Source organism: Streptomyces maremycinicus (assembly GCF_001184025.1).
In the GTDB taxonomy this organism is placed as follows: Bacteria; Actinomycetota; Actinomycetes; order Streptomycetales; family Streptomycetaceae; genus Streptomyces; species Streptomyces maremycinicus.
Genome location: NZ_BBYG01000014.1, coordinates 1 through 55,717 on the forward strand (window position 1 = coordinate 1; position 55,717 = coordinate 55,717).

Consider the following 55,717-nt stretch of genomic DNA (forward strand, 5'->3'; position numbering starts at 1 on the left):
AAGTACCGTTGGGGGGCGCTCGTCTCGGCGTGCTCGCGCGATAATGCTCTGCGCTTCAGCGCCGTACACGGCCGACTTCCGCAGAACATGCCAGACCTTCATGTACGTGGCGATGGACGCGGGGTCGTCGAGCCATGTTTCAGCGTGCCAGTCTTCGGTGATCACGTACCGGTCGTCCAGAACCCAAAATCCGTTGGCTGTCGGGATTTTAAGCGGTGCGCTGAGTGGGATGATCCCCAGTTTTACCGTGTCCAGGCCGACCGCTCCCATGAGTCGGTCGAGCTGGCTCGCGAGGATGGACGGCGGGCAGATCAGGGCGTGGAGTGCGGCCTCCCAGATGAGGGCATGGAGCGTGTGATCACCTTCGTACAGCCATGCCTGGCGCTTCATTCGGACGCGTACGGCGTCGTCGGTGTCGCGCGCCGTGTCGTGAAGGTTGGCGTACTGGAGGAACAGGTGGCGGGCGTAGTCGGCGGTTTGGAGCATGCCGGGAACGACCGCTTCCTCCCAGACGTAGATGATCTGGGACCGGCCGACTCGAGGTTCCAGCTGTCTTGCACAGGCCGGTGTCCGGCCGCGAGCTGGCGTCGCCAGGAGCGGATGCGGGACTCGAACCCCTTGAGGCGGGCGTGGAATTCCTCGAAGGCCGCGGGCTGGCCTACGCCGTCGGCCCACGCTCGCAGGTCCTGGGCCGTTGCCGTTTGCTGTCCGTTCTCGAGCTTGTAGATCTTGGAGTGTGACCAGCCGAGGCGTAGGGCGAGCTGGGTGCCGGTGAGTCGGCCTCCCGGGGCCGAGAGTCGCAGTTCGCGGAGCCGGAGCCCGAGAGTCTTCCGGGCCTGTTGGAAGTCAGTACTCACCGGCTCCTGCTACCCCTTGGCGCGCAGCTGCGCGGCGAACTGATCGTAGGGTGTGGCCTGGTGGATTGCAGCGTCCCGGATCTGGCAGTAGCGCAGTACTTCGGTGGGCTTGGTGATGATCTCCACGTCATGGAAGGCGTCAGGCGTGTTGGCCTGCGGTTTGCTGGCCTCTTCAGTCTCCGTTGCGGTTCCTTCGCCAGCGTGCGGATTCAAGTTCTCTTTGCAGTTTGCTCAGCAGAGTCGGGTCCAGGTCGAAGTCATAGGACTCGAGCCCGAGCACATCAAGATCGCGGCGGAGGAAGGTGCCCAGGAGGTTGCGCCAGGCATAGAGGTCCTCGGGCTCAGGTCCCCCTGTAGCCGCCCAATTGCGACAGCATTCACGAAGGCCGAGCAGAGCACCTCTTGTGGTGGCGTCGGCGCATAGACCGCCGGCGGAGTAGAGCCAGTTGTTGAGCTGCTGGGCCACCTCGCCGGCGACTTGGGGGGTGACTGCGTCCGGGCTGGCGTGTGACAGCGGCGCGAGGCCTCTGTGCGCCTCGGGGTAGGTCGCCATTCGTGATTTGTGGAGTTCGAGTGACCATGCGACCTTGAGATCGGTCAGCCACCTTCGGTGCTCCCTGCGGATCTGTGTCAGGGACAGGAGGGCGCTTCCACCTCCAACGAGCAGGGCTACGAAACCTGATATCAGAGCCGTCGTGATCTGCTCCATGCGATTCACCTCGTGCGGGTTTGCGTGATGGCGCTGTCGAAGAGCGGCGTTGCCTAATCCTCGTCCAGCGTCGTTTCCAAGTCAGCAAGATCTCGCTTCTCTGTATGGAGTCAAGCCCCACGATCAAGGTGATCCGGCGGGCGGGGAGGCGGTGCGCGAGTCAGCGGCATCAGCTCGCTCGGTTCAGACGAAGGCCTTTTGTTTGGCTGGGCGGCCTGGGCACTGGGCGTGGAAGATCGCGCCGTGACCATCACCGGGCGCGCTGTAGAGGTCGAAGGAGCAGGCGCAGAGGACGAACCCGCACCGCCCGCGTTTGGAATCCGGTCAGCGTCTTAAGTTCTCTGCGCCGATTGGGCAGTTGAAGGGGTACCGGTATCTGCCTGGATCCATGGCAGGCTCACGGACGTCGAGCAAGTGGGGCGAGCAGACCGTCGCCGGGCCACAGGTCCTGGTCAGCCACGAGGCTGGCGAGGAGCGTGCCCACTTCGGCCAGCGCGGCAGCCCGTGCTTCGGGGCCGTAGTCGATGAACTCGTCAGTTGCGGCGTCGAAGGCGCGCACGTGGCCGACCGGACTCATGCAGACGAGGGCGCGCGCGATCTCGGGCAGGCCGAGACTGAGGGCGTCGCAGTCTCCGGCGTGGACGAGTGCACCAGGTCGGTGGTGACGTGCTCCCAGTCGCCGACGGCCGGCCAGTCGGCACCGCCGCCCAGTTCGTGGGTGAGGGTGGCGAGTGGGATGATCTCGTCGGCGTCGCCGTCGACGGCGGCAGCAAGATGCGGGCCACCGGGCGTCAGCTCGCGGTGACCGCACAGTTCCAGCGGTAGACCGTGCTCCGGGTCGGTCAGGGCCTGCACCAGCTAGGCGCGGCGCAGGGCTGTCTCGGAATCATGCTCGAGCTGCAGGATCCACCACTCCCCCAGCCGCGACTCGTGTCCGGTGACGACCAGGGGCACGGCGACGGTGTGGAGGAGTCCAAGGCGGCGCATCAGCCCGCTGGGGAGCCAGGCGGCGTCCCGCCAAATCTTCTCGTGGATGAGCGGCTGCCGTTCGGTGTCCCACTGCTTCTCGTAGGGAGTCCAGGTGTCGCCGGCCAGCCAGCAGGCTTCTCCACCGTTGCCCTGGATCTGCTGCGCGAGGGCTGCCTCGGCCTTCTGGAAGGCTCGTCGTGAGGGGCCGGTGAGCTGGATGCTGGTCGGTTGTCCGAGCCGGCGGAGCTCGATGCCGCGATCGGTACGTGCATGGATCCGGACACCGTTGAGTCCGTAGATCTCGTCTCGTCCTACGCGCATCGGTGCCCGGCAGGGCAAACGGCCGCCGCCACGGCTGCCACCCTCACCGGCCTGGCGGCCGTGCAGCTCATCGGTGACGGAATCACCGGCACTCCGACAGCGACGCGGTCACGTCGGCACAGGTCGAGCGGCAACTCGACGCGGCGCGCGCCTCCGCATCCCCCGGCCCCAGTCGGACTCCGAGCGCGACCGCCGTCCCCGTCGGGAAGACCCTGGTCACTCCGGGTGGCACGGCCATCGCCAGCTGCGACGGCACGACGGTACGGCTGCTGTCCTGGACCCCAGCCCAGGGATACGACGTCAAGAGCGCCGATCCGGGCCCCGACGACGAACACGCCGAAGTGAAGTTCGTGGGCCCCGCGGGCAAGGTCGAACTCCGCGCGCGCTGCGCCGACGGCACCCCCACCGGCTCCTGGAAGCAGGACAACTGAGCGGGCAGGGTCCGGCCGCGGCGACCTTCCACACGACGCCCGGACCCCGGACCGGGCCCGAGAAGCTGGTGGACTACGAGAGCTTGGGACGCTGGGCGTCGTGTGCGGAGGAGGGCGCGGGAGTGGCGCGGATCTGCCGGCTGTCGAACCTGCCTTCGGTGATGTCCCGGGCCAGCTGCGACAGTTTGAGGTTGTGCGCACGGGCGTAGGCCCGCAGGGTGCCGAAGGTCTCGTCGACGCTCAGGTGCCAGCGTTCGGCGAGGACGCCTTTCACCTGCTCGATGATGATGCGGTTGTTGAGGGCGTACTGGAGCTGGTCGCGTTCGGCTTCGGCGTGGGACAGGGTGCGTTGCTGGAGGATCGCGATCGTCGCGACGTCGGCCAACGCCTGGGCGAGAGTGAGGTCTTCGGGGCCGAGGGGACCGGGGGTGGTATGGAACAGAGCGAGGGTGCCGATCACCCGGCCGCGCAGCCGCAGCGGCAGGACGTTGGTGGCCACGAACCCCGTTCCCCGCGCACTGCTCGTGAACTGCGGCCAGTTGACGGTGACCTGCGGGTCGGTGAGGTCGATGTCGGTACGGGCCTGGCCGCTGCGGTAGCACTCGATGCAGGGCCCCTGGTCGTACTGGAGGGCGAACAGTTCCAGCAGCCGGGTGTGTTCGTCGGAGGCTGCGAGGACGTGCAGGACGTCGTCCTTGTCCGCGAGCAGGATGCCGACCGCCGCCACGTCCAGGAGCTCCACGCAGCGCACGGACAGCTTCTGCAGGAAGTCGATGACGTCGAAGTCGGCCACCAGCGAGTCGGCGACTTCGACGAAGACCTCGGTGACTTGCTGTTCACGGGTGGTCATGGAATCAGTCCTTGTCTGCGGCGGGCGGGGGTGAGTCGGTGCCGGGGGCCAGTCGAAGCCGTCTGGCCACGATGTCATGCGCGGTTTCAGTGAGGGTGCGGCCGCTGCCGTAGGCGTGGGCGCGCAGCCACAACAGGGCGTCGGCCAGGGGGACGGCGAGCTGGACGCTGGCCATTCCGGTCGCCTGGTGGACGACGGCGTTGAGCAGGGGCGGACCGTCCGACTCGCCGGAGAGCGACAGCCCGGGAGGGCCGCGGTCCATCAGGCGCCTCGTGAGGGCGAACGTCAGCGCCAGTGCGTCATCGGTCTGTCCTCGGGTCAGTTGCCCCGGCGCCCGTCGCACGAGCGTGAGGACGCCCAGGACGATCGCGCCGATCCGCAGCGGGAAGCAGAACACCGCCCGTGCCGTCTGCCCCGGCAGCTCCGCGGCCAGAGCGGGCCACCGGCCGGGGCGCACCCGTGTCAGATCCGGCACCCGCACGGCAGTGCCGACGGCCAGACAGTCGACCCCTGGGCCCTCGCCGAGGGTCGCCTGCAGATCTTCGAAGCGGCGGGAGACGCCGTCCGAGGCCCACAGGGGCTCACCGTGGGCGGACCCCGAGACGACGGCGACGGTGACGCCGTCCATGCCCAGTGCGGCGGCCATGGCCGCGGCGAGGTCGGGGCCGCCGGCGGCCGCCTCGCGATTCCGCAGCATGCTCAGGACCTCGGTCATTCGGTCACTGATCACCGGAGACCACCGGCGGCTCCGGCACGCGGGTATCGGCGCGCGCTCCCCGAGGGAGGAACCGAGGCTCCGGTCCGGACGGCGTCGAGCAGGGAGGCGGTGCCGGTGAGGTCGAACAGTCTGTGGACGGCGGGCGTCGCGTGGCGAAGCCGTATCCGTCGGCCGCCGGCAGCCGCGTCCAGGGCGGCGGCGAGGAAGACGTTCAGGCCACTGGCGTCGCAGAAGCTGACACCCGTCAGTTCGATGTCCACACCGTCTGTCACCCGGCGTAGGCAGTCCTGGACGGCGGCGCCCACCGTGGGAGCGGTGTCCGCGTCGATCTCGCCCACCAGATACACGGTCGCTCGACTCCCACTCCCGTAGAAGGTCGTCGCACGAATGCCAGTCATCCCTGCCTCGCTTCTCCAAACGGCCTGTCCGCGGCGGGCTGGTGCCTCGCGGCGTGCTCGTGCGGACAGGTGCCTCGTCGGTGATGCCGGTTCCGGACCGTGCCCGCGAGCACGCACGGGCACTAGGTGAGCGCCCGCGCCGGTTTCGGGCAACCGTGATGCCCGGCTACCGTCAGCGGCGTGCCAGTTGCCGTTCTCCGGCCGCGCCGGCCTGGTAGGCCAGCCCGTAGTGCCTGGAGATCGCTTCCTCCTGATCGGCGGGCAGCACGCCGTCCACGCCGATCGAAAGGGCCTGCTTCACCAGTGCCTTGGCGTAGCTGATCCTCAGGTAGTCCGGTCCGGTGACCGCGTCGTCGAGGGGTACGAAGACCAGACGGTGCCGGGTGGGCAGTCCGGTCCGTACCGTGGCCATGGCCGACTCGTCGGTGGTGGTGTCCACGTAGACCGCTCGAGGACACCGATCTTGTGTGACTCGGCGTCGAAGACGTCGCGTTCGCGCCATTCCCGCACGTCCGCTGCGTGCATCATGACTTCTTCCTGCCCGTCGGCCTGTCCGGCCGCCGTGTGTCGCACTGCCGGCTCTGTGCGTGAAAGGTGCGAAGCGTTCGTCGCAGCGCGCGCTGCATCCGGTCCGGGAGGGGTTCGCCCTCCCAAGCGGCGACCATGGCCGCGGCCACCACCGCGAGTTTGGTGTCGCACTGCCGTGAGACGTTCACGAGCAGACTTCTCGCCGTCCCGCGGGTGCAGGGGGTGAGGACCATGACCATGCCGCGGGCTTGGTCGATGACCGCGCGGCCGGCCAGCGCCCGCCGTAGTTGGTCGTTCTGGCTGCGCAGGGCCTCGACGTCCTCTCCCGGCGCCGGGTTTCCCCATGTGGCTTCCGCCCGCAGCTTCCACCAGTCCTCCTGGAGCATGGTCGTACGTTGCATGGCAAGCCTTTCGACGGTGGATGGGCCGGTCCGGCGGAAGCGGTCCCGCAACCCTTATGGCTGCCGGGCCACTACGGCTCACCGGCGGCGTGCGCGGTCCCTGCGGTCCTCGCGGCCCCAACGTGCCCGGTTCTGACGGCTGTAGCGGCGGTCCCAGCGTTCCTGGCGATCCCGCCGGTCCTTGTAGTCCCGGTACTCCTCCGAGCCGCTGCCACCGCCACGGTCTTGTCCATGGCGGACAGCGGCGAAGACGAGCAGGGCGGCGGCGAGCCACCAGAACGGATGGAGGAAACCGAGGCCGAACAGCGGCACGATCAGGATGACAAGCAGAACGAACACGGTGGGCCTCCCCGGGAGCTGGACTCAGCGTCGATACCGGGGGCCAGGGTTTCGTTCAACAGCCTAGTCCTGAATGAGGGTTATGGATACCGTGCGAGGTCAGCGTGCCCAGCGGGGCACGGACGGCCGATGGCGGCGCGCCGCGCGGCTGGACGTGCCGACGTACTCCAGTGCCCGGGCGGGCACTGGAGTACGTCCGCGAGGTAGGTGGTCATTCCTTTCCGGCGAGGCTCATGATGTCCCTGGTGTCCTCGATCGCGGTCTCGATCTCGAGGTCGAACGTGAGGTCCGTGAAGGCGGCCGGCCCGACGCCTGCACTGCACGCGAAGCGGTACACCCCGTCGCCGGCGTCCTGTACGACCAGGCCGGCGTTCTCGGTCCAGGCGTCCGTGGTACCGGTCCTGCCGCGCCAGCAGTTCCACACCTTCAGCGAGGCCGAGGAGTTGGGGAACCGCAGGAACCGGATGTCCACTTTGACCGGGGTCGCGTCGGTCCACATACAGGCAGTCGAGGTACGGAGGCCGTTGATCTCCAACTCCCCCTCCGACATCGCGAGGCACACTCCCTGCACCGGGCGGTCCGTGAAGGACGTGAAGGACAGGACCGCCCGCGTGGACGGCCATTCCACGGGAACGTCGTAGGCGAGATGGGCCGTTTTGGTGCCGACCTCCGTCGGCCGGCCCCTGGATTCCTCGAACGCGTTCTGTAGCGTCTTGGTACGCAGGTGTTCACGCGCCATCATCTCTGTCTCCTCGGCCTGCAGTTCGGTCATGGACCGAAGCGGCGTCTCCGGCACGGCGGCGCTGTGGCAGCGTCCACCGGGACCGCTTCAGCGATGGTTCCTGCCGGCGATTCGTCCGCCGAAGCGTCCGCGCAGCAGGAAACTGATCACCCAGGCGACCAACAGGGCCACGGCGAGGTGCCAGAGGATGTGTTGTTGGGTGAAGCCGAGCCCGAAGAGGGCCAGGGCCGGCACCAGAAGCACAGTCCACAAGAGCACGGGCAACCTCCGGTTCGCATGGGTCTCTGCGATCCGCGGGGTCTCGGCGAACTGAGAGCGGTGGGCCGGCCCGGAGACTCCGGGACCGATGCCGTACACCGTGTCCTTCAGTGAACGCCCTGGGGCCGGCCGTGTCAACGTGGCGACAGAGCAGGCTGGTTGCGCGGCGTGGCGAGGTCCGCGAGCAGGTCCCGTGCCGCGCCGTCCTCCCCCGGGCACGTGCTCGTCCCCGGCGTCCAGGACCGACTGGAAGGCGGCTGGTGGGGGGTCCGCGAGCCCGGCCTCGGCGCATGAGCGGACGGGACGCCGGGACGGCTCAGTACAGCATCCGTAGAGCGCCGGGAAGCACGCGCGCGGTGACGAAGTTCGTCCAGTCCGTTGCGTTGTCGATGCTGGTCCCGGTGAGAGCGGCAAGGATCGAGGCAGGAACATCGGCTGCCAGCGCATGGCGGGCAGAGTTACGGCCGGCAAGGCCGCCCAGCCCGAGGCGCCTGAGCTTCAGGTAGATGTACTGCGACTGGATGGGGCGGGCTGGGTTCAGCCCAGCGAACAACCACGGAATTGTGCTGGCAGCACGGTTGGATTCCCAGGCGTCCTCGGCGTGATGGAGCTGCTGCCGGACTAGGTGAGCCAGCCGTGGAGGCAGCTTCAGGAAGCCTTCATCGAGTTTCAGTTGGACAGCCGAGTCCTGAACGACGACGTCGTCGATGGTCAGTTCAAGTATGCGTGTGACCTGCAGTCCCATGAGCAGGACAAGGCTGCCGGTAACACAGACGTCGAGGGGGAGCGTGGCGTCGTTCACGCAGCGCCTGAGCTGTTCGACGCGGTCGTCGTCCTCGATGAAGGTTGCCGGGTCTTCCGGGGACCGGGTCGGCACTTCGAGGCTTGAGGTGAGACCGCGCTCGTTGGTCCAAAGGACGAAAACTCTGACGTCCCTGCGGTTCGGAGAGCCGCTGACCAGCCATTGTTCGAGGTGCGTCTGCTTGAGGTCCGGCAGCGCGATGCCTTGTTCGTCGAGCCAGGTCAGCAGCTCCAGCGCGCGTCTGATCTGCGAGCGCCGGTGACTGTCCCTGACGGCTTGGCCGGCATGTCCGCGTGCCGTTCGCCGGTGGCGGTGGATCAGGTGCCAGTGGGCGAAGGGGCTCACTATCTGGCGGTGATGAACGGGTACCTCTCGGAGAAAGGCGTCTGCCCAGCGAGGCAGGCGCTCGACCGCCTCGCTTCGTTGTGGCAGCACCCCTGCGGTCGACAGCAGGTCTCTGGCATAGGAGGTGGTGGGAGTGTCGGGCAGTTCGTCGAGGTCGTGATGCCGGAATGAGGAGACCGACGCGGTAGACCGTGGCGGTCTTCTCATAACAGGCGGCAATGCCGCGCCACTGCTTCAGCCGGTTGATGCACCGCTCGACCGTATTGCGTCGCTTGTATGCCTCATGGTCGAAGGCGGGCGGCCGACCGCCGAGGCTGCCTCGACGCAGACGGTGGCCCTGCTGGTCCGCCGGAACCGGAATCACCGCCCGGATGCCGCGCTTGCTCAAGTGGTCAGGAATGGCGCGTGAGGAGTACGCCTCATCGGCCAGGACCACTTCCGGCCTGGTGCGAGGTCGTCCGCGCCGGCGCGGGACACGCAGGCGGCCCATCACCTCTACGAAAGCGGGTGCGTCACCGGCCTGTCCGGCGGTGAGCACGAAGGCCGGCGGCCGACAGTTGCCGTCGGCGGCGAGGTGGATCTTCGTGGTCAGCCCGCCGCGGGAGCGGCCGATGGCATGGTCACCAGGCTCCCCAGCCGGGGCCCCTTTTGCGAGCCCCGGCCGCGTGCTGATGAACGCGCACGATCGTGGAGTCAACCGCGACGACCCAGTCCAGGTCGCCGTCAGCATCGGCCTGGGCGAGCAGCACGGTGAACACACGCTCCCAAGTACCATCGATGGCCCGGTTCCTCAGCCGCGTATAGACGCCCTTCCACGAGCCGTACTCGGCGGGCAGGTGCACCCACTGAGACCCGGTCCGGAACTTCCAGGCGATCGCATCGATCACCTGTCGATGATCACGCCACCGCCCGCCCCGCCTCAGTGTCCGATCAGGCAACAACGGCTCTATCCGCGCCCACTGCGCGTCAGTCAACGGCACGGACAGACCGACGATCCGATGATCGGAAAGAAACGCCCTAGACGACGCCCTGGGCCGTCATCGCCTCGGCCACCCGCAGGAAGCCCGCGATGTTGGCGCCCAGGACGTAGTCGTCGGGGGTGCCTCCGTAGGTCTCGGCGGTGGCGCGGCACTGGGCGTGGACGCCTCGCATGACAGCCGCCAGACGGGTCTCGGTCTGCTCGAAGGTCCACACGTCGCGGGAGGCGTTCTGCTGCATCTCGAGGGCGGAGGTGGCCACACCGCCCGCGTTGGCGGCCTTGCCGGGACCGAACAGGACGCCCGCCTCACGGAAGACCTCGACGGCCTCCGGGGTGCACGGCATGTTGGCGCCCTCGGCGACGGCCAGCACGCCGTTCTTCACCAGCGACCCCGCTTCCTGTCCGCCCAGTTCGTTCTGCGTGGCACACGGCAGCGCGATGTCGCAGGGCACCTCGAAGACCGAGCCGCGTTCGGAGAACCGTGCCGCGGGTTTGGCCTCCGCGTAGTCCGCCAGGCGTGCCCTGCGTACCTCCTTCACCGTCTTCAGCAGCTCCAGATCGATGCCGTCGGCGTCGACGACGTAGCCCGAGGAGTCCGAACAGGCCACCACCGACCCGCCCAGCGCGTGCACTTTCTCGATCGCGTAGAGCGCCACGTTCCCCGAGCCGGACACCACGACCTTGCGGCCGTCGAAGCCGTGTCCGCGCGTGGCCAGCATCTCCTGCGCGAAGTACACCGCCCCGTAGCCGGTGGCCTCGGTACGCGCCTGCGAGCCGCCCCAGGAAACGCCCTTTCCGGTCAGGACTCCCGCCTCGAAGCGGTTGGTGATCCGCTTGTACTGGCCGAAGAGGAAGCCGATCTCGCGTCCGCCCACCCCGATGTCACCGGCAGGGACGTCGGTGTGCTCGCCCAGGTGCCGGTACAGCTCGGTCATGAACGCCTGACAGAAGCGCATGACCTCCTGGTCGCTGCGCCCCTTGGGGTCGAAGTCCGAGCCGCCCTTGCCGCCCCCGATGGCCAGTCCGGTCAGCGCGTTCTTGAAGATCTGCTCGAAGCCCAGGAACTTCACGATGCCGAGGTTGACGCTCGGATGGAAGCGCAGCCCGCCCTTGTAGGGGCCGAGCGCGCTGCTGAACTCCACCCGGAAACCACGGTTGACCCGCACCCGCCCCGCGTCGTCCACCCACGGCACCCGGAAGATCAGCTGCCGCTCGGGCTCGCAGAGCCGCTCCGCGATGAACGACTCGGCGTACTCCGGATGCGCCCGCAAGGCCGGAGCCAGCGTGTGCAGCACCTCTCCGACCGCCTGGTGGAACTCGCTCTCACCGGCATTGCGCCGACAGACCTCTGCGTAGACGGCCTCGATGTGAGCACTGGGGTTCATGCGCGCCTGCTCTCCTGTGGTCCGCCAGGCACTCATTTCGTCCAGCATGCCCGGCCACTGTCCTGACAACGAATACGGACGGCAGGAGTCGCTGTGTCAGCCGAGCGCGTCGCGGATTTCGGGACTCGGCCCTGAGGTCACGGGCTCAGGTGCGGAAGTAGTGGCCCTTCTCCAGGTCCTCCAGCAGGCCCGGTCGCAGGGGGCGCCAGTCGAGGAGTTCGCGGGTCAGGGCGCTGGACGCGGGGAGGTCCCGGCCGATGAGACCGGCCAGCCACGTGAAGTGGGCCGGGGCGTCCTCGGGGGTGACCGAGGCGGTCGGGACATCCAGGTGACGGCCTATCACCTCCGCCACGGCGCGGATCTCGACGCCCTCGTCGGCGACGCCGTGCAGTGCGGTGCCGGCCGGTGCCCGCTCCACCGCCAGCCGGAACAGCCGGGCCGCGTCGAGGCGGTGGACGGCGGGCCAGCGGTTGGCGCCGTCACCGAGGTAACCGGAGACGCCCGTGGCGCGGGCGAGGGCGACGAGGGAGGCCATGAATCCGGCGTCCCCGTCGCCGTGACAGGTCGGCGCCAGCCGTACCACCGACGAGCGGACGCCCCGCGCGGCCGCGTCCAGCACCGCCGCGCCGGTGACGGTGCGTTCGGACATCGCCGATCCGTCGGTCGTCGGTATGTCCCGCTCGGTCGCGGTGCGCCCCGCCTCGAAGCCCATGAACCCACCGGCGACGACCAGGGGACGCCCGCTGCCCGCCAGAGCGTCGACGAGGGTGTCGACGGCCAGGCGGTCCGCCCGTGCGGCGCCCGCGAAGTCGCCGGTGAAGGCGATGTCGTGCCGGAAGGCGAGATGGACCACGCCGTCCGACGCGGCGGCGGCCGTGCCGAGGAGGTCGAGGTCGTCGATCGTGCCGCGGACCACACCGGCTCCGGCGCCGGAGATCGCGGCGGCGGAGGCGTCGGAGCGGGCGAGGCCGGTGACCTCGTGCCCCGCTTCGAGGAGATCGGGGACGAGAGCGGAACCGAGCCAGCCGGAAGCGCCGGTGACGAAGATGCGCATGGGAGTACCTCAGAACACAAGTGGGTCGATGCCGTCGCGCGGCATCGAGTGATGTCAGTGACTGTCGTCATCGACGCTAGCACTGATGTCAGTGACTGTCATCGCGTAGGATCCGGCCATGGGTAGATGGGAGCCGAACGCTCGGGAGCGCCTGGCACGGGCGGCGCTGGACCTGTTCGGCGAGCGCGGCTACGAACAGACCACGGTGGCGGAGATCGCCCGGCGGGCCGGGCTCACCGAGCGCACCTACTTCCGGCACTACGCGGACAAGCGCGAAGTGCTGTTCGGCGGCTCCACGGTGCTGCGGGAGATCTTCGCGAAGGCGGTCGCCGAGGCGCCCCCGTCCGCCGCGCCGATCGACATCGTGGCGGCGGGGCTGGAGGCGGTCGCGGCGGTGTTCCCGGAGCGCGAGACCTCCCGGCAGCGGCAGTCCGTCGTCGACTCGCACCCAGAACTCCAGGAACGCGAACTGATCAAACTCGCCGCACTCTCCGCCGCCGTGACGGACGCCCTGCGCGCCCGGGGCGTTCCTGACCCCGCCGCCGCCCTCGCCGCCGAGGCCGGCATCGCCGTCTTCAAGATCGGCTACGAACGCTGGATCGCCCCCGGCCAGCAACGGGAACTGGCCGCCCTGCTCAGCGAGTCACTGACCGAACTGAAGGCCGTGACGGCCGGGGAACCACAGGCCTAGGAGTCGCGGACGCTGAGGTAAGGGCGCCCGGGGTGGTGGCGGACGCGTCCGCCGTACGGGGCTGCGCGTTCGCGTCCAGGGTGCACGGCCCTCCGTCTGTCATGCAGCGGTGCTCTGTCACCACAGCGGCGCTGTCACCACACCGGCGCTCTGTCACGGCAGCGCCGCATGGATGCGGTCCCGGAAGGCCTACGGCCTGATGTGCCTGGGGCTCCGCGACCGGCCCGGCGGCGCACCGCCGCTCGAACCCACCGGCGAGCCGCCTCACCAACGCCCCGACGCAGTGGAGAGCGCGGTGGCCGACCTCCCCAGGCTGCTCACCGCGCTCTCCATCCAAGCCTCGGCTACCCGGAGATCTCCGTCCTACACGGACCCGTGGCGTGTCGCGTGATCAGAACAGTTTTTCCTGCGTGGGCGGCATCGCGGTCGGTCGCCGGGTCCTCGGCGCACCCGGTGCGGACGTCTCCTCGCCGAACAACGGGGGCGTCCCGTACTCGTCGGACACCGCGGGGAGCGGGGCCCGCGCGTTCGGTCGTCCGGTGGGCGGCGGGGCGTCGCGGTCGAAGTCGTCGGGGGTCATGCGCGTCCAGTCCCGCCCCTGCCGCTCGCCCACTCGCCGCTCCCCTCTCCCGCGCCGGCTGCGCCCCTCTCCCTGCCCTTCACCTTCCCCTACCCGCATACGGCGATCATGACAGCCACCTGTTCACCCACCCGCAGGAGGTTCTCGCGTGGACGCTGTCGGCACCCGGCACCCGGCGCCCCGCGCCTCGCACCCTGCGCCCTGCCACCCGGTGCCCGGTGCCCGGTGCCCGCTCAGCAATCGAACACGGACCAGCAGATGTCGTTGCGCAAGCGCTGGTCGTCGAGCACGAGCTCGCGAATCGCCTCCGGGAGCCGGTCACGCTGCCACCGGCATTCGAGTCGTCCTGCGGCATCAACCTGACCCTTCGGCGCGGCAGCACGTGCGGCCTTGATCGCATAGGCGGCCGCACCGAGTTCGTGCGCGGCGACATGGGCGACGACCGCGGCCTGCCCGGCCGCGTAGGCGGCGTGCCGTGCCGCGCCACGCAGGTCTCGGGCCGCGCCCATCGCATGGCCGCCCGCCGCGCGGGCCTGCATCATCTTGACCTCGCCTCGTGCCCAGGCACGGGCATGCTCGATCGCCCGGCGTGGCCGGGTGTCCTCGGGCCGCGCCGACTCGAAGAGGTCGAGGACGTGCTCGGCGCAGGCTGCCGCCCACAGCGCCAGGAGGTGGTGGTCCGCATCGGTGAGGGTCCCGCCGCGACGGATCGTCACGAAGCGAGGGTCCCTGACCTTCGGAAGGATCATGGTCGGGGTTCCTTCCTGCCGGCGTCCGCCCGCGCCCCAAGGCGCGCGACCTAGACCATGCACGCCCTGGAGCCATGTGGGCAAACCCTTTGGTCGATCCGCGGGTGCAGCCGCCGATGCCCGCCATGACCGTGCCGCCGTCCTCCGGATCACCACGTGCGGGTGGTGATCCGGAGGACGGCGGCTGCGGTGGGCGTACCGGTTGGGCGCGGCCCGCCGGGGGCCGTCGGACACGACAGCGGACGGCCCCCGGATCAGGAACGGGCGAACCGAAGCGGCTCCTTAGGAGGCCGGGAACTTCAACAGCTCACCGCTCGACCCCTGCGTGTTGTTGGTGACGTAGATGTCGCCCTTGGCGGTGACCGCCAGGCCGGTGGGCGTGTTGAGGCTGCCGCCGGTGTCGATCACGGTGGCGGCACCGGTCTTCTTGCCGATCCGGATCAGCGCGCCCGGCAGCAGGCCGGTCGACGTCGCACCACCGGTGTAGGACAGGGCTATGAGGTCGCCGCCGGGCGCCACCGCCAGGTCGATCAGACCCGTCAGGCCGGTGGCGAACACGGTCGGCACACTGCCGGGCACATAGCGCCAGATGCGGCTCAGGCCCGTGCGGATACCGGACATGTCGGCGATGTAGAACGCGCCGTCCCAGCCGCGCACGATGCCCGTCGGCACCGCCTCCGCCTGGCCCGCCGGAGCCAGCGCCGCGTCGCCGGACGCTGCGGCGGCCGGGATCACGTTGTTGGGGAAGGCCAGCTCCGTCGACGTGGTGCCGTCGGGGTGGATGCGGATCAGGTCGTTGGCGCCCGCGTCCGTCACCAGGAAGTCACGGCCGTCCCGGGCGAAGTTCCACGGGTTGGAGAACACCTCGTTGTTGCCCGCGGCGGAATCCGGGTCGTGCTCGGCCTCATGCACCGCCAGATCGCCCAACACCCGCCCGTGGGCGATGCTCAGGGTCCCCAGCGGCCCGCTGCCCGCACCGAGTGCCGTACGCGTCGCGGGAGTTCCGGTCACACCGCTGACCACGCGGTAGGTACCGCCCGGGGCGGCCTCCGCCTCGATCGCCCCGCTGATCACGCTGGAGCCGTCGGCTCGCACGATCTGCATCGACGGCAGACCCGTCACCACGCGCCGCTGGACGGAGCCCTTGATCTTGTAGATGGAGCCGCTGAAGCTCAGGCACTGCGACAGCGGAACCGTGCACGGCACCGCCGGGTCACTGCCCGCCTCCGTCACCAGCAGGGATCCGTCGGACTGCACACGCACCGCGCGCGGGTTGTGCAGACCGCTCGCCACCACGACCGGGGCCGAGGCCTTCGCGGCCGGCGCCACCTGCGGGGCTGCCTGACTCGGGATCACGGTCGCCGTGAGGCTTCCCACGACCGCCGCCGCCAGAAAGGCCCCCGCCCAAGACTTACCTGCTCTCGACATATCTCTCCTCAGCCAGGCACACCCCCGAAACCCGGAGGCGAATCAACCGGCGACACCATAGCTACATAAACCCGCCACCACCCTGCCTCGGAAAACAGCCACCTATTGCGAGGACCGGACCCGGCGCCGCATTCGGCAGGAGCGCATACCGAAACCAGCCACCGACCGCACAGCGCGCGAAGCACGTCCTGCCGGAACAACCGGCAGGTGGCGAACCGATACGGACCAGGGCACTCCGCTGAAAAAGTCACAAGCAAACCTTGAGCAATTCTCCAGATCGACTCCCCCGGCGCATACCGATGAATTCCGAGGGTCGCGGAATTCCGCCCACACACCAGCGGTAGTCCAGCGGCCGTGGACGGTAACTCGACCCGCCGCGTGAAAACACACAGACGTAAGACGCGGACGAAACACGGAGCGGAAGGTGCGCGAACAGGGCGCCGGTTGTCTTCAGATGACGACCGAACAGTCGGGAGTACGGACCGTTCCCCATCTGTGCGGCGGCGTCACGACGGGGTCCCATCCGTCGAGCCCGAGCCCGAGGTCGAGCCCGAGCCCGAGGTCGAGCCCGAGCCCGAGGTCGAGCCCGAGCCCGAGGTCGAGCCCGAGCCCGAGGTCGAGGCAGAAAGAGGCAGAGGGAGGGGGCGGGCGCAATCCTCTACGGGAGCGCGCCTCGCTCTATAACCTCGTACAGGAGACGTCGGATGTCGTGGATGCACACCCTTGGAGGCGATGGTGCTCGGTAGGGGCATGCGTTTGCTCACGGGCGCCTTGATCGTGGCCTGCGTGGCGCTCGTCGGCCACAACGCGTCGAGCGGTGACCCCGGCCCCTCGGCCAGGTCCCTGCCGGCCGAGGCTGTCCGGGATGTCGTACCCAACCGGGTCATGACGTGGAACATCTGCAATCCCTGCGAGGAGAGCAATGTTCACCGGGCGGCGGAGATCGCCCGGTACGCGCCCCAGGTCATCGGCCTGCAAGAGGCCTGCGTCAGCGACGTCGAGAAGATCCGGGACTATCTGGAGAGCCGGCACGGGCTGGTCTACCACGTCGAGTACGGGGCGGTGCTCAAGAATTGGGGCCGCTGCGGAGGGGTGCTCTGGAACCCGGGGGGCTACGGCCAGGCGATCCTCTCGGCGGCACCGATGACGGACGCGGTCACCGTGGAATACCCGGACGGCGGGTCCGAGGACCGTGGCTACATGGCGGTCACCACCACCGTGGGCGGCCAGCGCCTGCGGGTCTTCAACACACACCTCGCCGAACGCCGTCAGGAGACGGTCCGAGCCGGTCAGACCCGCGTACTCGCCGCAGCCGTCGCCCGGCACGGACGCGCGATCGTGCTCGGTGACTTCAACGCGGTGCCGGACGCCCCCGAACTCGGCCGGATGTGGGAGCTGACGACGGACACCGACCCTCGGTGCAGTTCCGCGCACACCGGCACCTGCGAGGCCACCACCGACTGGCAGAGCAGGTTCGACTACGTCTTCCTGCGCGGCGTCACCTCGCTCGGACAGGGTGTACATCCGAGCTCGTACTCGGACCATCACCTGCTGCACACCGATCTCAAGACACCGTGAGCCGGTGGGCCCCCGAGCCCGGGGCGGCCCGCGGCACAGCCCGCGGGACGGGCCGCGGCCGGTTCTGGATTCTGGAATACAGAAACCGGTAGCATCCCTCACATGGGTAGGCCACGATCCTTCGACGAGACCGCCGTGCTCGACGCGGCGGCGGCCGAGTTCCGGGTGCACGGCTTCGCCGAGACCTCGACCGAGCAGCTCTGCGAGGCGGCGGGGGTGCGGCGCAGCAGCCTGTACAACACCTTCGTCTCGAAGGACGAGCTGTTCGTCCGCGCCCTGGAGCGGTACGTGGCCGCCTACCGCGAGCACCGGACGCAACTGCTCACCGACTCTCGGCTCAGCGGGGCCGAGCGGCTTCGCGGCCTGATGGAGGGGGTCGTCGAGGAGGAGCGGGCGGCGCGCGAACAGGGGCACGCGGCGGGTTGCATGGTCGTGCAGAGTCTGATGACCCCGGGTCTGCGCGAGCGTGACGAGCGTGTGGCCCGCCTCCTCGACCGGGACCTGCGCGAACACCTGGGCCTCCTCGAGGAAGCGATCCGGGCAGGCCGTCTCGACGGCAGCGTTCGCGGGGAAGTCGACCCGCACGAGGGGGCCTTGCTGGTGACGGCGGTCGTCTCGGGACTGCGCGTGACCGCCCAGGCCGGGGTCGAGCCCGCCCTGCTGCGCCAGATCGCCCTCGGAGGCCTGCGCTCACTCCTGAACTGACAACGGGCACCCCGGATACCGGAGCGCCCGCTGACGTCTGCGCTTGTTTTGGATTCTGAAATACAGAAAGGCAAAACCCATGACCGTCACACTGATCACCGGAGCCAACAAGGGCATCGGTTTCGAAACGGCGAAGCAGCTCACGGAGTTGGGCCACCAGGTCTACATCGGCGCACGTGACGTCGACCGGGGGGAAAAGGCCGCCGCGGCGCTCGGCGCGCGATTCGTACAGCTCGACGTGACCGACGACGTCTCGGTGAACAGCGCGCTGGCGACGATCGGTTCGGCCGAGGGACGACTCGACGTCCTGGTGCACAACGCGGGCATCCTCGGCGCCGGAGTCGTCGACGGCCCCACCGCCCTGCGGGTGTTCGACACCAACGCGGTGGGGATCGTGCGCGTCACGGAGGCGGCGCTCCCCCTGCTGCGCAAGTCCTCGAATCCCACCGTGGTCACCGTTTCGAGCAGCGCCGGCTCGTTCTGGGCGGTGAACAACCCGGAGCGGCCCGAGTTCCACCTTCCGCTCGCGCTCTACTCCGCGTCCAAGTCGGCGGCCACGATGCTGACGATCCAGTACGCCAAGTCCGAGCCGGGCATCAAATTCAACGCGCTCGAGCCCGGCACCACCGCCACCGACATGACCGCGGCCTTCGGCGTCGGAAGGTCGCCGGAGGAAAGCGCCAGGACCGTCGTGCGTCTGGCGACTCTCGACGCGGACGGCCCGACCGGGACCTTGCAGGACGAAAGCGGGGAGCTGCGTTGGTGAGCGCACTGGACGCGGTCGAGGGGTGACACCGTCGCGTCGCCCCTCGACCATGTCCGGCGACGGGATCACGCCCGAGCAGTGACGCACCGGCGATTCACCCGCTCGATATGCACATCACAGTGGGACGACCAGGAGAACTGCGACAGGGTCAAGAGGCAGTCACCATGCTCGGAGACACCAGCGGATTCGGCAGTTGTTCGGTGGACGACATCGAACGCGCCAAGGAGTTCTGCGGCCGGACGCTCGGACTGAACATCGACATGGACGACACGAAGGGCATCGCCCGCGACGCCGCGCCCGGCACCTCCATCGCGTGGTTCAAGGACCCGGCGGGCAACATCCTGTCGGTGATCCACAACCGGAAGGCATAGCGCGACCGCTTCCCACGCGACGACAGGGTGCGATCGGGTCGGCGGACTTCGTACCCCGTCAGGAGCAGTCGTAGGTGAAGCGGGTGGTGACCGGTCGCTCGGCCGGCGAGAGAACGCGCAGTTCGGCCTCGGCCGTGCGACGGCCCTCGCCCTCGAAGGTCCACAACAGGTGGAGACGGGCGTGTCTCTGGCCCCGGACCATCTCTTCCCGCAGGACGCCCGAGGCGGTGCCGTCGCTGCGGATCCAGCGGTAGGAGACCGTGCCCGGACGTCCGTTGGTGGTGAGGAGACCGACGAGGTCGGCGGTCTCGTCGCAGCCCAGGACCGTCGGCCGGGCCGTGACCGCCACCGTGCTCACCGCGAGAGCCGGCCCCGACCGCTGCCAGACGAGGAACGCCAGGACGCAGAGCACCACCAGCACGGGCAAGGCGTGTCTGCGCGGTCGCCGACGCGCCGCCGTGCGGGGCGGCGGCAGGACGGGGAACGTCCGTTCGGTCGGATGGGTCCGGTGCGCGAGGGCGTTGGCGGTCACGCCGGGGCCGAAACGCAGCACCGTGCCTTCGACGCGATCGGGCGACGACGACCGGATCGTCGTGGAGGCGGCCTCCTCCACGAGGGTGCGGGTCTCGTCCGGTGCCGGTCGCTGGATCCAGTGGCTGGCCAGCACGGTGGCGCTGTACTCGGCCTCGGCCTCGGCCTCGGCGGAGGCGGGTGGTTCGCTCGGGCCGCCACCGGCGGCGGCCGGGCCGAGGTGGAGGGTGTCGGCACCCTCGTGGGCCGAGGAGAGCACCTGGGTGGGCTCACGGTCCTCGGCGGACGCGGGGCTGCGGTCGTGATCGGTCATCGGATGTCACACTGCCTGGTCAGAAGCTGCTGCGAGGCGCCCCCACCGGCGGCGGCCGGGCTGCTCGTCGCCCGAACCGCCCAGTAGCAGCCGGCCCCCTGGAAGGTGTGGTCGACGGTGACCGTGTACTGGGTGGCACCGCTGCGCTCGAAGGTCTGTGACGCGCCGTCCTGGGCGGTGAGCTGCCGCGGGCTGTCGCCCGTGAACCACGAGACGGTGAGCGAGACGGGCCCGGTGCCGTCCGTGGTGAGCGTGAGGGTCGCCGTGGCGGTCGTGGAACCCGTCTGACGGAAGGCCGACACCGCGACCTCCTTGACGGCGGTGGCGACGGTGGGTGTCGGTGAGGACGCGCTCGTCGGCGTCCCCGAGCCGCTCTCCCCGCCGGGCGTCGTCGTCTCGGCCGAGGGAGCGGGAGCCACGGTCGCGGATGCCGAGGGCGCGCCACTGTCGGTGGCCGCGGGGCCAGAGGAGGACGCGGGGGCTGACGCGGAGGGCGTCGGTGAAGAGGACGGCGAGCCCGAGGCGGTCGCAGCGGTGGGGGACGCGGGCCCGGCGCCGGGTTGGGCGCTGGTGGTGGCCAGCGCCTGCGCCGCCCGCTGCGAAGCGGCTCCCGGGCTGTGCTGGACTCCGTAGGTCAGGAGGACACCGAGCAGGACGGCGACGCCCGACACCAGCACCCCGAGCCGGCCCGGCAGCCACGACCGCAACCCGCCGTGGACCGGCTCCGGGCGCAGGACCGTGCGTGCGGTGTCCGTGGCCGTCCGGGGGGCACCTCGGTGCGAGGGCAGCAGCAGGGGCAGCAGGGCCACCAGCGCGGCGAGCCGGCCGCGACCGCGTTCCTCCCAGTGGGGCCCGTAGGCGGCACCGGCGGCAGCCTCCAGTTCCCCGACGAACTCCTCGGCCTGTGCGGGCCGTTCCTCCGGGTCCTTGGCCAGACCCCGGCGCACCAGCTCGCGCACGGCCTCCGGTGCCTCGTCGGCGGGGATCGGCGCGTCGACGTGCTGAAGGGCGATCTCGGCGAGGTTCGCGCCCCCGTACGGCTTGTGGCCCGTCAGGCACTCGAAGAAGGTGGCCGTGGCCGCGTACACGTCGGCGGCGGGGGACGCGGGCGCGCCGGTCCACTGTTCCGGGGCCATGTAGGACGGGGTTCCCGCCACACCGGCGGTGGTGCCCGCGTCCACCGCGATCCCGAAGTCGACGAGCTTGGACGACCCGTCGGGCACGACCAGGACGTTCTCCGGCTTGTAGTCGCGGTGGACGACGCCGATGCCGTGCGCGTCGGCCAGTCCCAGCAACGACCCCTTGAGGATGACGAGCGCGGCCTCGGGCTCCAGCGGGCCCTCACGGGTCAGCAGGGTCCGCAGCGAGACACCGTCCACCAGTTCCATCACGATGGCGGCGCCGTCCGGGCTCTCCACGTACTCGTACAGCCCGGTGACGTACGGGCTACGGAGTCCGCCGAGCAGCCGTGCCTCGGCCCGGAAGCCGTGCAGGAAGCCGGGCCTGGCGCGCAGTGACTCGCTGAGGTACTTCAGCGCGACCGGAACGCCGGTCTCCTCGTGCACGCCCAGGACGACCCGGCCGCTGGCACCCGATCCCAGCTCGCGTGACTCGGTGTATCCGGGCACTGCCCATGTGTTCATTTCCGTCCCCCAAGCCTGCCCTGCCGCCATGCCCCCGCAGCCTCACCCGGCTCCCGGACGACCGGGCCACGCGTGGAGAGACACGATTTCGGCCACCGCGGTTGCGGCCGGAGCGGGTGAGCCCGTCGGGAAGATCGGCCGACGGACGTCTCAGGCGGGCAAGTCTTCCGGCCGACCCAGGGCTGTACGGGCGTGGAGCACCGCCTCCTCGGCGGTCAGACGGGTGCCCCGTCCGAACGCGTCGGCGAACGCGGACTCGCCCAGCGCGGCGCGTGCCGCCGCCGTGACGCGCTCGACGTCGCCGCGTTCCGCCGGCGGAAGCGGAGCACCCACCCCGCGGCGCGCCGCGTCCGCCGCGCCGAGCAACAGCGCGGAGCACCCGGCGGCGCCCTCGTGGGCGCGCAAGGCCGCGACGCCCGCGAGACCCTCCAGGGACAGCGCCATGGCCCGCGGTTCGCCCAGCGACCGGGCGAAGTCCAGGCCGCGCAGATGGTGAGCCAGGGCCCGGTCCGCTTCGCCGCGCAGCTCGGCGAGGAAGCCGAGTTCGGCGCGGAGCAGATGATCGCCCGCCAGGGACGACACCTCGGCATAACCGTCGCGGATCACCAGCAGATGGGCCTCGGCGGCGTCGAGGTCGCCGGAGCGGCGGGCGCCGAGCGCGAGACCCATCTCGGCGTGGATCTCGCCGTACTTGTAGCCCTGGTCCGCAGCGCTGCGGCGGGCCCGCTCGTGCAGCTCACGGGCCCGGTCCCAGTTCCGGGCGAGCAGCGCCAGCCGCCCCAGCCCGGAGAGCCGCGCCGCGACCTCCGCCGCGAGGCCCAACTCCTCGGCCATGCGGAGCCCTTCGTGCTGGCGGCGGGCCGCTTCCGCATACTCGCCCCTGATCTCCGCGAGCGCGGCGAGCGGTGAAACCGTCTGCAACTCGCCCCACCGGTCGCCCAGTTCGTGGAAGAGCGCGGCGCTGCGCCGTCCGTCGCGGCCGAGTCCTTCGAGGTCACCCCGCACCAACGCGATCGTCGCCCGCAGGCCGAGGGAGGCCGCGGTGCCCCACTGGTCCCCCGCGGCACGAAAGAGCTCCAGGGCCTGGGTGTTCAGCTCACTTCCGTGGTCGGCGGCGCCCGCGCTGAACAACCCGTACGCGCACAGCCACAGCGCGCGGCCGCGGCGTACCGGGTCGGCGATGGCGTCGGCGGCGGCGCGGGCGTCGACGACATCGGCTGTCGCCGCGTGATCGCCGGTGAGCAGCGCGAAGGCCGGGTGCAGCAGGGCGAGTTCGGTGGTGGGGGCGCTGGAGGGGGTGCCTACCCCGTCGGCGGCACCGTCGGCTGCCGTGCCGGCGGTGGCGGTGAGGACCGCCGCGAGGTCGCGGCGGGCCTCGGCGAGCCGTCCGCGCGGAAGCCACCACCAGGACAGGGCGGTGGCGAGCCGCACGGCCTGGTCCGCCTCTCCCCCGCCGGCGCGGCGCACCGCCTCGTCGAGCGCCGCCCGCAGATTGCCGGCCTCGGCGTCCAGCCGGGCCAGCCAGGGCCGCTGTCCGGCGTCGCGCAGCCGCGGCTCGGCCTCCTCGGCGAGCGCGAGGTAGTGGCGCAGATGCCGGTCGCGTACGACGGTGACGTCCTCCCTCTCGTGCAGTCGCTCGGAGGCGTACGCGGCGACGGACTCCAGCAGCCGGTAGCGGGGCCCGTCGGGGCCGTCCAGCATGACCACCAGGGACCGGCCGACGAGCCGCGTGACGAGGTCGAGCACGTCCTCCCGGGCGACGCCGTCCCCCGCGCACACCGCCTCGGCGGCGGCGAGATCGCAGCCGTCGCTGTGCGCGGCGAGGCGGCCCAGCACGACGCGCTCCGGGGCGCTGAGCAGTTCCCAGCTCCAGTCGATCACCGCCCGCAGGGTCTGCTGGCGGGCGGGGGCGCCGCGCCGCCCGGCGGTCAGGAGCTGGAACCGGCAGCCGAGCCGGGCCGCCAACTCCCGCACGCCCAGGCCACGTACCCGGGTGGCGGCCAGTTCCAGGGCGAGCGGGATGCCATCGAGACGGCGGCAGATCTCGGCGACGGCGGCCCGGTCGGACGCGGTGGAGCGGTCCGGGTCGAGGGGGAACCCGGGCGCGGAGGCGGCGGCGCGCTGCCTGAACAGCCGTACGGCGTCGGCGATCGGGAGGGGTTCGGCCAGGAACACGGACTCGCCCGTCAGGCCGAACGGCTCCTGGCTCGTCGCCAGCACCCGCAGGCCGGGAGCCGTGCGCAGCAGCGACTCGACGAGTTCGGCGGCGGCGTCGACGACATGCTCGCAGTTGTCCAGGACGAGCAGGGTGCGGCGGTCCCGCAGGGCGGTGGCCAGACGGTGCGCGGGAGAAGGGCCGCCGGTACCGGCGCCAGGACCGGGACCGGCGGACGGGGCGTCCCGGATGCCCAGCGCGGTGCTGACCACCTGGGCGAGGTCGGCGACGGTACCGGAGCGGACCCCTGCGAACTCCAGGAGCCAGACCCCGTCACGCAGCCCGCCACCGAGTCCTTCACCCGGCTCTGTGTGCAGGCCTTCACCCCTCCCGTCACGCAGTCCTTCACGCAGGCCGTCCCCCGACCTGTCGGGCGGCCCGGCCACCACCGCGCGGGCCGCCGCCTCTTCCGCCGCCGCCAACGCCAGGCGGGTCTTACCGACGCCACCGGGACCGGTCACCGTCACCAGCCGTGCGGTCCCCAGGAGCCGGGAGAGCTCGGCGAGCGCCTGTCCGCGCCCGACGAGCGGGGTGAGCTGAACGGGCAGGTTCGAGTGGACGCCCGAGGGCGGGGGTGAGCCCGGGGGCGGGGCAGGGGTCGGCGGCGCGGTCGGCTGGTGTCGCCCCGGGCGAACGGGCTCCCGCGCGGGCGAGCGGAGAAGCGCGCCGGGGACGGAGTGCCCGTTGCCCGGGGCGCCGGGCGCCGTCCTCGCGGGGGCCAGCACCGGGTCCTGGCTGAGCACCGCCCGGTGCAGCGCGCCGAGTTCCGGGCCGGGGTCGACGCCGAGTTCCTCGGCGAGACGGGACCTCAGGTCCTCGTACGAGGCGAGGGCCTCGCTCTGCCGCCCCGCCAGGTAGAGAGCCCTCATCTGCACGCCCCGCAGCCGTTCCCTCAGCGGATGCTGCGCGACCAGGCCCGCCAGCTCTCCGGCGACAAGGGAATGGTCCCCCGCCGCCAGCCGGGCCTCCGCCCGCTCCTCCGCCGCCGCCAGCCGCTGCTCCGCCAGACGCTGTGCGGCCCCCCGCACGAACTCCTCGTCCGCGAAGTCCGCGTACGGGATACCCCGCCAGAGATCGAGGGCCTCGCTGAGCAGCGCCGCCCGCGCCCGCGGGTCCTGTAGCGGGCGTGCCTGCGCCACGAGAACGCGGAAGCGGACGGCGTCCACCTCGTCGTCGTCGAGCCGCAGCCGGTAGCCCGGGGGCTGCCGTACCAGCCGGTCCCGGCCCAGCACCCGGCGCAGCTGCGAGACCTTGGCCTGGAGGGCTCCCGCCGGTCTGCCGGGCGGCTCGTCGCCCCAGAGGTCGTGGATGAGGCGGTCCACGGAGACCGGGCCCCCCTCGTGCGCGAGCAGGTCCGCGAGCAACGCCCGGACCTTGGTCTCGGGAACCGTGATCGTCTCGCCCTCGTCGCCCCACACCACCAGTGGCCCGAGCACCCCAAACCGCATGCGATTCACCGTACAGGGCGGGGAGTTGCGTCCGGGGAACCGCTGATCGCAGCTCTTCGACGCCCTTGTCCCCCGCCGCTGTCCGACTCCGCCCGCAGCGGACCGTCAGCCGATCCGAAGGTTCCCCGAAGCGCCTCCGGCCAGAGTCGTCGACGAACGGCAGCGCACACGCGGCGCGGGGCGGCACGTGCCGCCCCGCCCATGCCCCCTGAGCCATAAACCCCGAGTCCCGAGAGGATCCCGAGCACCCACATGAGCACCGCACCCGACACAGCGGCAGCCTCGGCCGCGGCGCCGCGAGCCAGGGGTGACGGCGAGGAGCAGCGCGGGCTCCCCCTCGTCGCCCTGCTCGCTCTCGCCACCGCCGTCTTCATCACCAGCCTCACCGAGACGCTGCCCGCCGGGCTGCTCCCCGCGATGAGCGACGATCTCCGGGTGAGCGAGTCCGCGACCGGGCAGACGGTCACGATCTACGCGATCGGCACGGCCCTGACGGCGATCCCGCTGACCGCGGCGACCGCCGGATGGCCTCGCAGGCGGCTGCTGTTGTCCGCCATGGCGGGCTTCGCCCTCGCCAACACCGTCACGGCCGTGTCGTCGCTCTACGGACTGACGATGGTGGCGCGGTTCGTCGCGGGTGTGGCGGCCGGACTGGCCTGGGCGCTGCTGGCCGGGTACGCCCGGCGCCTGGCGCCCGCGCACCTCCAGGGCAGGGCCATCGCCGTCGCGATGGCGGGGATTCCCGTCGCGCTCTCGCTGGGCGTGCCCGCCGGGACCTTCCTCGGCGAGGCGCTCGGCTGGCGTGTGGCGTTCCTCGCGATGACGGCGCTCACGGTGCTGCTTCTGCTGTGGATCGTGGCCTGCGTGCCGGACCACCCCGGGCAGCGTCGCGGCGAGCGGCCGAGGATGCTGCGGACCCTGCGCGTGCCGGGCGTGATCCCGGTCCTGTTCGTCACCCTCGTCTTCGTCCTGGCCCATACCGTCCTGTACGCCTACATCGCCACGTTCCTCGACGATCTGGGCATGGGCGACGACACCGATCTGGTGCTCCTCGCCTTCGGTGCCGCGTCGCTGGCGGGCATCTGGGTCGTCGGCGCCCAGATCCACCGACGGCTGCGTGGACTCACCCTCGCCAGCACCCTGTCGGTGGCCGTGGCCGCCGCGCTGCTGGCCGTACTCGCCGACAACACCGCCCTGGTGTACTGCGCGTGCGTCCTGTGGGGTCTGGGCTGGGGCGGCGTGCCCACCCTGTTGCAGACCGCGGTCGGCGAGGCGGGCGGTGAGTCGGCGGAATCGGCCCAGGCGATGCTGGTCACGCTGTGGAACGTCGCCATGGCGGGCGGCGGTGTCGTCGGCGGCGTGCTGCTCGACGTGAGCGGCAGCGGCTCCTTCCCCTGGACCGTGCTGCTGCTCCTGCTGCCCGTGTTCGGAGTCGTCCTGTCCGCCCGCGGCCACGGCTTCCCCGCCAGGCGGCCGGCGCCGTAGGCGCGCGTCCCAACCGCCCGCGCCGACTGGGCTGTTTGCAGCAACAGAAGGGGCGTCGGCATCCGCGGACGGTGAGGCTTGATCCGCACTGCCGTCGCTCACCTTCAGGAGCCTGGATGCCTCTGCGCCCCGTACGGCCTCTTCCCGCCGTCCCGCGATCACGTCTCGGGTCCGTGTTCGTCGTCGCGGCCGCCTGTCTGGCGGTACTGGGACCGGCCACCGCAGGCACCGCCGCCGGCATCGACGGCGGGTCGGCGGAGGACCGCGCACTCCAGCGTCAGATCGACCGCTTCGTGAAGGAGCGCGGCGGTCCGCCCGGCGTCATCGCCGTGCTGCGGAACGGCCGGCAGGCCCGCGTGCTGCGGGCCGGTGTCGCCGACCTGGCGACGGGCCGCCCGCCGCAGGTGAGGGACCACATGCGGATCGCGAGCACGGCCAAGGCCTTCAGCGGAGCGGTGGCGCTCTCCCTCGTCGACCGCGGCGCCCTGGGCCTGGACGACACCCTGCGCAAACGCCTGCCGCAGCTCCCCCGCGCATGGGGCCGGGTGACGCTACGGCAGTTGCTGAACCACACCAGCGGTCTGCCGGACTACTCGCAGGACCCCGGGTTCACCGCGGTGGTCAGGGCCGACCCGCACCACCGTTTCGACCCCCGCCACCTGCTCGACTACGTGGCGGACGAGCCGCTGCGATTCCGCCCGGGCAGCCGGTACGAGTACTCCAACTCGGACAACATCGCCGTCGCCCTGATGGCGGAAGCCGTCACCGGCGCCCCGTACGAACAGCTCCTGCGCCGACTGGTCTACCGGCCCCTGGACCTGCGCGACACCAGCCTCCCGCTGGGCTACCGCATGCCCGAGCCCTACCTGCACGGGTACGACATGAGCGACCCCGCGTCCCCGCAGGACGTCAGCGAGCTCGTCAGCGCTTCCGGCGCATGGGCCTCCGGCGGCATCATCTCCACTCCGCTCGACATGACCCGCTTCATCCGTGGCTACGCCTCGGGCGCGCTCTACGGCAAGGACGTCGTGCGGGAGCAGCGCCGGTGGATCGCGGGTGCGTCCCAACCCGCGGGTCCGGGCCGCAACACGGCGGGACTGGCCATCTTCCGCTACGCGACACGGTGCGGCGTCGTGCTGGGCCACACCGGCAACTTCCCGGGCTACACGCAGCTGGTGGCCGCCACTCCCGACGGCCGGCGTTCGCTGACGTTCTCGGTAACGAGCCAGATCAACGGGGCCGGCGATCCGGCACGGCTCGAGCGGCTGCGCACCATCCAGGAGAACTTCGTCTGCGCGCTGCTGCGCACGCCCTGAAGCGGCTTCCGTCCCGTCCGACCTGCCGCTCTCGGGTGGGACGGGCCCGCGTGCCTACAGATCCCACCACCAGGCCTCCAGCTCGCCGTCGTCGGCGAACTCCACGGGGACCGCGTAGGGCGATCGCCGGGCGTGAGCCAGGGCGTCTGTGCGGCGGACGACGGCGCGGAGGTCCCGCACGGCGGGCATGTCGGTGAGTTCGTCGACGTCGAAGGGGCAGCCGGCCGGGCCGCCGAGAAGGGTGCCGCAGCCGAATCCGTACCAGATTCCGATGAGTTCGCGGTCCTGCTCCTTCTCGGCGGCGACGGCGACCTCACGGACGACGTCGATCAACCGGGCGGGGCGGGTCAAGTCGGTCTCGGAGCAGTCGATCTCGCCGGAGTCGGCCAGGCGTCTCCACAGCTCGGTGCCCGTGTCGCAGTAGAGGAACGGCGGCTCGACGTAGCCGTCCTCGCGCCACGACGCGTAGCCGTCGAAGTCGGGGGCCTCCTCGTCGAAGCTTCGGAGCGCGGTGAACTCCGTCAGCGCGTCGAAGTACGCGGTGCGCACGGCGTAGTCGGGATGCCGGGAGACCGGGAAGCGGTATGTGTGCCCGCGCCGCAGCAGGATGTCCATCACACGGAAGTGCGTGAACGAGCAGTCGTACCCGTCCTGGAAGTCGTACAGCGCGGCGAACCAGTTCCGCACGCGCGGGTCGCCCGGCTCGGCGTGGCCGTCCAGGACGCGAACCGAGTCCGCGACCAGGTCCTCGATCAGATGATCGGACATCGCTTCTCCCTCCCTGACGTGACGGCAGCCTCCGTGCCTCTGGTCGCTCCGCATTCAAGCAGTCCCCACCGACACGGTCCCCCCTCCCCCCTCCCCCCTCCCCCGTCCGCCGCCGGTGCCCCGGGCCGTGAGGGCCGCACAACGACGGATTCGTCCGGGCCCCGGTTGGGCAGGGGACCCTGAGAATGTCATGAGCACGACTGCCCTTCCCCCACAAGGAGGTCGATCATGCACGTCCGTACCCTGACCGGCGGCCTGACCGCTGCCTGTCTCATCTCCCTGGCCCTGGCAGGCGGTCCGGCCGCGGCCGCCCCACAGGCGCCGAACGCCCCGGCGGCCGCCCGGGTCCTGACCTACGACGCCGGCGGTTCCGCGGAGTTCCGCAGCGCCGTCGACCGGGGCGCGGCGATCTGGAACGAGAGCGTCGACGCCGTCGAGCTCCGACCCGCCACCGCCGGGCAACGGGCGAACATACGGGTCCTCGCGGACAACGGCTGGCCCCGCGCCCTGCCCACCACCCTGGGCAACGGCACCGTGTACATCGGGCGTCAGGCCGTCGACCAGGGCTATGACACCGTCCGTATCTCCGCACACGAACTCGGGCACATCCTGGGCCTGCCGGATCGCAAGCCCGGGCCGTGCTCGAGTCTGATGTCCGGTTCCAGCGCGGGCACCGCGTGCACGAACCCGTACCCGAACTCCGCGGAGAAGGCGGAGGTCGAGGGCAACTTCGGCGCAGCCCTCGTCGGCGGGGCCCCGGCGCCGCGCACCGAAGTGATCGTGGACTGACGTGCTCCGCGCCGCGGACGCCGGGTGGGGTTCGAGGCAGAGCGTCCACCCGGACGTCCGCGGCGCGGGCTCGTACGCACCCTCCACTCCGTTTCCGACCTGACGGAGGACCGATGACGGAACCCCATCTGTTCGAGCTCGACTCCGTCGTGGTGGGGCAGCCGAAGCGTTCACGGTGGCGCCGGTACGCGGGCCCCGCCCTGGCCGTGTCCACGGTGGAGGGGACCCCGCTCGCCCACGTCACACGCCTCGACGACACGCGCTGGTTCCTCGCCAAGACCTCCGGGGAACTCGTCATGTGGATCAACAGGCGTTCCCGATGGGGGCAGTTCAGGCAGGTTCGGTTCCACTTCACCGACGCGGCGGGCAGGGAGGTCGGCACTGCCGGTACCCAGGGACTCGTGCACACGCGGCAGTTGACCGTCCACCCGGAGCAGGGTCGCCCGCTCTTCCTCACGCGGCAGGGCCCGTTGGCGAACGCTTGGCATCTCGCGGAGACCGACGGGGAGAGCGGGCCGGCGCCGGAGGTTCTCGGCCGGGTCACGGTGAGCACCGTCGACGCGTGGCTCGGACTACAACAGTACGTCGTCGAGACGGACCCCCGCCTGGACGCCTCCGACCGACGGGCCGTCGTCGCCTCGGTCGTCTGTCTGCATCTGCTCCGCCGGCCTCCGGGCGACAACGCCACGCCCGCGTGAGAGGCACCTCGACGCTCAGAGACTGTCGAAGTCCTTCACGTCCGGGTACGTCACGTCGGTGCACCCGCGCCGCTTGGTGATGTCGTCGACGTAGGCGTGGAACAGGGCGTTCAGTGTCCTGGAACCGAGGATGTCGTCGTAGGTGTAGCTGGAACTGAGCGTGTGCAGGGCCGGCTTGCCGTCGCAGACGGAGGAGGCCCACCATGCCCCGGCGGCGTGCCCGGCCGTTCCGGTCTCGATGATCGCCTCCTCGCTGCCCAGGACGTCGTAGCCGACGGTGCGCGCCTCCGGGCCGAAGTAGGAGACGGTCCGCAGCCACCAGGGCGAGTGCGTGCGGGCGCTCCGCGCGTAGTCGCGCCGGTCCTCGTCGAGGCTCCCGGCGATCCGGCCCACCTGGTCGGGACCGACCGCCAGAAGGCAGCCTTCGAGGGGGTTCGCCTCCCGGACGGGTACCGGGAGGGCGCGGTCGGGCAGCCGGCCCTGTCCTTGCCGCTCGACGTGTCCGGCGAACCAGCGGCAGGAACCGCCCGCCTTCCCGGCGGGGCGGAGGGCGTCCGGCACGGATGCGAGCTGTCGGCCGGGCAGGGCGGCCAGCCGGGTCTCGCAGCCGATCCGGTCGGCTGCCGTCTCGGCGGCGGAGCGGGCGATGCGGGCCAGGCGTTGACGATCCGCGGCGGAGACGTCGTCGTAGTCGGCGCGGGCGGTCACGTTCAGCAGCGTGGGAGCGGTCACGCGGCTGCCCGGGTCGCACTCGGCGCGCACGGTCGTGTACCAGTCCCCGTACCGGCCCAGGGTGCCGTCACCCACCGGCCACGCTTCGGGGCGTCGGTCGGCGACCGCCGTGACATCGCTCCTCTCGCCGCCGCCATCGGCGCGGAACGGCTCGAGTCCACTGTCGTCACCGATCAGGTTCATCGGCTCCGAGGCGTCGCTGCGCCGCACCACGAGGGTGAACAGACTCTTCGTCCTGCCGGGGCCGGGCACCTTGTAGACCGTGCAGGAACCGTGCGGTTCGCGCGTGTCGATCCGGTACTCGTCGTAGTCGCTCGCCTTGGCGCGGGCCGTCCCGCCCTGCAAGTCCATCACCTCGGCGCCCGATACGAGTCCGTCGCAAGCCGCTTCGATGTCGCGCTCGCCGGCCGCCCGGTCCCGGATGTCATCGACCGTCAGCCAGCCTGCGTACAGACTCAGCCCGATGCCGCCCCAGGCCGTCCAACGCCACAGCCTGACCCACCCCGCACGCACCGCACTCCCCCTTGTGAACCCCGTCCGGCGCGATCAGTACCGCGCCGGAGAACGACAACAGTGAGCCCCAGCAGGCACGTTGCGGTCAGGCCCTGTCTCTGCCGCACAGCGCTTCCGCCGCACAACGAGAAGCCCGAGGTGTGCTCCGCGCGGAAGACCCGCGACTCGCGCCGTTGATGCCGCCCTCAGGCACCGCTGCGCTTCTGCCGCTCCCGTTCTCTGCGCTTGACCTCTTCCAGTCGGGCGAACAGGGCCTTCCATTCGCGCTTGGCCGCCGCCGTCCTGTGTCCTCGGTCGGGCTGGACCACACGCGGCGCCTTGCCCCGCTTGTCCTTCGGGCCGCTGTGGTCCCCGCTCGTGAGCTGCGCCTGTTTCGCGGCGCCGTCACGGCGGCGCTGCCGGTTTCCGCTGGTCATGGAGGTGACGCTACGCCGATCAAGGGCCGGACCGGAAGAGCTGTTCGCCCACGCTCGATCTTCGGCGGCGGTCCGAGCAACGGAGCCCGGACCCGTGGAAGCCCATCCTCCGTAGAAGCCAGACCTCCGCGAGGGCCGGCCTTGTGCGGACGTGTTGACCGGTCGCACCGCCCAGGCAGGACCACGTAGGACGCTTGCAGGCAACCTACAGAGCATTTGCAGGGGCTCCGGAGACGCTGTTCCCGTGACAGACGACATCATCACGCTCTCGGACCCCAGGGTCACCGCGGTCCCGGAGGACGAATGCGGTGAGCCTCTCGTCGATCTGCGCGGGTCCGGCTCCCTGTGGCTGGATCAGCGGCAGGCCGACGACGACGGCAGCTTCGCCCATCTGCGATCGGGCACGCTGCGCCGACTGGTGCGGGCGCAGCGGCTGTTGCCGGCGGGTGTGTGGTTCCTGGTGGTGGAGGGGTACCGTCCGCCGGGCCTCCAACGCCGCTACTTCGAGCAGTACGCGGCGGCGATGTGGCGGGAGCATCCGGACGCGGCACCCGAGCGGACAAGGGAGTTGGCGAGTGCCTACATCTCCCCGCCGGAGGTCGCCCCGCACGCGAGCGGCGGCGCGGTCGACCTGACGCTGTGCAACCAGGACGGCCGGGAACTGCCCCTGGGCACGGAGGTCAACGCGACCCCCGAGGAGAGCAGGGGCGCCTGCCGCACCGAGGCGGGCGACATCGGCGCCGAGGCACGAGCGAACCGGGAGCTGATGGGCTGGGCGTTGACGGCGGCCGGATTCGTCAACTACCCGACCGAGTGGTGGCACTGGTCGTACGGCGACCGGTACTGGGCCCTGCTGCGCAAGGCACCGGCCGCCCGCTACGGCCCCACCACCCCGCCCCGCTCGACGGCCTGACCACCGCGAGCAGGGCACAGTACGACGGGGCGGAGCAGGCCGGAGCAGCACAGAGCGCGCCATCCATCCGGACCGAGGGGGATCGACGTCCGGGGCCGCGCTCAGCCGCTGGTCCCGTGCCGCACCTCCACGGGGGTGGGGTGCGGCACGGGCCGCATGTCCCGTCCGTCATCGGCCGCCACCGGAGTGCCGGTGACCTCACGTCGGCGAAGGAAGAGTTCCTTGAAGATCATCAGTACGGGCCGCCGGACGGGGGGCGCCTTCCTGGGCGCCGGTGTCCTGGCCCTCTCCGCCTTCTGCTGCGTCCCCGCCCACGCCGCGCCGGACCCCTCCTGCGGGGTTCTCGCCCCGGGCGCCTCGGCCACCGCGCAGTCCGCCGTCGCGGCGGCCTGCGCCCAGGCCGGCGTCTGGTACAGCTGGGGCGGCGGCCACGGCGCCACACCGGGCGCCACCTACGGCTATTACGACGGCTCGGACCCGGACAGCCTGCACGACGGTGAGCGCATGGGTTTCGACTGCTCCGGCCTGGTGCGTTACGCGTACTACCGGGCGACCGGCAAGGATCTGCTCAACGGCACGGCCGGCGACCAGTTCCACAGTGCGCAGGCCTCCGCCCGGTTCTCCGCCGCCCAGGGAACGGGACCGCTGCTGCCGGGCGATCTGATGTTCTGGGGCAGCGGGCACATCCACCACGTGGCCATGTACCTGGGCGGCGGGCAGATGGTCGAGGCATACGAGTCGGGCACCCGTATCCGGGTCACGCCGGTGCGCACCGGCGGCGACTACGCGGGAGCGATCCGGGTCGACGGCTCCGGTACCCCGATTCCCCCGCCCGCGAACGGCGGTACGACGTTCGAGACCTGGGGCACCGGAGTCCGCACCCGCTCGACGCCGAGCGTGCGCGGGTCGGTCGTGGACACCTTCGCCGGTCCGACCCAGGTGTCGGTCCAGTGCCAGGAGCACGCGGAGTCCGTCTCCGCCGAGGGCTACACCAACGACGCCTGGTCCCGGCTGACCGACGGCTCCTGGCTGACCAACATCTACATCAAGGGCCCGGCCTGGCTGCCCGGCGTCCCCACCTGCTGAACCGGCTGTGCCGCCGGGGAGGGGGACCGGTGACGGACCCCCTCCCCCCGTCTCTCTCCCCCTCCCCTTCGGATTCCTTGCCCGGTGCGGGCGTTGGCGGGTTCGCGTCACAGGCAGGGCATTAGGATGAGAGGGTGACCGCTCTGCCGGAAGACCGCCCGCCGCTGATCGGCGAAGACGACCGCGACACGGCCGTGCGGCGCCTGCGGGAGGCGTACGCCGAAGGCCATCTCTCGCACGAGGATCTGGACGGACGCCTCCACCGGGTGCTCACCGCCAAGACGCGCGGCGAGCTCGTGTCGGCCCTGGGCTCGCTCCCCGCGGAGAAGGCGGCCACCACGTCGACGATCGCCGCCGCCGGCGGACGGATCCAGCGGCGCGGCGCCTGGCGGGTGCCTCGGAACCTCAAGGTCGAGTCCGCGTTCGGCAGGGTGCGTCTGGACCTCTCCCGGGCGGTCATCGAGCATCCGGTGGTCGATATCGAGCTGCAACTCGGCACCGGGAGGGCCAGGATCACGGTGCCGCGCGACGCGATCGTCGAGTACGAGGATCTGCACACCGGGTGGAAGGACACGCGGTACAGGGCCCCGCGAAGCTCCCGGCCTGGCGGGCCGACGATCCGGATCTCCGGGACCATGGGGTTCGGACGGCTGAAGATCCGCCACGCGCGGCGTTGAGGGTCCCTCCGGCTCCGGGCTTTGACGCGCTTCCTTTCGCGTTCCCCTTCCGTACGCTCGCGGGGCCGGGCGGAATTGCCGGGCGGCTTCTTGATTTCCCCTGGGTGCGGCTCCGTTCCGCGGGACGTACGCACGCACGGAGGGGGTTCCCGCCGGTAACAGGAACCCCCTCTCCCCGATGAGTCGTGCTGCCGAGCCCAGGAAGACAGGACAGTTCCTACGGGGTGCGGCCTGGCCGCCGCTTCCAGCTCATCACCGAACCGCCGCCACCACAAGATCGTTCGCCCCTTCCGACGCCTTCCGAACAGGACCCGGCCTTTCGGAACGCCGTACACGCAGGTCACAGCGGTGCGGGCCGGGGCCGAGGGTTACGCCACGCCGAGGGCGCAGGTGGCGGCGGTGACGGTGACGACGACGGCGGCGGCGGCGGCGGCGGCGGCGGCGGCGGAAAGAACGCGGTCAGCATGCGACACGGACCGAAGACTTCAGAAATAGATCGGAATACCCGTCAGCCGGTAAAGGAAAGGCGGAATCCTGGCTCGGCAGGAGACGCCTCGATCCTCTGAGTTCCGCTCGCACATCAGCGCTGCCGCGGCACGCCCTCACCTGAAGAATCGGGGAATCCCTCTCGCCTCGCGTCCCGGCCGGTAACCGGGCTCGGGGTGCTCCGTGCGTCGTATTCGGCGCCGCGCCCAGGAAGACAGGAATTCCTTCATGCCGCATCGATACAGCCCTCGCCGTTTCGGGCAACAGCCCCCGGGCGGCGCCCCCGACAGCACCACGGCCGCCGACGGCGCCGGTACCACTGCCGCCGCCGCGGGAGGTCTGTGATGACGTGGGACCAGGTGCCCGGCAGGCGGCAGGCGGACCACGACACGGTCCCGCCGCGGATCGGCAGCCGTCAGCAGTTCCGTGAGGAACTGACGAGACTGCGCACCGGACTCGGTGTGTCGCTGGCCCAGCTCGAACAGGCCAGCCAGCGACAGGGCAAGAGGCTGCCGCCGGCCACGGTCTCCAATGTGCTGTCCCGGGACAGGCTGCCGGAGTGGGACTTCGTCGCCGATTTCCTGGCCGCCTGCGGTCTGGACGAGGCACAGCGCGGCCCCTGGCACCAGGCCTGGCGGGCACTGGCCGCGGTGCCCGCGGCCCCGGGTGGCCCGGAGGCCGCGGCCGCGCCCCCTCCCCCGGATCCCACCCCGCCCGCCGCCCCTTCGCCGCCTCCGGCTCCCTCCCCTCCGGTTCCGCCTCCCGGCAAGCCGACGGAGTCCCCGACGGACACCCCGCCGACGGACGGCGGCCGTTGGCGGGCATGGTGGGCCGGCCTGGGGCGGCACCGCGCCGCCGTGGCGGTCTGCACCGTCCTGGCGCTCGCGGCGACCGCCGGCGTGATCGCCGTCGACCGTCACGATCGAGATCTGCGGCAGGAGGAGCAGCGCAAACAGGAGGAGTTCCGCAAGGAGCACTGCGGGACCCTCAACCCGGCGCTGGTGACCGAGGCCGGCGGCGAATGCACGGGGGTGACCGACGGCAGCGACCGATCCGACGTGTTCGGCTCCGCCCTGGAACCCGTCCTCACGGCCATCGGCGCGGAGAACCACCGGGCGACCCGCGACGGCCAGTACGTGACCATCGCGTTCCTGGCGCCGCTGACCTCGATCGGCAAGGCCGGCAAGGCCAAGGACCTGACGCTCGACCAGTTCGTCGGGGAGGTCGAGGGCGCCTACACGGCCGTCGAACGGGCCAACACCGACGACAGCCCGCTGAAGATCCGCCTGGTGCTGGCCAACATGGGCAGCGGCGAAGTGCACTGGAAGGACACCGTCAAGGCGCTGGACGGCGTCGAGAACCTGGTCGCCGTCACCGGGATGGGCCTGAGCCAGCAGGAGTCCGTCGACGCCGCCCGCGCGCTCAGCGCGAAGAGCGTGCCCATGGTCGCCGACCTCATCACCGCCGACGGCTTCGACACCACCGGCACCATCGACAGCCCGGGCACCGGACCGAAACGCATCGACGGACTGGTCCGCGTCACCCTCACCAACGCGGTCCAGCTCGAGGCGCTCGGCGAGGAACTGGCCGACGACACCCGCACCGCGGCGGTGGTCCGCACCCGGGTGACCCCGAACGGAACCACCGACTTCTACACCGACTCCCTCTACCAGGACTTCCGCACCGTCAGCGGGCTGAAGAAGCACCTCGACCCCACGGCGGACTTCTTCTTGGACCCCCGTGGCGGGGCCGCGTCGATCCTCGACACCATCGGTCAGAATCTGTGCAGCGCCCAACCGCCGGTGGACACCGTGTACTTCGCGGCACGGGAGAAGTACCTGCCCGGCTTCCTCGAGGCGCTCGGCCGTCGCAGCTGCCACCGCCGGCCCATCACCGTCGTCGCCGGGTCCGACACCGCGGCGCTGGATCCCAAGACCCTCACCAGCCTGAACCAGCAGGGCGAGGCGCCCATCGCCGTCATGTACGCCTCCCTGCCCACCGCCGCGGCACTGCGCGCCCCAGGCAACAGCGATCACAACCTCTACGAGGACTTCCTCGACGCCTTCACCGGCGACCACCACGGGCAGAAGTTCCCCGCCGGCCACGCGACCCGCGGCTACTGGCCCGTCCTCGCCCATGACGCCGTCCTCACGGCCACCACCGCCATCCGTAACGCCACCACCCCGACCACCGCACGCCCCAATCGGTTCGCCGTCCTCAACCACCTCTACGCCCTCGCCGACGGCGCCGTCCCCGCCGCCACCGGACGCTTCGGCATCGACACCACCGGGAACCGCACCACGGTCCCCATCACCATCCACCGCCTCGGCACCACCACCTGACCACCTGAGGCGCCCGGTCGGCAGGTACGCGGCCGCCCGGCCCTGACCCGGAGAGCCTCCGACCGACCGCTTCCGGGCCGCCGAGTGGTACCGGGGTACCACTCGGCTGCCGAAGATTCCCCCTCGTTCCCAGAGTTCGGCTCTGCCGTGCTCCTAGCTTCGAAGGCAGACCCGGCAGTGCATCCGCGGCCGGGTCCGCGTCCGAGGCGAGAGAGGCCCGCTCCCCATGATCGAAGCGCGTGAGCTCACGAAGCGGTACGGCGACAAGACGGTCGTCGACCACCTGAGCTTTACCGTCAAGCCAGGTGAGGTGACCGGTTTCCTGGGGCCCAACGGGGCGGGCAAGTCCACGACGATGCGCATGATCGTCGGCCTGGACTCCCCCACCGAGGGCTCGGTCACCGTCAACGGCCGGTCCTACGCCGGGCACACCGCGCCCTTGCACGAGATCGGCACCCTGCTGGAGGCCAAGTCCGTCCACCCCGGGCGCAGTGCGTTCAACCACCTCATGGCTCTCGCCCACACGCACGGCATTCCGCGGAACCGGGTGGCCGAGGTCATCGAGCTGGCCGGGCTGAGCAGCGTGGCCGGCAAGCGGGCGGGCGCCTTCTCGCTCGGCATGGGACAGCGGCTCGGCATCGCCGCGGCCCTGCTCGGCGACCCGGCGATCGTCATGCTCGACGAACCGGTCAACGGCCTGGATCCCGAAGGCGTGCTCTGGGTGCGGAACCTGCTGCGCGGGCTGGCCGACGAGGGCCGCGCGGTGATGCTTTCCTCGCACCTGATGAGCGAGACCGCGTTGATCGCCGAACATCTGGTGATCATCGGACGTGGCCGGCTGCTCGCGGACACCACGGTCGACGAATTCACGCGGGAGGCCGGTGGCGGCGGCGTGAAGGTCGCCACCGCGGAGGCGGCGAGGCTGCGCTCGTTGCTGGCCGGTCCCGACGTCACCATCACCTCCTCCGCCGCCGAGGAGCTGCTGGTCAGCGGGCGCGACGCCCGGGAGATCGGCGCGATCGCCGCCCGGCACGGCGTGGCGCTGTACGAACTCACCCCGCAGTCCGTCTCCCTGGAGGCGGCGTTCATGGAACTCACCCGCGACGTCGTCGAGTACCAGAGTGCTCCGGCCGGCACCGGACGAAAGGCCGCCTGATGCCCAACACCGCGCTTCGCCGCATCCAGCGCCCCGGCAGGCGCTCCGGCCTCTCCGCGGCACCCGACCCCACCCCGTCCGCCGTCCCCGGTACGGCCTACAAGGTGACCGGCATCCGGGTCCTGCGTTCGGAGTGGGCCAAGTTCTGGTCGCTGCGCTCCAGTTGGATCACCCTGGGCGTCGCCGTGTTCCTCCTGGTCCTCTTCGGGACGATCGCCTCCTACACCTTCGACCCCGACGCCACCGCGACCGGCGGACCCGGCGGCCCGGGGAGCGGCGGGGGCGACAGCACCGCGGTCAGCCTCGCCCTGACCGGCGTCACCTTCGCCTCGCTGGCCGTCGGCGTGCTCGGAGTACTGCTGTCCGCGGGCGAGTACAGCACCGGCATGATCCGCTCCACCCTCGCCGCGGTTCCGCGCCGGCTGCCCGTCCTGTGGTCGAAGGCCGCCGTGATCGGCCCGATCGCTCTTGTTCTCACCACCGTCGGCGCCTCGGCCGCGTTCATGCTGGGCGCCCCGGGCCTGGACGGCGAGCGGATCGCGCTGTCGCTGGGCGACGACGGCGTGCTGCGCAGCCTGGCCGGCGCCGGTGTCTACCTCGGTCTGGTCGCCGTGTTCGGTGTGGCGCTGGGTGTGCTGATCCGGTCCTCCGCCGGAGCGATCGCGGCGCTGGTCGGCATCCTGCTCGTCCTTCCCGGGCTGGCCTCGCTGCTGCCCGACTCGCTGTACGACAGCATCAACCCCTACTTCCGCACTGTTATGAGCAGCTCAGTCGGTGGTCGTGGTGTCTGAGCTGCTCATTCGCATGATGGACATGTCCGTCATGGAAGGCTGGCTGGGCATGAGACCTGCGGATCTCGCCGTTCGCGGTTCTCAAACGTTCGATGAGGTCGCTTCGGTTCGGCCGAAACGAAGTCGAGGTCGAGGTCGTCGTCCAGCGGTGGCAGGACGCCATCCACTTGGACTCCCTGTTCCTGTTGCAGTATCAGCAGCCGCCTGCAGTACGTTCGTTCTCCGTGTCGCCGATCAGCCGGAACGCCTTGCGTGCCTGCCGCAGCCACAGTTCCGCGCGATCGGAGCGGCTGGCAGCCAGGTGCAGTCGGGCGGCCAGGGACGCGCTCTCTCCCAGACCCCGATTGCCGCCCAGCCTGGCGTAGATGTCGGCGGCGGCCTCTGCGTCGGCCAGGGCATCAGCAGGTCTGCCGAGCCGTTCTTCGCACATGGCGCGCCAGTACAAGGCGTCGGCATCTCCCAGCGGATTCCCGACCCGCCGGTACTGATCGAGGGCTTGCGTGAACAGGGACTCAGCGTCGGCCTCATGGCACTCGTCAAGGGCGACTCGGCCGAGGAGCTGCACCGCGTGTGCCGCACCCAGGGGATTTCCGACCTCTTCGTACCGTGCGCGGGCACCGAGTGCCGCCTGAACCGCCTCATCGGTCCGTCCGGCGGCAAGATGGACGGTGCCGAGCAAGTGCAGGGCGTTGGCCTGCCCGAGCCGGTTGCCCGTACGTTCGTGCACCGACAGTTCGACGCGGGCGTCGCTTTCCGCCCCAAGTAGGTCGCCCGCCGCCAGCCGGACCCTACCGAAGATGTGCACCGCTCCTGCCTCGCGGAAGGCGTCACCGGTCTGTCGGTAGATGCTTCGGGCCCGGTCCGCCGCCTCGGTGGCCTCCGCTACGTATCCCTGGAGCAATGAGATGTCGGCGATCAGCCCCAGGGTGGAAGCAAGGCCACGCAGGTCTTCCTCGCGGTCGTACATGGTGAGCGAGTTCTTGATGTGCTCCTTGGCACCCGCGAGGTCGGCCTGTCCGAGCCGGATGTGCCCCAGCAACTCCAGGGCGCGGGCCTGGCCCAGCGCGTCACCCTGGGCGCGGAACAGGACGAGGCTGTCGGCGGCCGCCTGGCTGGCTCCGGCGATGTCCATGTGCGCCAACCGAAGATGTCCCAGCCGGTGCAGACTCTCGGCGCGCCCTCGCACATGGTGCTCCCGTTCGAACAAGACCAGCGCGTCGTTGACCGCTTCGGCCGCTTTCGACACGTCCAGTCTGCGGTGGCTCAGCTCAGCCAGGTGTAGAAGGGCTGTGGCTGCCCCGACGTGGTCACCCCTCTCGTCGGCGATGTCCCGGGCGCGGCGGTAACTGATCTCGGCATCGTCGAGGCGCATCTGGAAGAAGGCGATCCGGCCCGCCGCGATGTGCGCCTCCACCATGAGTTGCGCGCGGTCGGCCGTCGCCGGACCCGCATCGTCGGAGACGACGAGTTCCACAAGGCGCAGAGAGGTACTGAAGTCGTAGCGGGACAGGGCTAGGTCGAGTTGTTGCTTCCAGGTTGCCATCGCCGCGTCCTCTCCGGTTGACAGGGCATGGAACAATGCGTCCATCCAGTTGCCCCTTGCATGGTGGTGGCGGGTGGCCGCCTTGTGTAGGACGCGCAGCAGACCGGCCTGTTCACGCTCCAGGTAGGAGAGGATCGCGCCTCGCACCAGCGGATGCATGCGGTGCTCGAACCCGCCAGATGGGGTGCGCTGACTGTGGACGAAACTGTACGAACAGAGGTCTTCGAACCAGTTGCCGGACAGGCCGTCGTCACGCGGCTCGCCGCCCTGGTCTCCGGCGGCTTCCGGCACGTGGGCAGCGCGACCGGCCAGGGCCGCGTGAGCCGGGTCCACGGGATCGAGGAGAGCCACGAGGGCGTCACGTTCGATGCGACGCAGGACTGAAGCTGTGGCCACTACCCGGCGGCGCTTCTCCGGAAGCCGGGAGAGTAGAACCCTCGAGGTCCACATTGGATCCGGCTCGTAGGCGGACGTCGGCAGCACAAGGTCCGAGGCCGGGGATCCGGCTGTCGCACAGATCTCGGCGAGCACGTTCGCCCACAAGGGCAGCCCACCGGAAAGCTGGTGCACGGAGCGGACCGCTGTGGGTGCGGTGATGCCGTGGGCGCTCAGGTAGGTGTGAGTGTGGTGCTCTCGCCACGCATCCAGCCGGACCTGTTCGGCGCGATGCCCCGCAGGCGGGGTGAGCGGCTCGCGTCCCGCCAGTACGACGGCCAGTCCGGGCCACGCGTCGAGCAGGTTCGCCAGCACGTCGGACACAAGCCAGTGACGGACGCCGTTGCCGCCGTCCGCCCGGTCGGCTGCACTCCCGTCGAGAAAGTGCAGGCGCTCGGAGGTGTCTATGCACAGCACGTGGCGGGCGCCGGGCGGAAGTTCGCCCCGGTGAGCAGCCACGCCGCGTAACAATGCCTCGGTCATGCGGCTGAGTTCGTTGTCCCGCAGCAGGGCCAGGCGGCGCCCGTCGCTGTGTCCCTCCCAGGAGATCGACACATTGGAGATCGAACTGTTGCGGGACGCCCGTTGACGCAGCCGCAGGCGTGGCACGGAGGTTAGGAAATTGCGGACGGTGTCCGCCGCGATGCCGCGGCTTCGGCGGTATTCCTTCAGGACCGTCCCGCTGCGCATCTCGAAACACCGGGCTACGGCATCCAGCGCGCGCCCCGCGAAAGCGATGCCGTCGGCTGTGCTCGCCTCGAAGTCGGTGAGGTGCTCCAGGTCGAGAAGATTCCCCGTGAGTCCGTGAGCGGGAGCGACGGTGTCCACCAGATGCGAGAGCAGCGTGGTCTTGCCCTGCCCGGCCATGCCGTACACGAACAGCAGCCGCTCACGCGGATCCCGGCACAGCCGATGGAACGCCGCCAGCGCTTCCTCCCGGTCGACGAGGACGTTTCCGTCGGCCCGGACGAGTGCGGTCACCCTCGGGCGTCCGTCTGCTGACCGTCGATGGTGCCCTTCTTGGCATCCCGGACGACGCTGGCGTCGCGAGCCTGCACCGTGGAACGGCTGATACGCCCGTTGCGTCGGGCTCGTTCGGCGACGGTAGCCGCTCCGCGCGCAGTAACTCGCCCGTCGGTGATCGAGCCGCCACTGCGTACCACCTGACGGACCTCGGTTCGCCCGCCCGTCGACGCGCCGTGCGCCTGAACCCAGGCCAGCCCAGCGGAGAGAACTACGAGCACCGCCAGGCCCGTGCCGAGTCCCCAGGACAGCTCGTCGGTCAACAGGTTGGTCGCCAACCCGGTCGCGGCCGAAAGGACGACGGACAACGCCGCCGAGGTTGTGACGGAAAGGTGGGGCACGAGTCGCACGCTCCTCCCGGGGCCGGGCATGGGCCTCCGCCCTCTCAGAGTAGAGCGACGGCATCGACGCGCGCGGGTTCCTGGCCGTATTTGTCCCCTGCCAGCCGATCGGGAGATGGCATAGCGTCGTGCGGCGGGCAGCGTCGGAAGGCCTCCCGGGCCCCGCAATAGGGGTATCGGCGACTGCATTGCGCGCGGTGCGGAGGTGGAGAATGCTCCGAGTGCTGGTGGACGGACAGATCGCCGGTGCCGACGGGATCGGGCGGTACACGACATGTCTGACCGCTGCCCTGCGCCGTGTTGGGGGCGAGAGCCTGGAGCTGTGCACAGCCCCCGCGTCCGCGCCCCGGTACACGGCGGCGGAAGGTGCGAACCTCGTGGACTCTGTGCGCCACCACCGCGCCGAACTGCTTCACCTGCCGGACTATCGGGTCCCGCTCGAACCGGCACCGGTGCCGATGCTGGTGACCGTGCACGACGTGCTGCGGCTACGCGCTCCCCAGTATTGCTACCCGGACGGCGTCTTCGCCCACCGCTACGGTGGAAACGCTCTTGCGGGGCTCTCTACGTCCGTCGAGAAGCTGCGGATCACGACGAGGTGGCCGCCCGGTGCGACGCGCAGACCCCGCTCCCTGCATGAGGAGTTCTACGGCCGGATGCTGTGGCTCGCGGCTGAGAGGGCTGCCCGGATCGTCGTCCCCACCCGGACCGTGGCCGACCACCTCGACGAGGCGCTGGGGCGCGACACGGACACCGTCGTTGCGCCTCCCGGAGCCGATCACCTGCGGCTGTCCGGACCACCGCCCCCGCTGCCTGCGCCGTTGCGTTCCGCTGGCTACCTGCTCTACGTCGGCCAGAACCGCGCGCACAAGGGGCTGTCAACCACCATGCGCGGATACCTGCATTCCTCGGCCCCGCGACGCGGCATTCCTCTCGTGTTCGCGGGACGCGACTTCGGCGCCGGCCGTCCGGCGGCAGCCTGGGCGACGGCCGCCGCTGGACGGTATGCGGTGTGTCTGGGCGAGGTGGGAGACGAACTGCTCGGCTCGCTCTACGCGCAAGCCGCCGGACTGCTGCAGCTGTCCCATCACGAAGGTTTCGGATTCACTCCTCTGGAGGCCCTCGCAACCGGCTGTCCGGTGATCGTTTCTGACCTGCCGGTGCTGCGGGAAACCCTGGGCCCGCATGGCACGTTCGTCCCTCCGGGAGATACGTCGCAGCTCGCGCAGGCCATTGATGCGCTCCTCGGCAGGCCCTCGGGCGCGGCCGCACAACAGCAACGAACTGCGTGGGCGGCCCGGTACCGGTGGGACACGCACGCGCGGCGGATCCTGCGCTGCTACGCCGAAGTGCACCGACAGGGAGTGCGGTCGTACAAGTCGAAAGGGCACCAGTCAGCGTGATGCGTGCCCTTCGTGGAAGCGCCGAGGGGAAGGACCGGGTGTGCCGCTCGTCGCGATGGATCTCAGGAGCACCCATGACACCGGAGTCGCCCGCTACGGCAGGTCGCTGCTGGCCGCCGTGGCCGCGCCCGCCCGCGCTGCCGGGTTCCGCCTGCTCGTCGTCGTCCGGGATGGTGCACAGGCGGCGACGCACGATCTGCTCGTCGGGGAGGAGTGCGCCGACACGCACGAGATCGTCGGCATTCCGGGCGACACTGGCTTTCTGCGCGACTCGGCAGTCCTTCGCAGTCTGCTGACGAGGCGTCGTGTAGACCTCTATCACAGCACCCACTACGTGGTGGACCTGGCCTGCCCCGTCCCGTACGTGCTCACCGTCCACGACTTGCTGCGGTGGCGCTTTCCCCGCCTCACCGCCTCGGACGAGGACTTCGTGAAGACGTACGGCAAGCAGTGCCTGCACGACCTGTGGAGCGAGGTACTCGACCCGGACCGCAGCCCGTCCGCGCAGGCTGCCCCAGCAGAACTGGACCCCTCCTGCGGTGTCTTCGCACGCGGCTTCGCAATGCTCACCCGAAGGCTGGTCCGTTCCGCGAGCCATGTCGTCACGGTCTCCGAGGCCACCGCGCGCGAGATGGCCGAACTGGTGCCACCGCCCGGTGGATCCACCGTCGTCCCGGGTGCGGTGGACACCGACGTGTTCAGACCGCGTGGCCGAGGAGAGATCGACGCGGCACGGACCGCGCACCGGTTGGTGGGCCCCTACGTGCTTTACGTCGGGCTGGCACACCGTGGCAAACGGCTGCCCTGGCTGATCCGGGAACTTGTTGGGGCGCGTCCGGCTTTGCCACCGGACACGCGGTTCGTCGTGGTCGGTGGGCACGCCGAACGCGACGAAGAGACGCGCCGGGCGGTGGAAACGCTCGACGCCGCCGACTTCGTACGGTTCGCAGGACGCGTGGATGACGATGACCTGGCCGCCTTGTACACGGGGGCCACCGCATGCCTGTCGGCCTCCGTGGGCGAGGGAAGCCACCTGCCGTCGCAGGAAGCGCTGGCCTGCGGCTGCGAGGTCGTCGCACCGGATCTGCCTGCGCTGCGGGAGACCACAGCCGGGCACGCCCACCTTTACTCTCCGGGCCGTGCCGGGATGCCCGGCTCGCTGGTGACAGGCCTGCTCGCCGGCACGGTCCCCACACGTGCCCGCGGCTATGCGCCTGGCTCCTGGCACGACTCCGCCGTGCGCCTGATCGCCTGCTGGGAAAGCATCCTGGGAGGGAGGAATGGGGTCCTTCCTCCCTCGCCCCTCTCGTAGCGGATGGGGAGCCGCTTGAACTTGGTACGGACCACCCTCGCGGCGTGCGGACCGACCGCCCCTGACGTCAGTTGTGGCGCGGGCATGACCAAACTGGCATGACGTGTTCACGCTCAATTCACGAGGGCACCTTCTCCGCCCCCGATCGTCGCGATCATGAAATCTCTGCGGACCCTGAGACTGACCGTGCCCATGGGACTCGCCGCCCTCATGCTCGCGGTGGCCGGCTCGATGTCCACCGCGTCGGCGGCGACGTACTGGACCTACGCGAACGACCACGAGGGCAACTGCCTCGTCTCATCGACCGTGAGCGACAAGGTCTGGTCGGACAGCTGCAACGACTCGCTCTCCACCCGCAACTGGTACTGGGGTTCGGATTCCTACACCCGCAACTACGACGGCACGGTGTTCCGCCGACTGGTCAGCAAGGCCAACGGCATGTGCCTCACCACGGACAGCAAGACCTCGACCAACGCCGTCTGGACGAGCGGCTGCGGGAACGCCCCCGGGCAGTGGTGGAGCAACGACGGCGACTACCTCGAGTGCGACTTCATCAGCGGGACCGGGGTGTTCCTTCGCACCTCGGACAACGGCAACGCCGTCTACACCACCAACTACATCGGCGAAGGCGGTATCACCCGCACGGCATGGGTCTGGTGGGGCGCGCACAGCTGACGCCGACGGCAACAGGGAGAGGGGCTTCCATTCCGTGGAGAGTGAGGGCCCTCTCCCCACCCTCGACTCCGGCACGGCCTTCTGCGGGCGAGCGGGCGCTACTTCGCCAGCTGCGCGTACAGGGCTTCCAGGTCGGAGGACAGCTGCGACTTGACCCAGCGCGTGGTGTCGTCGGCCAGCACCTCGTGCGCCCCGGCCTCGATGCCGTCGAGCGCGGCCGCGGCGATGTCGCGGGGGTCGGCCTTGGGCGCGTCGATACCCGCCGTCATGTCGGTGTCCACATAGGCCATGTGGAGCCCGGTCACGGCGATGCCGCGCGGCAGCAGCTCCAGGCGCAGGGAGTTGGTCTGCGACCAGAGGGCGGCCTTGGAGGCGCTGTAGGGCGTGCCGTCGGCCAGCCAGGACAGGGCGGAGTGGGCGTTGAGGACGTGCCCCCCGCCGTTGCGCTCGATGATCGGCACGAAAGCCCGGGTGACCAGCAGCGGTCCGTAGAAGTTGGTCTCCAGATCCCGCCGCACGTCATCCATCGAGGACCCCAGGTACGACGCGCCCACCGAGGCACCCGCGTTGTTGATCAGGATGGTGACGTCCTGGGCCTGCTCGGCGGCGGCCGCCACGGATGCCGGGTCGGTGACCTCCAGCGCCAGCGGAACGGCATCGGGGTGCGTCACCGTGCGCGGGTCACGGGCGGTCGCGTAGACCTTGCCGGCGCCGCGCGCGTAGAGCTCCTCGACCAGCACCCTGCCGATACCCCGGCCGCCTCCGGTGACGAAGACTGTGGCGCCCTTGATTGCTGTCACGACTACCTCCACGCGAGCATTGGAAACCGATCGGTTTCACCCAAGGTAAACCGATCGGTTTCACGATGCAAGCGGGGTGAGTGCCGCGTGGTCGCGGCGCGGCGAGGGGAGGTACGGTCGGGCGTATCTCAGCCCCCTGGGAGCGGCCCGCGCACCCGTCGGGGCAGGCAGGAGCCGCCCCCGGCGGAGGGCTGAGGCGGAGCGCCGACGACCGAGGACCGAGGCAGAGCGCCTGCGACCGAGGGCTGAGGCGGAGCGCCTGCGACCGAGGGCTGATGACAGAGCGCTCAGGGCGGAGGGGCGGCGACAGAGGGTCGGTGACGTCGCGAGCCCGCCGACGGCTAGCGATGCGGCCTGCCTGACGCGAGCCGTGGTCGACGGCCCGCGTCCCGTCGACTGGCGGCTGGCGGCTGGCGGCTGGCGGTCCTTTGCGGAGCCGGTGCGGTGCCACCACAGCCGGGACGGGCGGTCATGGCGTGGCGGCGGCGCCGTCCCGGCCACCGGGGGGTGGCGAGCCGGAGCCGGGACGTTCTGGAACGACGACGCGTCAGCGCATTCCTGCCGCGTCGAGCAGCGTGTTCACCGTGGGCGCGACGAGCCCCGTCAGCGTGTCGGCTCCGATCCCCGCCCGGGCGCTCGCGCCGTCGAAGACCAGGCTGAGCTGCCGGGCCAGCAGGTCCGGGTCGCTCGCGCCGCCCCGCTCCGCCTCGGAACGGAAGAAGGCCGTCAGTTCCGCCTTGATCCGGTGTGCCACCTGGCTCGCCGGGTGGCTCCGGTCCTTGAGCTCGATCTGCACGGCCAGATACGGGCAGCCGCGGAACTCGGGCGCGCCCGCCTGTGATTCCGCCTGCTCGAAGACGTAGACGACACGCTCCCGTGGTGAACGGTCATCGTCCGCCGCGGGCAGGAGCGTCGCCACGAAGGCGGAAGTGCGCCGCTCCAGACTCGCCGCCAGTAGTTCGTCCTTGCTCTCGAACAGCTGGTACATCGAGCGCTTCGACACCCCCGCCGCCTTGCACAGCGCCTCGACGCCGATGTTCACACCGTCCCGGTAGGTGAGGGTGGCCGCCGCCTCCAGCAGCCGCTCTCTGGGACTCGGCTTCACTTCGGTGGTCATACCGCGAGGTTAACCCGGATCGGACGAAATCAAAACCGATCGGTTTCCAAGCGGCGGACGAGTGGACCCGCCCTGTCGGCGGAACGCCTGACCGTTCCGCGCTGTCAGTCCCTCCCCCTACGGTTCGACCATGACTCCTGAGATGTGGGACCGATTACGCCCCTTTCGCGACGAGGCGACCGCGCGAGGCATACCCGACGACGACGTGGAGCGATGGTTGGCCGGCGCCCGCCCGGTGCGCGACGCTGACGCTGGTCGCGGACGGCGACAGGGCCGGGGACGAGGCCGAGGGCCGGACCACCGACAGGGTCGGCGACGACGACCGGCCGATCGTGGGCAGGCGCCGCATGTTGCACCGCCTGCTGTCGCATCCGCGGGCTGCGGTGATCGTGGTCGAGCACCGGGACCGGCTGGCCCTATTCGGTGTCGAGCATGTTGAAGCCGTCCTGTCTGCCTCCGGGCGGCGCCTGGTCGTCATCGATCCCGCCGAAACCACCGATGACCTGGTGCGCGACATCACCGAGGTGCTGATCTCGTTGTGTGGCCGCCTGTACGGGCGGCGGGCGGCGAAGACCCGGGTCGCCCGGGCGGTGGCCGTGGCGACCGCCGCGGACGCCGAGGATGCTGGGTGAAGAAGTTCCAGGCGCAGCCAGGGTTTGTGGTGCAGGCGTTCCGGTTCGCGCTGGACCCGGGCGCCGCTCAGGAGGCGGCGCTGCGCTCGCACTGCGGCGCCGCCCGCGCCGCATACAACTGGGCGGTGGGCTGGGTGAGCGCGTCGTGGTGGCAGCGCCGCGCGGAGGAGTCCTGCGGGATCGCCGAGGAGCAGCTGACGCAGTGGCGCCGTGGTCGCTGCCCGCGCTGCGCAAGGCGTTCAACGCCGCCAAGCACACCGACCCCAGGTTCGCCGCCTGGTGGGAGGACAACTCCAAGGAGGCGTACAACACCGGTCTCGCGAACGCCGCTGCCGCGTTCGACAACTACACCAAGTCCAAGCAGGGCAAGCGCCGCGGCCGGAAGATGGGCGCACCTCGTTTCAAGTCGAAGAGGAAAGCGCCTCTCGCCTGCCGGTTCACGACCGGCACCATCCGCGTGGACGCCGACGGCCGGCATGTGACGCTTCCGCGACTGGGCACGATCCGCACCCACGAGCCGACCGTGAAGCTCCTTGACCGCGTCCGGGCCGGGACGGCCCGGATCCTGTCCGCGACCGTGCGGCACGAACGCGGACGCTGGTGCGTAGCCTTCCAGGCCGAGGTCAAGCGCGGCCTCGAACGTGTGGCACGGCCGGACACGGCGGTCGGCAGCGACCTCGGCGTGAAGACCCTCGCGGTCATGGCCGACTCGACGGGTGAGATCCGCACCGTGCCCAACCCGAACCACTACGACCGAGCGCGCGTACAGCTGCGCCGCGCCTCCCGGGCCGTGTCCCGCAGACAGGGACCGGACCGGCGCACCGGACGGAAGCCGTCGAAGCGGTGGGAGAAGGCCAACGCCCAGCGCAACAAGGTCCACCACCGTGTGGCGGACCTCCGCGAAGACGCCCTGCACAAGCTCACCACCGCCGTGGCCGCCGAGTACGGCACGATCGTGGTAGAGGACCTCAACGTCGCCGGGATGCTCCGCAACCGGCGCCTCGCCCGCAAGATCGCTGATGCCGGGTTCGGCGAAATCCGACGCCAGCTCACCTACAAGACCCGCCAGCGCCACGCCACCCGCCTTGTGGCCGCGGACCGCTGGTACCCGTCCTCGAAGACCTGTTCCGGGTGCGGCGCGGTGAAAGCCAAACTGCCGCTGCACATCCGGATCTACGCATGCGACGCCTGCCATCTGGTCATCGACCGGGACGACAACGCCGCACTCAACCTCGCCGCCCTCACGGCAGCCTGCACCACTGGTACCGGAGTGGCCGGAGACCAGGACACCGCCCCGGCCGTGTCGAAACCTCGTGGAGCCGACCAGAAGACCCGCGCCACCCGCACCCGCCGCAGGGCGAGCGCGGGGCGGGCAGGTGGCGCAACCCTGCCGCACCAGCGGCAGACAGAAACGAGAGACCGTACTCAAGCCGAGCCGCTGACGCTCTGGTGACGAGACGGACCTTCCGGGCCGAAATACCCGGAATGCTGAGAGCCGCTAAGGCTCTGAGCAACGGTACGCCGATGAGGAGGCCGTCCTGTCTACCGTCTACACCGAACCGGTCGCGGTCGCCGTCGCCGTGTCGAGGGCCGTGCACGCGACGGCCGCGCGTTCACATCGGTCTTCTTGAACCCCTGACCCATCGCATCGCGCGTCACCGCTGCACGAAGTGCTTCCCGAGCCCTGTGAGCAAGACAGTGGACTCGGGGGTCATGGCGGCGTCCGACCGCGCCAGATCCGGCTGTGGGAGCGGCGGCACTGGGGCCAAGCGCACGACGGGCGCGCCGACGGTTCGGGCGGAGGAAGGCTCGCTGTGCCGCGACTTCAAGGGCAGCACGCGATGACGGGCCGGTCACGGCCTACGACGTCAACGCGCGCTCTGACGACCGATCATGTCCCCAACTCCTCATGGCTCACTTGCCGCACCCGCACCGTGGACCGCTACTGCCCAGCACGACAGTCACATCGCGGTCCACCTCGCCCTCGGCGTGCTCAAAGGAACGTAGGCGGTCAGAGCGAGCCGTCACCGGCGGCCGGACGGCGGGGCCGACGGGCGGAGGACCATCAGGGAACTCTCCAAGGCCGCCACCATGGCGAAGGGGAACCGGTCCACCTCGAGGCAGAGGGCGACGTCGTCGGGGTGGACACCTTGGCGCACGCCCTCCGCCAGCTCGACGGCGGCACGTGACTCAGCAGCACGGCGAAGGAACCCGGCGGCCTCCGTACCGGCCTCGGTGACCCTCCGAGCGATGTACTGAGCACACGCCAGATCTTCCTCGGCCCGCCCCTCTTCGCCGGTGACGACGAACGTGACGCCGTCACTCCCCCGCGCCCGCAGGAGCTGAGCCGTCGCCTCCGCCACCACGAAGCTCGCGCACAACACCAGTGACGCCTCCTTGACCGCGAGGGCGCCCACCGTCCCGGCCGTGGTCTTCTGCACCACGGTCCGTCCGCCGAGGTCGATGGACCGCAGCAGACCGGGAGAGTTGACGGCGTCGAACCCGGGCGCGGGCGGACCGTCCTTCAGCGCCAGCCAATCCGGATGGCGGGCCTTGAGAGCCAGGGCCTCGTCCAGCGACTCGGCAAGGACGATCTTCTCCGCGCCCTGGGCGAAGGCCCAGGCAGCCACGGTGAACGCACGCATGACGTCGACCACGACGGCCACGGGCGGGACTTCGACCAGCTCGGCGATGCCGAGGAAACGGGCGTCCATTCCGATCATGATGGCGTATGCGGGGCTCGGGGCGCCCGAAGAGTGGTCCGCATCACATGGCCGACGTCGACAACAGGCTGGCCCAGGTGGGGAATTGAGCGCCGGGATCCCCCTGCTAGGGTGCGCCGATGTCATCGATCAAGCAGTTCCAGGTCACCTTCGACTGCGCGGAACCTGAGCGCGTCGCCCGCTTCTGGTGCGAGGTGTTGGGGTACGTCGTACCGCCGCCGCCCGAGGGGTTCGCCACTTGGGACGCCTACGACCGCTCCCTGCCGGCCGAGCGGCAGGGAGCGGCGTTCTCGTGCGGTGACCCCTCGGGCGTCGGCCCGCGGCTGTACTTCCAGCGCGTCCCCGAAGGCAAGGTCGTCAAGAACCGGCTGCATCTCGACGTAAGGGCCGGCACCGGGCTCGTGGGTGAGGAGCGCCTCGCCACGCTCGAAGCCGAGTGCACCCGACTCGTCGCGCTCGGCGCGACACGCGTGCGAGTGCTCCTTGCCGACGAGGACAACGAGTCCTGCATCGTGATGCAGGACATCGAGGGCAACGAGTTCTGTCTCGACTGAGCGCGTCGGAGCGGCTCCTTCCGGGACGGCGAAGGCCGATCCGGACGGAGCGCGGCGCGGCCGTCCCGCGCCCGGTGACGACAGCACGCCGGGACCGGCCGCGCTCGACGCCGTCGGCCGTGGGGCCGGCGGCCCTACGGCCTGCCGGTCGAGGCGGGCTTCCAGTCCTGGGCGAGGAGGCCGAGCAGTACCTCGTCCACGAATTCGCCCAGAACCCACGCCGACGAGCGCAGCACGCCCTCGCGCACGAAGCCGTTGCGCTCGGCGGAGCGCAGCATCGCGGCGTTGTCCGCCAGCGTCTCGATCTGCATCCGCTGCAAGCCGCGTACGACGAACCCGTAGTGGCACAGCACCGCGACGACGTCGGTGCCGTAGCCCTTGCCGCGCGAGGCCGGGAGCAGCCCCAGCCCGATGTGGGCGGACCGGTTGTGGTTGTCGATGCCCCACAGCGTCGCGGTACCGACCAGCGTGCCGCCCTCCAGTTCCACCACCGAGAACGGGACGCTCCCCTGCTCGGTGTCGTCCACCACGAGCCGCCGGTCCTTCGACCCGGGCGTGACCGGCCGCCACGGCCCGCTCTCGGCCCGCGAGGCGTTGACCACGTCGTCGTAGAGCTCGGCCCGCAGGATCGGGATGTCGTCCTCGTGCCGGGCCCTGAGCCCGACCTTGTCGCCCCTCAACATGGAAGCTTCCTATCCGACCGAACTGGCGGTCGGCAAACGAATAAGAGGCCGTCGCTCAGGTCTCAGGCCTCAGGGTCTCGGGCTCGGGTCTCGGGCTCGGGTCTCAGGCCCGGTGGCTCGCGTAGTACGTGCCGATCTCCGCGTGATAGCCCATGTCGCCGGTGTGCTTGTCCTCGACGAACTCGGGAGCGTTCTTGATCTGCTCCTTGGTCCGGTCGACGTAGATCGTCTCGGCCACCCTGTCGATACGGCTGACGAGACCGGCCGGGATCAGGACCTGCTTGCCGAAGATCCATACTCCGGTGTCGACCACGAGGTGCGATGCCCCGACGTCGTCGGAGTGCTTGTCGACCTTGCCGATGCCGCCGTCGGTGGCCTCGACCTTGTAGCCGGTCAGGCTGCCGCCGGTGGTGTGTCCGGCCGTCTGCCGGTAGCCCCACATATCCGCGTTCATGAAGACGACTCCTTCCTCGCAGAGGTCCGCGTACCCCGGATTCCCGCCGGATTCCGCCCGGATCGCCTACGGCTCACCCGGGCCGACCCGCTCGATGGCGACGAGGGCGGCGTCGTCGCCCAGGTTCTGGCCCGCGTGGGTCAGGAGGTCGTGGCACAGGTGGCGCAGCAGGGCCTCGGGCCCGTGTCCGGACCATGCGGTGAGCCGTTCGGTCAGGGGATAGAAATTTCCCTTGCTGTCGCGGGCCTCGATGACCCCGTCCGTGTAGAGCAGGAGGATGTCACCGTCCGCCAGGGTGAACTCCTCGAGCGCGAAGGGGTTCGCCACGTGCCTGGTCAGGCCCAGTGGCGGCGCAGGGCGGCGCACCTCCAGCTCGCGGACCTTGCCGTCGGCCCACAGCAGGGGTGGCGGGTGGCCGCAGTTGATCACGGAGACGGCGGTGCCGTGGTCCGGGATGTCCAGGACGACCGCGGTGGTGAAGCCTTCCAGGCCCTCCGTCCCGTCGGTCCAGTCGCCCGGCGTGTCGAGATCCGAGGAGACGGCGTCCTCGAGGAAGGCCATGAGTGCGGGCAGCTCCGGCTGCCGGTGCGCGGCGGCCCGGAAGGCGCCGAGGAGACGGGCGGCCTCACCGACCGCCTCCAGGCCCTTGCCCCGTACGTCACCGATCAGGACTCGGGTTCCCTGCGTGGTGCGGGCCGTGGCGTACAGGTCTCCGCCGATCTGCGCCTCGGCTTCCGCGGCCAGGTAGACGGAGGCCAGCCGGAGGGGACCGATCCGGCGCGGCAAGGGCCTCAGCACGACCTCCTGCGCGGCCTGAGCCACCGAGCGAAGCTGGACGAGCTGCCGTTCGCGGCGCTCGCGCCCGTAGGCGAAGAGAGTGGCCAGCACGCAGATCAGGATCAGGGCGAGGATCTGGAGGGTGTGGTTGAGGTCCGTGAGGCTGGTGCGCGCCACGGCGACCGTGACCTGCGCGAGGACCGCGGTCGCGCCGACCAGGGCGGTCGTGCGCGGACCGGCGAACGAGGCCGTGATCGCGGGCGCCGCGACCAGGAAAGGGCCCAGGTGGACGTCGGGAGGGGCCAGGACGTCCACCACGGTGACGACCGCGATCAGAGCGAGAGGCATGACAAGCCGGCGGCTCAGCTCATGCCGCGACCACATCACACGTCCTGACGGTCGGCTGGAATCCACATGTCCTGAATACACCCCTGTGGCCATGTGCCGACAGGACGGTCCTGCGCGTCGCACCACCTCAACCCGCCCGGCGGGCGGCGCCTCGCGGGTGCGGCACGGTGCGGCGCCCGGTCACGGGCCTGCGGACTGCCGGACACACCGGACACGGCTCACCCGTCCTGAGGGCGGACGACGGTCTCCCGTCCCGGCTCGGGGGCACGGGACGGGAGACCGCCTTCTGTTTCTTCCTCACCGCACCGCCGTACAGATGCACGCATACACGGATGCACGGCCGTACGGGTGCGGGAGCGGTGCCCGGGGACGGGTCAGGCGGTCGTGGAGGTGAGCCGTACCGGGAGCTCGAAGAGGTCGTTCTGGGTGACCACCGGCTTGTTGCGCAGGGCCGACGGCTCCACCGCCAGGTCCAGTCCGGGGAAGCGGGCGTACAGCGCGGGCAGCGCCACGCCCGCCTCCAGACGGGACAGGGCCGCACCCGGGCAGACGTGCGGGCCGTGGCCGAAGGATATGTGCCGGGTGCGGGTCTCACGGGTGATGTCGAAGTCGCCGGCCGAGGGGCCGTGCGCCTCCTCGTCGCGGCCGATCGCCCCGTAGGAGACGATGAGCGCGTCACCCGCCGAGATGACCCGGTCGCCGACCGGCACGTCCTCGGTCGCGAACCGGATCAGCACGTGCGACGTCGGCGTGGACCAGCGCAGGGTCTCCTCGATCACCGCGGACCAGTCCACCGCGCCCGACAGGACCAGGGCACGCTGGTCGGGGTGGGTGGAGAGGTTGACGACGGCGTTGACGATCAGGGAGATCGTCGTCTCGTGGCCGGCGGCGACCATGAGCTGGAGGGTGGAGACGATCTCCTCGTCCGTGAGCCGGTCGCCGTCCTCCGAGGCCAGGACGAGCGCGCTGGTCAGGTCGTCACCGGGCTCGGCGCGCTTGGCGGCGACGGTCTCGGCCATGATCCCCGCCAGTTCGACGAGGGTGGCGACGACCTCCGCAGGCGGGGTCTGCGTCGAGAAGAACTTCTCGAACAGCACCTTCAGGCGCGGCAGTCGGCTCTCCTCGATGCCCATGAGGTCGGCGACGACGTACATCGGCAGGGGGTAGGCGAACTCCGCCTTGAGGTCGACGACGTCGGCGTCGGCGGGCAGCCGGTCCAGCAGTCGTGCCGTGAGCTCCGTGATCCGCTCGCGCATGGCCTCCACCCGGCGCGGGGTGAGGGCCTGGGCGACGAGTCCGCGCATCCTGCGGTGGTCGGCGCCGTCCACGGTCAGCATGGAACGGCCGGGGTTGACCAGGCCGATCAGGGGCCAGTCGGGCGGGATCTCGCCGCGCTGCCAGGCGCCCCACACGTTGATGTCCTTGACCAGCCTGGGGTCCGTCAGCAGCGCCTTGGCCTCGGCGTGCCGGGTGACCGCCCACACCGGGACGCCGCCGGGCAGCTCGACCGGGGCCAGCGGTCCCGCCGCCCGCAGCTCGGCGCTCTCACCGTCCAGGTCGGTGACGAACGGATCCAGTGGGATCCGCAGCTCTTCGGTTCCGGACGTCATGGTCAGTTGCCTCCC

At 70.6% G+C, this 55,717-nt stretch carries 53 protein-coding genes and 6 pseudogenes (1 of these 59 cut by a window edge); 23 read left to right on the top strand and 36 right to left on the bottom strand.

Features of this window, described 5'->3' with window-relative positions; genetic code table 11:
• From AOQ37_RS18235 to AOQ37_RS41370, 3 genes and pseudogenes are all read right to left on the bottom strand, one after another.
• Window positions 1-857: pseudogene (locus tag AOQ37_RS18235) on the bottom strand (helix-turn-helix domain-containing protein); the annotation flags it as partial.
• A gap of 172 nt (window positions 858-1,029) precedes the next feature.
• Window positions 1,030-1,566 (bottom strand): hypothetical protein, encoded by a 537-nt coding sequence (locus AOQ37_RS40470; RefSeq protein WP_159401350.1) that lies wholly within the window; start codon window positions 1,564-1,566, stop codon window positions 1,030-1,032.
• 397 nt (window positions 1,567-1,963) lie between these two features.
• Window positions 1,964-2,125 (bottom strand): hypothetical protein, encoded by a 162-nt coding sequence (locus AOQ37_RS41370; RefSeq protein WP_234436937.1) that lies wholly within the window; start codon window positions 2,123-2,125, stop codon window positions 1,964-1,966.
• A gap of 107 nt (window positions 2,126-2,232) precedes the next feature.
• Here AOQ37_RS41370 and AOQ37_RS40870 point away from each other — a divergent pair, with 107 nt between their 5' ends.
• On the top strand, window positions 2,233-2,391 hold the full coding sequence (locus AOQ37_RS40870; RefSeq protein ID WP_199825063.1) for a hypothetical protein: 159 nt from the start codon (window positions 2,233-2,235) through the stop codon (window positions 2,389-2,391).
• 33 nt (window positions 2,392-2,424) lie between these two features.
• Here AOQ37_RS40870 and AOQ37_RS18245 read toward each other — a convergent pair whose 3' ends face one another.
• The 13 genes and pseudogenes from AOQ37_RS18245 to AOQ37_RS18305 form a co-directional block, all read right to left on the bottom strand.
• Complete coding sequence (locus AOQ37_RS18245; protein ID WP_234436938.1) at window positions 2,425-2,856, bottom strand: hypothetical protein; 432 nt, start codon at window positions 2,854-2,856, stop codon at window positions 2,425-2,427.
• A 504-nt stretch (window positions 2,857-3,360) separates the two neighbouring features.
• Complete coding sequence (locus AOQ37_RS18250) at window positions 3,361-4,137, bottom strand: GAF and ANTAR domain-containing protein (RefSeq protein WP_062645623.1); 777 nt, start codon at window positions 4,135-4,137, stop codon at window positions 3,361-3,363.
• Window positions 4,138-4,141: 4 nt separating this feature from the next.
• Window positions 4,142-4,852 carry an ANTAR domain-containing protein gene (locus AOQ37_RS18255; protein ID WP_062645624.1) on the bottom strand — a complete coding sequence of 237 codons (711 nt, stop codon included), beginning with the start codon at window positions 4,850-4,852 and terminating at the stop codon, window positions 4,142-4,144.
• A gap of 11 nt (window positions 4,853-4,863) precedes the next feature.
• Entirely contained in the window at window positions 4,864-5,253 is a 390-nt protein-coding gene (locus AOQ37_RS18260; protein WP_063781162.1) for an STAS domain-containing protein, read from the bottom strand.
• Between the two features lie 172 nt (window positions 5,254-5,425).
• A pseudogene (locus AOQ37_RS18265) lies at window positions 5,426-5,781 on the bottom strand (PRC-barrel domain-containing protein).
• Window positions 5,778-6,182 (bottom strand): ANTAR domain-containing protein, encoded by a 405-nt coding sequence (locus tag AOQ37_RS18270; RefSeq protein WP_063781163.1) that lies wholly within the window; start codon window positions 6,180-6,182, stop codon window positions 5,778-5,780. Before AOQ37_RS18270 ends, AOQ37_RS18265 begins: the two are co-directional and overlap by 4 nt.
• A gap of 78 nt (window positions 6,183-6,260) precedes the next feature.
• Complete coding sequence (locus AOQ37_RS18275) at window positions 6,261-6,521, bottom strand: hypothetical protein (protein ID WP_062645626.1); 261 nt, start codon at window positions 6,519-6,521, stop codon at window positions 6,261-6,263.
• A gap of 211 nt (window positions 6,522-6,732) precedes the next feature.
• The gene (locus AOQ37_RS18280; RefSeq protein WP_062645627.1) at window positions 6,733-7,293 is read right to left on the bottom strand and encodes a hypothetical protein; all 561 of its coding nucleotides are present in this window, start codon (window positions 7,291-7,293) and stop codon (window positions 6,733-6,735) included.
• Between the two features lie 57 nt (window positions 7,294-7,350).
• Window positions 7,351-7,620, bottom strand: a complete 270-nt coding sequence (locus AOQ37_RS18285; protein ID WP_062645628.1) for a hypothetical protein — start codon at window positions 7,618-7,620, stop codon at window positions 7,351-7,353.
• Between the two features lie 217 nt (window positions 7,621-7,837).
• Complete coding sequence (locus tag AOQ37_RS18290; protein WP_062645629.1) at window positions 7,838-8,668, bottom strand: hypothetical protein; 831 nt, start codon at window positions 8,666-8,668, stop codon at window positions 7,838-7,840.
• A 160-nt stretch (window positions 8,669-8,828) separates the two neighbouring features.
• Window positions 8,829-9,654, bottom strand: a pseudogene (locus AOQ37_RS38810) (IS5 family transposase); the annotation flags it as partial.
• 31 nt (window positions 9,655-9,685) lie between these two features.
• Window positions 9,686-11,032: an NADP-specific glutamate dehydrogenase gene (gene gdhA / locus AOQ37_RS18300; protein ID WP_062645630.1), complete on the bottom strand. Its 1,347-nt coding sequence runs from the start codon at window positions 11,030-11,032 to the stop codon at window positions 9,686-9,688.
• Between the two features lie 145 nt (window positions 11,033-11,177).
• Window positions 11,178-12,086 carry an SDR family oxidoreductase gene (locus tag AOQ37_RS18305; RefSeq protein ID WP_062645631.1) on the bottom strand — a complete coding sequence of 303 codons (909 nt, stop codon included), beginning with the start codon at window positions 12,084-12,086 and terminating at the stop codon, window positions 11,178-11,180.
• A 118-nt stretch (window positions 12,087-12,204) separates the two neighbouring features.
• Here AOQ37_RS18305 and AOQ37_RS18310 point away from each other — a divergent pair, with 118 nt between their 5' ends.
• A complete protein-coding gene (locus AOQ37_RS18310) occupies window positions 12,205-12,777 on the top strand; it encodes a TetR/AcrR family transcriptional regulator (protein ID WP_062645632.1) in 573 nt (190 codons plus the stop codon).
• Between the two features lie 391 nt (window positions 12,778-13,168).
• Here AOQ37_RS18310 and AOQ37_RS18320 read toward each other — a convergent pair whose 3' ends face one another.
• From AOQ37_RS18320 to AOQ37_RS18335, 4 genes are all read right to left on the bottom strand, one after another.
• Complete coding sequence (locus AOQ37_RS18320; RefSeq protein ID WP_062645634.1) at window positions 13,169-13,390, bottom strand: hypothetical protein; 222 nt, start codon at window positions 13,388-13,390, stop codon at window positions 13,169-13,171.
• A 200-nt stretch (window positions 13,391-13,590) separates the two neighbouring features.
• Window positions 13,591-14,106: a putative immunity protein gene (locus tag AOQ37_RS18325; RefSeq protein WP_062645635.1), complete on the bottom strand. Its 516-nt coding sequence runs from the start codon at window positions 14,104-14,106 to the stop codon at window positions 13,591-13,593.
• Between the two features lie 282 nt (window positions 14,107-14,388).
• Window positions 14,389-15,462 (bottom strand): ScyD/ScyE family protein, encoded by a 1,074-nt coding sequence (locus tag AOQ37_RS18330; RefSeq protein WP_234436939.1) that lies wholly within the window; start codon window positions 15,460-15,462, stop codon window positions 14,389-14,391.
• Window positions 15,463-15,984: 522 nt separating this feature from the next.
• Complete coding sequence (locus AOQ37_RS18335; protein WP_062645637.1) at window positions 15,985-16,188, bottom strand: hypothetical protein; 204 nt, start codon at window positions 16,186-16,188, stop codon at window positions 15,985-15,987.
• Window positions 16,189-16,284: 96 nt separating this feature from the next.
• Here AOQ37_RS18335 and AOQ37_RS18340 point away from each other — a divergent pair, with 96 nt between their 5' ends.
• The 4 genes from AOQ37_RS18340 (at window position 16,285) to AOQ37_RS18355 (ending at window position 18,954) form a co-directional block, all read left to right on the top strand.
• Window positions 16,285-17,112 (top strand): endonuclease/exonuclease/phosphatase family protein, encoded by an 828-nt coding sequence (locus tag AOQ37_RS18340; RefSeq protein ID WP_234436940.1) that lies wholly within the window; start codon window positions 16,285-16,287, stop codon window positions 17,110-17,112.
• A gap of 102 nt (window positions 17,113-17,214) precedes the next feature.
• Window positions 17,215-17,817, top strand: a complete 603-nt coding sequence (locus AOQ37_RS18345; protein ID WP_062645638.1) for a TetR/AcrR family transcriptional regulator — start codon at window positions 17,215-17,217, stop codon at window positions 17,815-17,817.
• A 79-nt stretch (window positions 17,818-17,896) separates the two neighbouring features.
• On the top strand, window positions 17,897-18,583 hold the full coding sequence (locus AOQ37_RS18350; RefSeq protein WP_062645639.1) for an SDR family NAD(P)-dependent oxidoreductase: 687 nt from the start codon (window positions 17,897-17,899) through the stop codon (window positions 18,581-18,583).
• 164 nt (window positions 18,584-18,747) lie between these two features.
• Window positions 18,748-18,954: a VOC family protein gene (locus tag AOQ37_RS18355; RefSeq protein WP_062645640.1), complete on the top strand. Its 207-nt coding sequence runs from the start codon at window positions 18,748-18,750 to the stop codon at window positions 18,952-18,954.
• Between the two features lie 58 nt (window positions 18,955-19,012).
• On the opposite strand, the gene AOQ37_RS18360 is transcribed toward AOQ37_RS18355, so the two are convergent.
• The 3 genes from AOQ37_RS18360 to AOQ37_RS18370 form a co-directional block, all read right to left on the bottom strand.
• Window positions 19,013-19,798 carry a hypothetical protein gene (locus AOQ37_RS18360; protein WP_062645641.1) on the bottom strand — a complete coding sequence of 262 codons (786 nt, stop codon included), beginning with the start codon at window positions 19,796-19,798 and terminating at the stop codon, window positions 19,013-19,015.
• Window positions 19,795-21,441 (bottom strand): serine/threonine-protein kinase, encoded by a 1,647-nt coding sequence (locus AOQ37_RS18365; protein WP_062645642.1) that lies wholly within the window; start codon window positions 21,439-21,441, stop codon window positions 19,795-19,797. The genes AOQ37_RS18360 and AOQ37_RS18365 overlap by 4 nt, the downstream gene beginning before the upstream one ends.
• A gap of 150 nt (window positions 21,442-21,591) precedes the next feature.
• On the bottom strand, window positions 21,592-25,104 hold the full coding sequence (locus AOQ37_RS18370) for an AfsR/SARP family transcriptional regulator (protein ID WP_062645643.1): 3,513 nt from the start codon (window positions 25,102-25,104) through the stop codon (window positions 21,592-21,594).
• 252 nt (window positions 25,105-25,356) lie between these two features.
• Between AOQ37_RS18370 and AOQ37_RS18375 the strand changes: the two genes are divergently transcribed.
• The gene (locus tag AOQ37_RS18375; RefSeq protein WP_062645644.1) at window positions 25,357-26,589 is read left to right on the top strand and encodes an MFS transporter; all 1,233 of its coding nucleotides are present in this window, start codon (window positions 25,357-25,359) and stop codon (window positions 26,587-26,589) included.
• 116 nt (window positions 26,590-26,705) lie between these two features.
• Window positions 26,706-27,905, top strand: a complete 1,200-nt coding sequence (locus tag AOQ37_RS18380) for a serine hydrolase domain-containing protein (protein ID WP_062645645.1) — start codon at window positions 26,706-26,708, stop codon at window positions 27,903-27,905.
• 54 nt (window positions 27,906-27,959) lie between these two features.
• On the opposite strand, the gene AOQ37_RS18385 is transcribed toward AOQ37_RS18380, so the two are convergent.
• Window positions 27,960-28,673, bottom strand: coding sequence for a hypothetical protein (locus AOQ37_RS18385; protein WP_062645646.1), 714 nt, complete (start codon window positions 28,671-28,673; stop codon window positions 27,960-27,962).
• A 228-nt stretch (window positions 28,674-28,901) separates the two neighbouring features.
• Between AOQ37_RS18385 and AOQ37_RS18390 the strand changes: the two genes are divergently transcribed.
• Together AOQ37_RS18390 and AOQ37_RS18395 are read left to right on the top strand one after the other, a co-directional pair.
• A complete protein-coding gene (locus tag AOQ37_RS18390; RefSeq protein WP_062645647.1) occupies window positions 28,902-29,462 on the top strand; it encodes a snapalysin family zinc-dependent metalloprotease in 561 nt (186 codons plus the stop codon).
• A gap of 113 nt (window positions 29,463-29,575) precedes the next feature.
• Entirely contained in the window at window positions 29,576-30,160 is a 585-nt protein-coding gene (locus tag AOQ37_RS18395) for a hypothetical protein (RefSeq protein ID WP_062645648.1), read from the top strand.
• 15 nt (window positions 30,161-30,175) lie between these two features.
• On the opposite strand, the gene AOQ37_RS38815 is transcribed toward AOQ37_RS18395, so the two are convergent.
• Window positions 30,176-31,405, bottom strand: coding sequence for a hypothetical protein (locus AOQ37_RS38815; RefSeq protein ID WP_062645649.1), 1,230 nt, complete (start codon window positions 31,403-31,405; stop codon window positions 30,176-30,178).
• Between the two features lie 185 nt (window positions 31,406-31,590).
• Window positions 31,591-31,821: a hypothetical protein gene (locus AOQ37_RS18405; RefSeq protein WP_199825049.1), complete on the bottom strand. Its 231-nt coding sequence runs from the start codon at window positions 31,819-31,821 to the stop codon at window positions 31,591-31,593.
• Window positions 31,822-32,065: 244 nt separating this feature from the next.
• On the opposite strand from AOQ37_RS18405, the gene AOQ37_RS18410 reads away from it, so the two are divergent.
• The 6 genes and pseudogenes from AOQ37_RS18410 to AOQ37_RS18435 all read left to right on the top strand — a co-directional run bounded on the left by AOQ37_RS18410 (window position 32,066) and on the right by AOQ37_RS18435 (window position 39,272).
• Complete coding sequence (locus AOQ37_RS18410; RefSeq protein WP_062645650.1) at window positions 32,066-32,734, top strand: M15 family metallopeptidase; 669 nt, start codon at window positions 32,066-32,068, stop codon at window positions 32,732-32,734.
• A gap of 222 nt (window positions 32,735-32,956) precedes the next feature.
• Window positions 32,957-33,817 (top strand): annotated as a pseudogene (locus tag AOQ37_RS18415) (C40 family peptidase); the annotation flags it as partial.
• A gap of 137 nt (window positions 33,818-33,954) precedes the next feature.
• Window positions 33,955-34,497 (top strand): DUF1707 SHOCT-like domain-containing protein, encoded by a 543-nt coding sequence (locus tag AOQ37_RS18420; RefSeq protein ID WP_062645651.1) that lies wholly within the window; start codon window positions 33,955-33,957, stop codon window positions 34,495-34,497.
• A gap of 830 nt (window positions 34,498-35,327) precedes the next feature.
• Entirely contained in the window at window positions 35,328-37,325 is a 1,998-nt protein-coding gene (locus tag AOQ37_RS18425; protein ID WP_062645652.1) for a helix-turn-helix transcriptional regulator, read from the top strand.
• 226 nt (window positions 37,326-37,551) lie between these two features.
• Entirely contained in the window at window positions 37,552-38,481 is a 930-nt protein-coding gene (locus AOQ37_RS18430; RefSeq protein WP_062645653.1) for an ABC transporter ATP-binding protein, read from the top strand.
• Window positions 38,481-39,272, top strand: coding sequence for an ABC-2 transporter permease (locus AOQ37_RS18435; RefSeq protein ID WP_234436942.1), 792 nt, complete (start codon window positions 38,481-38,483; stop codon window positions 39,270-39,272). Before AOQ37_RS18430 ends, AOQ37_RS18435 begins: the two co-directional genes overlap by 1 nt.
• 193 nt (window positions 39,273-39,465) lie before the next feature.
• On the opposite strand, the gene AOQ37_RS38820 is transcribed toward AOQ37_RS18435, so the two are convergent.
• Window positions 39,466-42,231 (bottom strand): tetratricopeptide repeat protein, encoded by a 2,766-nt coding sequence (locus tag AOQ37_RS38820; RefSeq protein WP_078890254.1) that lies wholly within the window; start codon window positions 42,229-42,231, stop codon window positions 39,466-39,468.
• Window positions 42,228-42,614, bottom strand: a complete 387-nt coding sequence (locus tag AOQ37_RS18460) for a hypothetical protein (RefSeq protein ID WP_062645658.1) — start codon at window positions 42,612-42,614, stop codon at window positions 42,228-42,230. The genes AOQ37_RS38820 and AOQ37_RS18460 overlap by 4 nt, the downstream gene beginning before the upstream one ends.
• A 221-nt stretch (window positions 42,615-42,835) precedes the next feature.
• Here AOQ37_RS18460 and AOQ37_RS18465 point away from each other — a divergent pair, with 221 nt between their 5' ends.
• The 3 genes from AOQ37_RS18465 to AOQ37_RS18475 all read left to right on the top strand — a co-directional run bounded on the left by AOQ37_RS18465 (window position 42,836) and on the right by AOQ37_RS18475 (window position 46,004).
• Window positions 42,836-44,017: a glycosyltransferase family 4 protein gene (locus AOQ37_RS18465; protein WP_159401352.1), complete on the top strand. Its 1,182-nt coding sequence runs from the start codon at window positions 42,836-42,838 to the stop codon at window positions 44,015-44,017.
• Window positions 44,018-44,057: 40 nt separating this feature from the next.
• Window positions 44,058-45,329 carry a glycosyltransferase gene (locus tag AOQ37_RS18470; RefSeq protein ID WP_062645660.1) on the top strand — a complete coding sequence of 424 codons (1,272 nt, stop codon included), beginning with the start codon at window positions 44,058-44,060 and terminating at the stop codon, window positions 45,327-45,329.
• Window positions 45,330-45,485: 156 nt separating this feature from the next.
• The gene (locus AOQ37_RS18475) at window positions 45,486-46,004 is read left to right on the top strand and encodes a hypothetical protein (protein ID WP_159401353.1); all 519 of its coding nucleotides are present in this window, start codon (window positions 45,486-45,488) and stop codon (window positions 46,002-46,004) included.
• A 98-nt stretch (window positions 46,005-46,102) separates the two neighbouring features.
• Here AOQ37_RS18475 and AOQ37_RS18480 read toward each other — a convergent pair whose 3' ends face one another.
• Window positions 46,103-46,804: an SDR family oxidoreductase gene (locus tag AOQ37_RS18480; protein ID WP_062645662.1), complete on the bottom strand. Its 702-nt coding sequence runs from the start codon at window positions 46,802-46,804 to the stop codon at window positions 46,103-46,105.
• 547 nt (window positions 46,805-47,351) lie between these two features.
• Window positions 47,352-47,921 (bottom strand): TetR/AcrR family transcriptional regulator, encoded by a 570-nt coding sequence (locus tag AOQ37_RS18485; RefSeq protein ID WP_062645663.1) that lies wholly within the window; start codon window positions 47,919-47,921, stop codon window positions 47,352-47,354.
• Window positions 47,922-48,256: 335 nt separating this feature from the next.
• Here AOQ37_RS18485 and AOQ37_RS18490 point away from each other — a divergent pair.
• The 3 genes and pseudogenes from AOQ37_RS18490 to tnpB all read left to right on the top strand — a co-directional run.
• Window positions 48,257-48,553: pseudogene (locus tag AOQ37_RS18490) on the top strand (IS607 family transposase); the annotation flags it as partial.
• Between the two features lie 29 nt (window positions 48,554-48,582).
• Window positions 48,583-48,636: pseudogene (locus AOQ37_RS41375) on the top strand (hypothetical protein); the annotation flags it as partial.
• Between the two features lie 119 nt (window positions 48,637-48,755).
• Window positions 48,756-50,006: an IS607 family element RNA-guided endonuclease TnpB gene (gene tnpB, locus AOQ37_RS18495; protein ID WP_234436943.1), complete on the top strand. Its 1,251-nt coding sequence runs from the start codon at window positions 48,756-48,758 to the stop codon at window positions 50,004-50,006.
• Between the two features lie 571 nt (window positions 50,007-50,577).
• Here tnpB and AOQ37_RS18500 read toward each other — a convergent pair.
• A complete protein-coding gene (locus tag AOQ37_RS18500; protein ID WP_062645664.1) occupies window positions 50,578-51,267 on the bottom strand; it encodes a 2-phosphosulfolactate phosphatase in 690 nt (229 codons plus the stop codon).
• A gap of 128 nt (window positions 51,268-51,395) precedes the next feature.
• On the opposite strand from AOQ37_RS18500, the gene AOQ37_RS18505 reads away from it, so the two are divergent.
• Complete coding sequence (locus AOQ37_RS18505; RefSeq protein WP_062645665.1) at window positions 51,396-51,830, top strand: VOC family protein; 435 nt, start codon at window positions 51,396-51,398, stop codon at window positions 51,828-51,830.
• 134 nt (window positions 51,831-51,964) lie between these two features.
• Here AOQ37_RS18505 and AOQ37_RS18510 read toward each other — a convergent pair whose 3' ends face one another.
• The 5 genes from AOQ37_RS18510 to AOQ37_RS18530 all read right to left on the bottom strand — a co-directional run.
• Window positions 51,965-52,513 (bottom strand): GNAT family N-acetyltransferase, encoded by a 549-nt coding sequence (locus tag AOQ37_RS18510; RefSeq protein WP_062645666.1) that lies wholly within the window; start codon window positions 52,511-52,513, stop codon window positions 51,965-51,967.
• 103 nt (window positions 52,514-52,616) lie between these two features.
• Window positions 52,617-52,967 (bottom strand): hypothetical protein, encoded by a 351-nt coding sequence (locus AOQ37_RS18515; protein WP_062645667.1) that lies wholly within the window; start codon window positions 52,965-52,967, stop codon window positions 52,617-52,619.
• Between the two features lie 66 nt (window positions 52,968-53,033).
• Window positions 53,034-54,092, bottom strand: coding sequence for a PP2C family protein-serine/threonine phosphatase (locus tag AOQ37_RS18520; RefSeq protein ID WP_306305215.1), 1,059 nt, complete (start codon window positions 54,090-54,092; stop codon window positions 53,034-53,036).
• A gap of 374 nt (window positions 54,093-54,466) precedes the next feature.
• Complete coding sequence (locus AOQ37_RS18525) at window positions 54,467-55,702, bottom strand: cytochrome P450 family protein (protein WP_062645669.1); 1,236 nt, start codon at window positions 55,700-55,702, stop codon at window positions 54,467-54,469.
• 2 nt (window positions 55,703-55,704) lie between these two features.
• On the bottom strand, window positions 55,705-55,717 hold the end of the coding sequence (locus AOQ37_RS18530) for a cytochrome P450 (RefSeq protein ID WP_062645670.1). It continues 1,205 nt past the right edge of the window; 13 of the gene's 1,218 nt are visible here — the last part of the coding sequence; its start codon lies beyond the right edge, outside the window — the gene reads right to left on this strand; its stop codon occupies window positions 55,705-55,707.

What these genes read in the sequence shown, in the direction of transcription:
- AOQ37_RS40470 (WP_159401350.1), bottom strand. Translation starts at nt 1,566, where the DNA reads ATGGAGCAGATCACGACGGCTCTGATATCAGGTTTCGTAGCCCTGCTC.
- AOQ37_RS18245 (WP_234436938.1), bottom strand. Translation starts at nt 2,856, where the DNA reads ATGCGCGTAGGACGAGACGAGATCTACGGACTCAACGGTGTCCGGATC.
- AOQ37_RS18250 (WP_062645623.1), bottom strand. Translation starts at nt 4,137, where the DNA reads ATGACCACCCGTGAACAGCAAGTCACCGAGGTCTTCGTCGAAGTCGCC.
- AOQ37_RS18255 (WP_062645624.1), bottom strand. Translation starts at nt 4,852, where the DNA reads ATGACCGAGGTCCTGAGCATGCTGCGGAATCGCGAGGCGGCCGCCGGC.
- AOQ37_RS18260 (WP_063781162.1), bottom strand. Translation starts at nt 5,253, where the DNA reads ATGACTGGCATTCGTGCGACGACCTTCTACGGGAGTGGGAGTCGAGCG.
- AOQ37_RS18270 (WP_063781163.1), bottom strand. Translation starts at nt 6,182, where the DNA reads ATGCAACGTACGACCATGCTCCAGGAGGACTGGTGGAAGCTGCGGGCG.
- AOQ37_RS18280 (WP_062645627.1), bottom strand. Translation starts at nt 7,293, where the DNA reads ATGACCGAACTGCAGGCCGAGGAGACAGAGATGATGGCGCGTGAACAC.
- gdhA (WP_062645630.1), bottom strand. Translation starts at nt 11,032, where the DNA reads ATGAACCCCAGTGCTCACATCGAGGCCGTCTACGCAGAGGTCTGTCGG.
- AOQ37_RS18305 (WP_062645631.1), bottom strand. Translation starts at nt 12,086, where the DNA reads ATGCGCATCTTCGTCACCGGCGCTTCCGGCTGGCTCGGTTCCGCTCTC.
- AOQ37_RS18310 (WP_062645632.1), top strand. Translation starts at nt 12,205, where the DNA reads ATGGGTAGATGGGAGCCGAACGCTCGGGAGCGCCTGGCACGGGCGGCG.
- AOQ37_RS18325 (WP_062645635.1), bottom strand. Translation starts at nt 14,106, where the DNA reads ATGATCCTTCCGAAGGTCAGGGACCCTCGCTTCGTGACGATCCGTCGC.
- AOQ37_RS18340 (WP_234436940.1), top strand. Translation starts at nt 16,285, where the DNA reads ATGCGTTTGCTCACGGGCGCCTTGATCGTGGCCTGCGTGGCGCTCGTC.
- AOQ37_RS18345 (WP_062645638.1), top strand. Translation starts at nt 17,215, where the DNA reads ATGGGTAGGCCACGATCCTTCGACGAGACCGCCGTGCTCGACGCGGCG.
- AOQ37_RS18350 (WP_062645639.1), top strand. Translation starts at nt 17,897, where the DNA reads ATGACCGTCACACTGATCACCGGAGCCAACAAGGGCATCGGTTTCGAA.
- AOQ37_RS18355 (WP_062645640.1), top strand. Translation starts at nt 18,748, where the DNA reads ATGCTCGGAGACACCAGCGGATTCGGCAGTTGTTCGGTGGACGACATC.
- AOQ37_RS18360 (WP_062645641.1), bottom strand. Translation starts at nt 19,798, where the DNA reads ATGACCGATCACGACCGCAGCCCCGCGTCCGCCGAGGACCGTGAGCCC.
- AOQ37_RS18365 (WP_062645642.1), bottom strand. Translation starts at nt 21,441, where the DNA reads ATGAACACATGGGCAGTGCCCGGATACACCGAGTCACGCGAGCTGGGA.
- AOQ37_RS18370 (WP_062645643.1), bottom strand. Translation starts at nt 25,104, where the DNA reads ATGCGGTTTGGGGTGCTCGGGCCACTGGTGGTGTGGGGCGACGAGGGC.
- AOQ37_RS18375 (WP_062645644.1), top strand. Translation starts at nt 25,357, where the DNA reads ATGAGCACCGCACCCGACACAGCGGCAGCCTCGGCCGCGGCGCCGCGA.
- AOQ37_RS18380 (WP_062645645.1), top strand. Translation starts at nt 26,706, where the DNA reads ATGCCTCTGCGCCCCGTACGGCCTCTTCCCGCCGTCCCGCGATCACGT.
- AOQ37_RS18385 (WP_062645646.1), bottom strand. Translation starts at nt 28,673, where the DNA reads ATGTCCGATCATCTGATCGAGGACCTGGTCGCGGACTCGGTTCGCGTC.
- AOQ37_RS18390 (WP_062645647.1), top strand. Translation starts at nt 28,902, where the DNA reads ATGCACGTCCGTACCCTGACCGGCGGCCTGACCGCTGCCTGTCTCATC.
- AOQ37_RS18395 (WP_062645648.1), top strand. Translation starts at nt 29,576, where the DNA reads ATGACGGAACCCCATCTGTTCGAGCTCGACTCCGTCGTGGTGGGGCAG.
- AOQ37_RS18405 (WP_199825049.1), bottom strand. Translation starts at nt 31,821, where the DNA reads ATGACCAGCGGAAACCGGCAGCGCCGCCGTGACGGCGCCGCGAAACAG.
- AOQ37_RS18425 (WP_062645652.1), top strand. Translation starts at nt 35,328, where the DNA reads ATGACGTGGGACCAGGTGCCCGGCAGGCGGCAGGCGGACCACGACACG.
- AOQ37_RS18430 (WP_062645653.1), top strand. Translation starts at nt 37,552, where the DNA reads ATGATCGAAGCGCGTGAGCTCACGAAGCGGTACGGCGACAAGACGGTC.
- AOQ37_RS18435 (WP_234436942.1), top strand. Translation starts at nt 38,481, where the DNA reads ATGCCCAACACCGCGCTTCGCCGCATCCAGCGCCCCGGCAGGCGCTCC.
- AOQ37_RS18475 (WP_159401353.1), top strand. Translation starts at nt 45,486, where the DNA reads ATGAAATCTCTGCGGACCCTGAGACTGACCGTGCCCATGGGACTCGCC.
- AOQ37_RS18485 (WP_062645663.1), bottom strand. Translation starts at nt 47,921, where the DNA reads ATGACCACCGAAGTGAAGCCGAGTCCCAGAGAGCGGCTGCTGGAGGCG.
- AOQ37_RS18500 (WP_062645664.1), bottom strand. Translation starts at nt 51,267, where the DNA reads ATGGACGCCCGTTTCCTCGGCATCGCCGAGCTGGTCGAAGTCCCGCCC.
- AOQ37_RS18505 (WP_062645665.1), top strand. Translation starts at nt 51,396, where the DNA reads ATGTCATCGATCAAGCAGTTCCAGGTCACCTTCGACTGCGCGGAACCT.
- AOQ37_RS18510 (WP_062645666.1), bottom strand. Translation starts at nt 52,513, where the DNA reads ATGTTGAGGGGCGACAAGGTCGGGCTCAGGGCCCGGCACGAGGACGAC.
- AOQ37_RS18515 (WP_062645667.1), bottom strand. Translation starts at nt 52,967, where the DNA reads ATGAACGCGGATATGTGGGGCTACCGGCAGACGGCCGGACACACCACC.
- AOQ37_RS18520 (WP_306305215.1), bottom strand. Translation starts at nt 54,092, where the DNA reads ATGCCTCTCGCTCTGATCGCGGTCGTCACCGTGGTGGACGTCCTGGCC.
- AOQ37_RS18525 (WP_062645669.1), bottom strand. Translation starts at nt 55,702, where the DNA reads ATGACGTCCGGAACCGAAGAGCTGCGGATCCCACTGGATCCGTTCGTC.